Here is a 47,535-nt window from a genome sequence, read left to right on the forward strand (position 1 = left end):
CCGGCTCCGGCCGCTCCGGCGCCCGCGCCGGCCGCGCCCGCGCCGGTCACCCCGGCCGCCCCGGCTCCCGCCGGCGCGCAGGCCACCGACGAGGGTGCCTACGTCACCCCGCTGGTGCGCAAGCTCGCCGCCGAGAACGGTGTCGACCTGGGCTCGGTCAAGGGCACCGGCGTCGGCGGTCGTATCCGCAAGCAGGACGTCATCGCCGCCGCCGAGGCCGCGAAGGCCGCTGCCCCGGCTCCGGCCGCTGCCGCGCCGGCCGCCGCGAGGAAGGCCCCCGCGCTGGAGGCCTCCCCGCTGCGTGGCCAGACCGTCAAGATGCCCCGCATCCGCAAGGTCATCGGCGACAACATGGTCAAGGCGCTGCACGAGCAGGCCCAGCTGTCGTCGGTCGTCGAGGTCGACGTCACCCGCCTGATGAGGCTGCGCGCCAAGGCGAAGGACTCCTTCGCGGCCCGTGAGGGCGTCAAGCTCTCGCCGATGCCGTTCTTCGTCAAGGCCGCCGCGCAGGCGCTGAAGGCCCACCCGGTCATCAACGCCAAGATCAACGAGTCCGAGAACACGATCACCTACTTCGACTCCGAGAACGTCGGTATCGCGGTGGACTCGGAGAAGGGCCTGATGACCCCGGTCATCAAGGGCGCGGGCGACCTGAACATCGCCGGTATCGCCAAGGCCACGGCCGAGCTGGCCGGCAAGGTCCGCGGCAACAAGATCACTCCGGACGAGCTGTCCGGCGCGACCTTCACCATCTCCAACACCGGTTCGCGCGGTGCGCTCTTCGACACGATCATCGTGCCGCCGGGGCAGGTCGCGATCCTCGGTATCGGGGCGACGGTGAAGCGTCCGGCCGTCATCGAGACGGAGGAGGGTACGGTCATCGGCGTCCGCGACATGACGTACCTGACGCTGTCCTACGACCACCGCCTGGTGGACGGGGCCGACGCGGCGCGGTACCTGACCGCGGTGAAGGCGATCCTGGAGGCGGGCGAGTTCGAGGTCGAGCTCGGCCTGTAGTCAGTCAGCGCACAGGGTTGTACGGCGCCCCCGCCCGGTTCCTCGGGCGGGGGCGCGCGCGTTCGCGTCCATGGGGCTTCCTTCGCCAGAGGTGGGGGGCGGAACGCCCGGCGAGGCGCGGCGTAATGAGCGTGTAAGTCTCGTCTCACCTGCGCTGAAGCGTGCCCGCGCGCTCCACCCGGGGAGCGAACCGGCCTTATTGTCTAAACGTCAAACGCCCCCGGGGCCGATGGGCGGCCCCTCCCTAAGGAGCCCTCATGACCGCGCCCGTCGTCCACTCGCTGCGCGAGCAGATCCGCGAGCACATCGTGGAGGGGATCGTCAGCGGGCGCTGGAAGCCGGGCGAGCGGATCGTGGAGCGGCGGATCGCCACCGAGCTGGAGGTCAGTCAGACGCCGGTGCGCGAGGCGCTGCGCGAGCTGGAGTCGCTGCGGCTGATCGAGTCCGCGCCGAACAAGGGCGTACGGGTGCGGAACCTGACCGCGGCCGACCTGGAGGAGAGCTATCCGGTCCGGGCCGGTCTGGAGGCGATCGCCGCGGAGCTGGCGGCGCGGCGGCTGGCCCAGGACTGCTCGGCGCTGGAACCGCATGTGGCCGCGCTGTACGAGGCCGACCGGGCGTCGGACGGGACCGGCCAGGTGCGGCACACGGTGGGCTTCCACCGTGAGCTGGTCCGCGCGGCCGGCAACTCCGTGCTGCTGCACACCTGGGAGGGCCTCGGCATCGAGGTGTTCACGGCGCTGTCGATCCGCTGGCTGGGGACGGTGCAGCAGTCGTACGCGGAGGAGCACGAGGAGCTGGTGGCGGCCTTCAAGCGGCAGGACCCGCGGATCGCGGAGATCGTGAAGGCGCATGTGCTGGGCTGCGCGCCCCGGCCGTGAGCGCGGACATGAGCGCGGGGCGTGCCGGAAACCCTGTCCGCGGTCCCGCCCGGAGCCCTGGGCGACCTTGAGCGCGCATTCGCTCATACGTGGCCTCACCTGCGAAAACCTTTCGAAAATGCGGCACCGCGTGCCTCTGGCCGAGACACCCCGTGCCTACTTTCTCGTGATCAAGGGGTTTTCGCCCTCAACCCTTTGATCGATCATCGATCAGGGGGTTACAGTCGCCGACGGGCTTCGCGACGGGGTCGTACCACGACACCGTCCAGAGCCCCACGCCCTGTCCTGCCAAAGACAAAGGGCACCTCCGAACCCTTACCGATGAGGGAACCCCCTTCGACTGAGGAAGGCGGCGACATGACCGACCCCCACGCCATCCAGCCGAGCGCGCTCGACCAGCTCCCCGACCGGGACCCGGAGGAGACCGCCGAATGGCAGGCCTCACTGGACGCGGTCACCCAGGCGGCCGGGCCGCACCGTGCCGCATACCTGATGCGGCGCACCCTGGAGCGTGCAGAGGGCAACGGCATCGCGCTGCCCAAGCTGCTCGAGACCGACTACGTCAACACCATCCCCACCGCCGCCGAACCCGCAGCGCCGGGTGACGAGGCGATGGAGGCCCGGATCACCGCCTGGAACCGCTGGAACGCGGCGGCCATGGTGACCCGCGGTGCGAAACACGGCGTCGGCGGCCACATCGCCACCTTCGCCTCCGCGGCCTGGCTGTACGAGACCGGCTTCAACCACTTCTTCCAGGGCAAGGAGTCCCAGGACTCCCCCGGCTCGGGCGACCAGCTCTACATCCAGGGCCACGCCTCCCCCGGCATCTACGCCCGCGCCTTCCTCGACGGCCGGCTGACCGAGGCGCACCTGGACAACTTCCGTCAGGAGGCGGGCGGCAACGGCCTTCCGTCGTACCCGCACCCGCGGCGGCTGCCCTGGCTGTGGGAGTTCCCCACGGTGTCGATGGGCCTCGGCCCGCTCTCCGCGATCTATCAGGCGCGCTTCAACCGCTACCTGACCAACCGCGGCATCAAGGACGTCTCCAGCTCGCACGTCTGGGCGTTCCTCGGCGACGGTGAGATGGACGAGCCCGAGTCGACGGCGGCGCTCGCACTCGCCGCCCGCGAGGAGCTGGACAACCTCACCTTCGTCATCAACTGCAACCTCCAGCGCCTCGACGGCCCGGTCCGCGCGAACTTCAAGATCGTGCAGGAGCTGGAGGCCCAGTTCCGTGGCGCCGGCTGGAACGTCGTCAAGACGCTGTGGGGCACCGCCTGGGACGAGCTGTTCCGGCTCGACACCACGGGCGCGCTCGTACGCCGCCTGCGCCAGGTGCCCGACGCCCAGGTGCAGACGTACCAGACGCGCGACGCCGCCTACATCCGCCAGGACTTCTTCGGCGCCGACCCGGCGCTCGTCGAGATGGCGAAGCTGCTGAGCGACGACAAGATCCTGGAGTGCTTCCACCTCTCGCGCGGCGGCCACGAGGCGCGCAAGGTGTACGCGGCCTACAAGGCGGCCGTCGAGCACAAGGGCGCCCCGACGGTCGTCCTGGCCCAGACGGTCAAGGGCCACACCCTCGGTGAGGGCTTCGCGTCGAAGAACGCCAACCACCAGATGAAGAAGCTCTCGGTGGACGAGTTCAAGGCGATGCGCGACCTGCTGGAGCTGCCGATCCCGGACAGCCGGTTCGACGACGGGGTCGTGCCGTACGGCCACCCCGGCGCCGACTCCCCCGAGGTCCGCTACCTCCAGGAGCGCCGCGCGGCCCTCGGCGGTCCGGCCCCGGCCCGCCGTACGCACCCGCTGGCCCCGCTGCCCGCCCCCGCGGAGAAGGCGTTCACCTCCTTCGACAAGGGCTCCGGCACCCAGAACATCGCCACCACCATGGCGTTCGTCCGGCTGGTCAAGGACCTGGTCCGCGACAAGGAGACCGGCAGGCGGTGGGTGCCGATCGTCCCCGACGAGGCGCGCACCTTCGGCATGGAGTCGCTGTTCCCGTCGCTCGGGATCTACTCCCCCAAGGGCCAGACGTACGAGCCGGTCGACCGCGACCAGCTGATGTACTACAAGGAGGCCAAGAACGGCCAGATCCTCAACGAGGGGATCACCGAGGCCGGTTCGATGGCCGACTTCATCGCCGCGTCCACCGCGTACTCCACGCACGGCGAAGCGATGATCCCGTTCTACATCTTCTACTCGATGTTCGGCTGGCAGCGCACGGCCGACCAGATGTGGCAGCTCGGCGACCAGCTCGGCCGCGGCTTCCTCGTCGGCGCCACGGCCGGCCGGACCACCCTGACGGGCGAGGGCCTACAGCACGCCGACGGCCACTCGCCGGTGATCGCGGCGACGAACCCGGCCGCGCTGTCGTACGACCCGGCGTTCGCCTACGAGATCGCCGTCATCGTCAAGGACGGTCTGCGCCGGATGTACGGCGAGGCGGCGCCGGGTGAGGACCAGGACGTCTTCTACTACCTGACCGTCTACAACGAGCCGATGCCGCAGCCCGCCAAGCCGTCCGGCCTCGGCATCGACGAGGCCATCGTCAAGGGTCTGTACCGCTTCAACACGGCGGAGTCGGCCGGCCTCGCGCCGGTCTCCCCCAACCTCTCGGCTTCGCTCGAGCCCGGGGGGACCACCATCCCGCCGCGCATCCAGCTGCTGGGCTCCGGTACGGCGATCCACTGGACGCTGAAGGCGCAGAAGCTGCTCGCCGAGGAGTGGGGGGTGGCCGCCGACGTCTGGTCCGCGACCTCCTGGACCGAGCTGCGGCGCGACGCGCTGGAGGCCGACGCGGCGCTGCTGCGCGGCGAGGAGCGGGTGCCGTACGTCCGTCAGGCGCTCCAGGGTGCCGACGGGCCGGTGCTCGCGGTCTCCGACTACATGCGCCAGGTTCCGGACCAGATCGCGCAGTGGGTCGAGCAGGACTACTCCTCGCTCGGCGCGGACGGGTTCGGTCTGTCCGACACCCGTGACGCCGCGCGCCGCCACTTCGGTGTCGACGCGGAGTCGATCGTGGTCGCGGCCCTCGCCCAGCTGGCCCGCCGCGGCGAGGTCCGGGCGACGGCGGTGAAGGAAGCACGCGAGCGGTACGGGCTGTAGGCCCGGGGTCCGTACGACGAGGGGCGCGGCGGCATCGGCCACCGCGCCCCTTCGCGCTGCCCGGCCCCCGTGGGCCTCACCCGGCGCCCGGCCCCCGCCCTGTGCCCAACCACCACCCGCCTCCTCGGTGGGTGGGGCGGCGGGATACGGGTACGGCGGCCCGTCCGGCGTCCCTGTCGGTGCCACGCGGCATCATGCGGGTATGCGTGCTGCCCGGCTCATCAAGATGGTGCTGCTTCTTCAGGCCCGGCCCGCCATGACCGCCGCCGAGCTGGCGCGGGAGCTGGAGGTGTCGGAGCGGACGGTCACCAGGGACGCCCAGGCCCTGTCGGAGGCGGGCGTCCCGGTGTACGCCGAGCGCGGGCGGGCCGGCGGCTACCGCCTGGTGGACGGCTACCGCACCCGCCTCACCGGTCTGGCCCGCGGCGAGGCGGAGGCCCTGTTCCTGAGCGGCGTACCGGGCGCGCTCCGGGAGATGGGCCTGGAGGACGCGGCCTCGCTGGCCCGCCTGAAGGTGTCGGCGGCACTGATGCCGTCCTTCAGGGACGCCCCGACGGCGGCGGCACAGCGCTTCCATCTGGACGCGCCGGCCTGGTTCCAGGAGCCGGAGACACCCCCGCTGCTGCCCGTGATCGCGGACGCGGTGTGGGACGACCGTCGGCTCGCCGCCCGCTACCACCGGGGTGCGGCGGAGGCCGTGCGGGAGCTGGAGCCGTACGGTCTCGTGCTCAAGGCGGGCGTCTGGTACCTGTGCGCGAGAGTGGCCGAGGCGGAGGCCTTCCGGACGTACCGGATCGACCGGTTCACCTCCGCGGAACCGCTCGCGGAGCGTTTCGGCAGGGACCAGGAGTTCGATCTGCCCGGTTTCTGGGCGGGTCAGGCGGAGCGGTTCGCGCGGTCGATCCTGCGCGCGGAGGTCGTCGTACGGCTCTCGCCGGCGGGCCTGCGCCGACTGCCGTACGCCGTCGACCCGGTGGCCGCTCGGGACGCGCTCGCGGGGGCCGGGGAACCCGACGCGCGGGGATGGGTGACGGTCACCCTGGGCGTCGAGTCCGAGGAGGTGGCGCACAGCCAACTCGCCGCGCTGGGACCGGAGGCGGAGGTGGTCTCCCCACAGACGCTGCGGCGCCGTTTCGCCGAGGACGCGGCCCGGCTGGTGGCGCTGTACCGGCCCGGGTGATCGCCCGCACTCCAGGTGCGGGCGGCCCGTCCAGGCACGATGCTGGGACGCGTGATGGACGAGACGGAGTTCTGGGAGCTGGTCGACGACACCCGGGAGGCCGCCGAGGGCGACCCGGAGGAGCAGGCCGACCTGCTGGTGGAGCGGCTGGTCCAGCTGGACCCCGACATGGTGCTGGACTTCGCCCGTCACTTCGAGGCCCGCTTCAACCGGGCGTACACCTGGGATCTGTGGGGCGCCGCCTGGGTACTGCTGGACGGGGCGAGCGACGACGCCTTCGACTTCTTCCGGTGCTGGCTGATCGGTCAGGGCCGAGAGGTGTACGAGGGTGCCGTGCACGACCCGGACTCGCTCGCGGATCTGCTGGGCGAGTTCGACGAGGAGATCGACGGCGACGGCGAGGAGCTGGGCTACGCGGCCGACGAGGCCTATGAACAGCTCACCGGAACCGTCGCGCCGGACCTGGGCATCGCGCCCGCCCCGGCGGAGCCCGAGGGCACTCCGCTCGACTTCGAGAACGAGCGGGCGCTCGCGGAGCGGTATCCCCTGCTGTGGGAGCGCTTCAGGGAGTGAACCTGCTGGGTCCGGGTCCGGGTCCGGGTCCGGAGCCGGGTCCGGGGCCTCGGCCGGAGTCAGGCCGCGGTGCGGAGCCGTCCGACGGAGGGAACCTGCCGGGGCCGGGGTCTTGGCCGGGGTCAGGCCGCGGTGCGGCGGCGTGCGGCGTCCATCGGGATGTAGGCCTGCTGCTCGGCCCGCACGGCGTGGTGCAGTGGTGCCTTGTTGGCCTGCTCCAGGGCGGACGCGGTGGCCGTGGCAGGGCCGAGGACGACCGCGGCCACGGCGCAGACGATCGTCCAGGGGCTGCGGGCGGCCCGGTGCCAGCCGGCCGCCGTCTTCTCACTGGTGTGCGCGCTGGTGTGCGTGGTGCTGTGCGTGGTGCCGTTCATGATCCCCACCTCGGTCGGCTTGTGTTGTGCATGACCGTAGGCGGCGGGGATGGGAGAACCCTGAACGGCGCCTGAGGCGTTCCTGTGAACGTCCGGCCCTGGAGGCGGGCCGCCGTCCGGCGGATCTCCGGCAGCCGGGCGGTGAGGGCCGCGCCGGGGCAGCTGGTCATGTAGGCATCCTTGTGGCCCCCGAGGGCGGGCAGGGCGGCCGCGGTGCCCGCCGCGTGCCGGCTGCCGCTGTTGCTGGAGGTCAGACGGACGCTCGCGCGCGGGTCGACGTCCGCCAGGCCGAGCTTCCAGGCGGCGAGGGCCGCGATCGAGTCGACCATGGCCTGCGGGACGGGGACGCCGGAGGTGAACGTGCCGAGGGCGGCGATGCCGGTCGTGCGGTGGTTGAAGCCCTGGGTGTGCGCGCCGGTGACGGGCCGGTCGGGGCCGCCCGCGCGGCCCTCGTAGATGGTGCCGCAGCGGTCGACGAGGAAGTTGTAGCCGATGTCGTCCCAGTGGCGGCTGCCGGTCTGGCCCGCGTAGAGGTGGCGGATGATGCGGGGCGCGTCGGCGCAGTCGTAGCCGTTGGGCGAGTCGGTGTGGTGGACGAAGACGGCGACGACCTTGTCGTCGTAGCGCGGGGGCGGCTGGGCGCGCGCGGCGTCGGCCACCCAGACCGAGCGCGGCACGATGCGCGGCCGGGCGGCGGAGTGCGCCGGGGGCTGTGCGGCCCGCTGCACGGGGCGGGCGGCCAGGGACGCGGTGACGGCGTGCTCGACACCGCCCACGCACAGCGCCAGGGCCGCGACGGCGGCGAGCCCGGGCAGACAGGCCAGGGCCACCAGGAGCGGGCGCGGCCACCGCGCCGGGCGCACGGCTCAGGCGTGGTCCTTCGGGCGAGTCCGCGCGCGCGAAGGAGTACCTGTCGAATGGCACGCATGGACCCACTGTGGGCCGGTTCCGTTCCGTCCGCGATGTGTGCTGTGCCACCCGGTGGAACCATCATCCCGGTCCGGGACGTTTTCCGGGTCACACGCGCGCGCGACCGGTCGTGGGCGGGTCACGCGCGCGAGGCTGATCACCGGGCCTGTCCCCCGCGTACTAAGGGGTCCGAGAGAAAGGCGGCTCCGTGGACCTGCTCGACATCCTGCTGGTGCTGGTGATCCTGGTGTACGCCGGGTCGGGCTACCGGCGGGGACTGGTGGCCGGCTGTGTGTCGCTGGCCGGTTTCGTGGGCGGCGCGGTGGTGGGCGTGTGGATCCTGCCATGGGTGATGGACCTGGTGGCGCCGGGCACCACGGCGGCGACGGTCACGGCGGTGCTCACCGTGCTGGTGCCGGCGGCGGTGGGGCACGAGCTGGCGGGGCGGCTGGCGCTGCGGTTGCGCCGGGAGCTGGAGCGGGGGCCGCTCAGGATGGCCGACGGGGTCGGCGGGGCGGTGGCGAACTCGGTGGCGGTGCTGATCGTGGCCTGGGTGGCGGCGAGCGTGCTGGCCGTGTCGTCGACTCCGGTGGTGACGTCGGCGATCCGGGACTCGCGGCTGCTGGAGGCGGTGCAGGACACGATGCCGGACACCACCCCGGCCTGGTTCTCGCGGGCCACGTCGGCGCTCACCGAGGCGGGCTTCCCTCAGGTCTTCAACCCGTTCGAGAACGAGTCCACGGCGGAGGTGGCCAGGCCCACCGGAGACAGCGTCACCCCGGCGGCCACCAGCGCGGCCGAGCTGAGCACGGTGAAGATCGAGGGCGTCGCGGGCGACCAGGGCCGCGAGGGCAGCGGGTTCGTGTACGCCCGCGAGCGGGTGATGACCAACGCGCACGTGGTGGCGGGCATCGACGACCCGACCGTACGGATCGGGGGCGTGGGGCGGTCGTACGAGGCGCGGGTGGTGCTGTTCGACCCCGCCAAGGATGTGGCCGTGCTGTACGTGCCGGAGCTGCGGGCGCCGGTGCTGCGGTTCGACGACGACGCCTCGCGCGGGGACTCCGCGGTGGTCGCGGGGTATCCGGAGGACGGCGGTCTGAACCTCCAGGCGGCGACGGTGGCGAACCGGGTCGACGCGACCGGGCGGAACATCTACAACGACGGGACCGTCACCCGGGAGATCTACTCGATCCGTTCCACCGTCCGTCCCGGCAACTCCGGCGGCCCGCTGCTGACCACCGACGGCCGGGTCTTCGGTGTCGTCTTCGCCCGCTCCACCTCCGACGCCGAGACGGGGTACGTCCTGACGGCCGCCGAGGTCGCCGAGGACGCCCGGCGGGCGACTGCGGCGACGGCGGCGGTGGACACGGGCGAGCCGACCAGCTCGTAGCGGCGGGCTCAGCGGCTCGTAGCGGCGAGCTCAGAGGCTCGTAGCGGCGAGCTCAGAGGCTCGTAGCGGCGAGCTCAGAGGCTCGTAGCGGCGGGCTCAGAGGAGGGAGCGGCCCATGAACACGTCGTCCACGTACGAGCCGTCCAGGAGGAACTCCTCCGGCAGGACGCCCTCCACCACGAACCCCTCGGACGCGTAGAGGTTTTGGGCCACGGTGTTGTGGCCGAGGACGCGAAGGGTGACGCGGCGGGCGCCGAGCCGGCGGGCCTCCTCGACGGCCGCCCGGACCAGCGCGCGTCCGACGCCCCGGCCGCGGGCCTCGTCGCGGACGGCGAGGCCCTGGATCTGGCGTACGTGTGCGTTGACGGCGAGTTCGGTGGGGCGGCCGAGCCGGATGTAGCCGGCGACGCGGCCGTCCACCTCGGCGACCAGGTGCTCCTCGGGGTGGTGCCGTTCGTCGAAGAAGGCGCTGTACGGCGGCTGCGGTCGGGGCATGACCGCGTGCAGGGGGGACCAGGTCAGGCGGTCGATGAGGGCGAGCGTCTCGTCGTCCTCGGGCCGGGCGGGGCGTATGCGGGCGTCGGTGAGGTTCGGCAGGTGGGTCATGCGCGGCACCTTACGACGCGGGTACCCGGTCAGGACGGCGATTTTCCGAGGTCACACGGCAGGATGGACGCATGGAACGTACGCGAATCGCGGTGGCCGGCGCGTCCGGTCTCATCGGCAGCGCCCTGGTCCGGTCCCTGACCGCCGACGGGCACGAGGTGGTCCGCCTGGTGCGCCACGCGCCCCGGAGCGAGGCGGAGGTGCGCTGGGATCCCGAGCGGGGGCGGGTGGACGCGGCCGGGCTCGCCGGGTGCTCCGCCGTGGTCAACCTGGCGGGTGCGGGGGTCGGCGACCACCGTTGGACGGACGCGTACAAGCGGCGGATCCATGACAGCCGGGTGCACGGGACGGCCGCCCTCGCGAAGGCGGTGGCCTCGCTCGACGAGCGGCCTCGGGTGTTCGTGAACGGCAGCGCGATGGGCTATTACGGCGAGACGGGCGAGCGGGTCGTCGACGAGAGCGCGCCCGCAGGCCGGGGCTTCCTGCCGGAGCTGTGCGTGGAGTGGGAGGCGGCGGCGGAACCGGCGCGGGCGGCCGGGGTGCGCACGGCGTTCACCCGGACCGGGCTGGTCGTGGCGCGCGGCGGCGGCGCCTGGGGGCGGCTGTTCCCGCTGTTCCTGGCGGGGCTCGGGGGACGGATGGGGGACGGGCGGCAGTACTGGTCGTACATCGCGCTGCACGACGAGGTGGCGGCGATCCGGCATCTCCTGGACCGTGACGACCTGTCGGGGCCGTTCAATCTGACCGCGCCCGAGCCGCTGACGAACCGTGAGATCACCGCGGCCATGGGGCGGGTGCTGCGCCGGCCGACGGTGTTCGCGGTACCGGCGCCGGTGCTGCGGAGGGTGCTGGGTGAGATGGCCAGGGATGTGCTGGGCAGCGCGCGGGTGGTGCCGAAGCGGCTGCTGGAGTCGGGGTTCACCTTCGCGTTCCCCGGGATCGAGGACGCCCTCCGAGCCGCCTGACGTCCTTTCGGGACCGTATGCGACCGCCGTGCGACCGTGCCCTGTCCGTGCGCGACTGTTCCCGACCGATCGCGGCCCTACCCTCGATCCGAACTCGGGTATCCCGGAAGCCAGTTGGGGGCATGACGTCTCCACCGGCCGCGCAACCTCGAGGAGGGGCACGTGCTTGAGCTCGCGTACCAGGCGGACGTCGTCATCGTGGGAGCCGGGATCGCCGGACTGTCCGCGGCGCATCGGCTGACCAGCGCAGGAGTGACGACCACGGTCCTGGAGGCCGCCCCTTGCGTGGGCGGCCGCATGGCGACCGAGAAGATCGACGGCTTCCGGCTCGACCGGATCGGGCAGCTGCTGTCCACGGCGTATCCCGAACTGGCCCTGACCCCCGGGCTGGACGCGCTCACCCTGCGTCCGTTCGCGCCCGGGGTCCTGCTGCACAGCGATGGACGCCACCAACGCGCGGGCGCGCAAGCGGGCGCGCACGCGGGCGGAGGGCGCGCGAGGGGCGCCCTCCATGCCGTACGCGCCCTCGCCGGTGCTCCCCGGAGCGGGGCGCTGCCCCGGCCGCCGCGCACCGGCTCGACCACCGCACCACCACGGGTACGGGCCGGGGCACCGCTCGGCTCGGCCGTGGACCAGGCCCGGCTCGGCGCCGCGCTCACCCGGCTCGTGGCCACGCCCGCCGAACGGCTGCTGCGCCGGCCGGAGGCGCCGGCCGCCGAGGCGCTCGCGGCGCGCGGCCTGCCCGCCCGCACCATCGACGGCTTTCTGCGGCCGCTGCTGGCCGCGCTGCTCTGCGACCCGGATCTGACCACGTCCAGCCGGTGCGCCGACCTGGCGCTGCGCGCCTTCGCGGCCGGGCGGCTGGGTGTCCCCGAGGGTGGGGCGGACGTCCTGCCGGAACTCCTCGCGCGGACGCTGCCGCCGGGGACCGTGCACACGGGGGTGCGGGCCACCGCGGTCTCCACGACCTCGGTGACCACCGCCGAGCACGGTGAGTTCCGCTGCCGGGCGGTGCTGGTGGCGACCGACGCGCGCACCGCGGCGGAGCTGCTGCCCGGGCTGCGGGTGCCCGACTTCCACCCGGTGACGGTGCTCCACCACACCACCGACGAGCCGCCGGCGACCGGGGCCTCGCTGCTGCTGGACGCCGACCGGGGCGGGCCGGTCGCCCATACGACGGTCATCAGCCAGGTCGACCCCAGCCGGGCGCCGGCCGGGCGGGCGCTGATCTCCTCCACGGTGCTCGGGCCTCCCCCCGACGGCGTCGACACCGCCGTCCGCATGCACCTGGCACGGCTGTACGGCACCTCGACCGGGCGGTGGGAGACGCTGGCCGTGCACCACACCGCCGAGGCGGTGCCGGCGATGCGGGCGCCGCACGACCTGCGTCGGCCGGTACGTCTCCTCGCCGGGCTGTACGTCTGCGGCGACCACCGGGACACCAGCACGGTCCAGGGCGCCCTGCACTCGGCCCACCGGGCGTCGGCGGCGATCGTCTCCGACCTGGGCGGGACGGGGTCGCCGCACGCGGCCGAGGTGGTCCGGACGGCACCGCGAGCGGCGTGAAGCCCGCCGAGGGCTCCACCCCGGACCCCGGACGCCGAGCCTGTACCCGCCCATCCACCCACCACCCGACCCGGTGAGACGACAGGGCGACGGTCGCGGCACTCGCCCGTCCGGCGATCGAGGACGAGGCCGTTCGGGCCGAAGCGGGGGTCGGGGGCGGCGGCCCCCGGAGGAGACGGACGGGAAGGGACGGGAAGACGAGAAGCAGCGGGACGGGAAGCGGCGGCGGGGGCGAAGACACCCCCGCTCTCACCCCAGCGCCGCCACCCGGTCCCGGTACACCCGTGCCGGGGCCGCGTCGCGGTACGGCTCCAGGCGGCGTTCGAAGTCGCGGACGTACTCCAGCGCCCGCACCGACCGCATCTCCGCCGCCTGCCCGGCCGCCTCCGCGGCGATCTGGCAGGCCTGGTCGAGTTCGCCGAGGCCGAGGCGGGCGGTGGCGAGGACGACCCGGCAGAAGAGGCGGCTGCGCGCGTACGCGGCGGGCCGCAGCTGGAGGGAGCGTTCGGCGTGCTGCGCGGCGGCCCGGAACTGCTGGAGGTCGCGGTGACAGTGCCCGAACTCGTCGGCGAGCTGCCCCTCGTCGAAGAACCGTGCCCAGAACGGCACCTCGTCTCCCGCCTTGGCCGCCTCCAGCGCCCGTTCGGCCCGGACGAGGGAGGCGGTGCAGGCCCGCACCTCGCCGAGCACCCCGTGCCCGCGTGCCTCGACCGCGTGCAGCAGCGCCTGCACGACGGGCGGCGAACCGCTGCCGGCGCCCTGCTGCGCCACCCGCGCGAGCTGTACGGCCTCCCGCCCGTGCCCGAGGTACACGGCCTGGCGGCTCATCGTGATGAGGACGTAGGAGCCGTACGCCCGGTCCCCCGCGGCCTGGGAGAGGCGCAGGGCCTGGACGAAGTACCGCTGGGCGAGGCCGTGCGCGGCGATGTCGAAGGAGGTCCAGCCCGCGAGGCGGGTGAGGTCGGCGGCGGCGCCGAACAGCCGGCGGCCGGTCTGCTCGCCGTAGGTGCCGCGCAGCATCGGCTCGCACTCGTGCTCCAGGTAGCGCACGAGGGCCTGGCGGGCGTGGCCGCCGCCGTACATGTTGTCGAGTGTGCGGAAGAGTTCGCCGACCGAGCGGAGTGCGGAGATGTCGCCGCCGGTGACCCGCTGGCCGGGGCCGCGCTCGGCCGTGCCGCGCTGCCGGGGCACACCCGGCAGGCCGCCGGTCACGCCACCGGGCAGGGCGCCGGTCACGCCACCGGGCAGGCCGGCCAGGGGCCCGGTCCTGGGCTGGGCGGCGGGCCTCGGCTGGGCGGGCCGGGGGGACGGCGGCCGGCCCTGGGCCGGCACCCGGGCCGCGGGATCGCCGTGGGCCACCTTCTCGTCGGCCCGGCCGATCAGCCAGTCCCGGCTGGGCACGACGAGCCCGGCCGCGGTGAACGCGATCTTGCGCAGCTCGGCGTGGCTGCCGGAGTCCTTGCGCCACAGCCCGCTGACGATCTCGACGGCCTCCTCGGGGGTGCCGGCGAACTCCAGCCCCGCGTACACGGGGGCGCAGGCGTCCAGGCCGAGGTCCTGGGCGGTCAGCCGGCGGCCGAGGCGGCGGGTGAAGACCTCGGCGATGAGGGCGGGCGTGGTGCCGCGGGGCTGCTGGCCGCGCAGCCACCTGGTGACGGACGTCTTGTCGTATCTGAGGTCCAGGCCGTGCTCGAGACCGAGCTGATCGACGCGTCGGGCCAGACCCGCGTGGGAGAAGCCCGCTTCTGCGATGAGCGCGGCGAGCTGACGGTTGGGAGTGCGCTGCGCGGGTCGTTCCGTCATCTGCGGTGCGGTCTCCTGCCTTCCGGGCCTCTGACGTGCCCGGATGAAGTGCCCTGATTGCTGTGAGTCGCCCTGGTGGCCTCGTGGACGGCGCGAATGTAGCGGAGCGTAAGCAGGCCCTCGCACCTCTCGACGTTCATTCATCCGATCGTGTGAGGATTGCCCGCGGGGCTGACGCGCGACGGGCGGACGTACAGTGGCGTGGGGCGCGGTAGGGCCTGACAGACAGACCCGGCAGCCGACACAGCGCGGCACAGTCCGCGCCGCACCGCCGTATCGCCTAGGGAGGCGCTTGCCGTGAGTGAGTTGCGGTTCGTTCGCATGGGCTTCGGAGCGGACGCCGTCGAGTACCAGGAGGCGTGGGACGAACAGCGCCTGGTGCACGCGGCGCGGTTCGCGGACGAGGTTCCCGACACGGTGCTGCTGCTGGAGCACCCGCCGGTGTACACGGCGGGCCGGCGCACGGTCGAGAGCGAGCGCCCACTGGACGGCACCCCGGTGATCGACGTGGACCGGGGCGGCAAGATCACCTGGCACGGCCCCGGCCAGCTGGTGGGCTACCCCATCCAGAAGCTCCCGCGCCCGGTGGACGTCGTGGCGCACGTGCGGCGGCTGGAGGAGGCCCTGATCCGGGTCTGCGCCGAGTTCGGTGTGGAGACCTCGCGGGTCGAGGGCCGCAGCGGGGTGTGGGTGCTGGGCGATCCGGTCGAGCAGCGCCCGTCGCTCGGCGGACTCTCGCTGGACTTCGACCCCCGGCTGCACGACGAGGAGTTCGACCCGCGGCTCAACGGCCCCGAGTACGCGCCCTCCAACGCCGGCCAGCGCCGCGAGGACCGCAAGATCGCCGCGATCGGCATCCGGGTCGCCAAGGGCGTCACGATGCACGGCTTCGCGCTGAACGTGAACCCGGACAACGCCTGGTTCGACCGCATCATCCCGTGCGGGATCCGCGACGCGGGCGTCACGTCTTTGGCCAACGAGCTGGGCCGGGACGTCACGATCGACGAGGTGCTGCCGGTCGCGGAACGGCACCTGAGGGACGTACTGGAGAACGCGGAGCTGAGGCCGCGCGAGATCGAGAAGGCGACCGTCTAGGACGGCGGTGCCCGGCCGCCGGGGGAATGGTCCCCCGCGTCTCCGGGTTGGCCTCACCGATAGGGCTCAACAAACACGGGCGTACCCTGGTGTACGCCGAAGAATCGAAGCTACAGGGAGCCGGTCGTGTCCGCAGTCGCACCCGACGGACGCAAGATGCTGCGCCTGGAGGTCCGTAACAGCCAGACCCCCATCGAGCGCAAGCCCGAGTGGATCAAGACCCGGGCGAAAATGGGTCCCGAGTACACGAAGATGCAGAACCTCGTGAAGAGCGAGGGCCTGCACACGGTCTGCCAGGAAGCCGGCTGCCCGAACATCTACGAGTGCTGGGAGGACCGCGAGGCGACCTTCCTCATCGGCGGTGACCAGTGCACGCGGCGCTGTGACTTCTGCCAGATCGACACCGGCAAGCCCGAGGCGCTGGACCGCGACGAGCCGCGCCGGGTGGGCGAGTCCGTGGTGACCATGGACCTGAACTACGCCACCATCACCGGCGTCGCCCGCGACGACCTGGCGGACGGCGGCGCCTGGCTGTACGCGGAGACGGTCCGCCAGATCCACGCGCAGACCGCGAACCGCGAGGCCGGCCGCACCAAGGTCGAACTGCTCGCCCCCGACTTCAACGCCGAGCCGGACCAGCTCGCCGAGGTCTTCTCCTCGCGCCCCGAGGTCTTCGCGCACAACGTGGAGACGGTCCCGCGGATCTTCAAGCGCATCCGTCCGGGCTTCCGTTACGAGCGCTCCCTGAAGGTCATCACGGAGGCCCGCGACTTCGGCCTGGTCACCAAGTCCAACCTGATCCTCGGCATGGGCGAGACCCGCGAGGAGGTCAGCGAGGCGCTCAGGCAGCTGCACGAGGCGGGCTGCGAGCTGGTCACCATCACGCAGTACCTGCGCCCGTCGGTGCGCCACCACCCGGTGGAGCGCTGGGTGAAGCCGCACGAGTTCGTGGAGCTGAAGGAGGAGGCCGAGCAGATCGGCTTCTCGGGCGTCATGTCCGGTCCGCTGGTACGGTCCTCCTACCGCGCCGGACGCCTGTACCAGATGGCCGTCGAGAAGCGCGGTTCGTTCGTGGCCGTCCAGGCCGTCTGACGCTCCGTCAAGATCCGCCCCCGCGCTGCCGGCCGTACACCGGGGAGCGAGCGTGTGAATTCACGCACAAGGGATTACCTGCCAGTAGCGGCCGATATGACGCGGTCCTGGGCGTCCTCGCAGATGAGGGCGCACGCCAGGGCCGCGTCAGCATTCCGGCCCCTCGCATCAAGGCTTCATTGGTGTTTGACCGGTCGGTCATGCCCTGGTAACACCAATCAGTGACGCTGGTGTCACACCACGTAGATCCGTGCCAAGCCGCTCCCGAGGGGAACCCCCGCCATGCAGGCCGCGCCCGTTCGCGCCACCGCGATCCCGACCGTCACCGACGCCCTGCGCGCCGTCGAGTCCCTGCTCATGAGCAGCGGCCAGCGCACCGCCCGGCGCAATGCCTGGACCTCCGTCCTGGAGGACCGCCGTCGCGCCAAGGACCGTTTCGAGGCGGAGCGTGTCCTCGGGGAGGCCACCTCCGTCCGTCTCTGACCGCTCCGGCCCTCCCCTCCGGGGCATCTCCGGGTCGCCCCGGGGCCGTCTCCGGGGCACTGCCGTCGTCGGCACTCCCCGGGCCACGTAGACTGCGTGGCATGGCGAGGAAGGACACGGCGGCGGACGCCGCTAACACCGGGCGACTGAAGCAGATCGCCCTGACCTACAAGATGACCCGCAGGGCCGACAAGAAGATCGGTCTTGTACTCGCGGCTGTCGGAATCGTCACCTTCGGTGTCTTCCTCGCGATCGGTTTCCTGATCGGTCACCCCATCTACCTGGGCATCCTGGGATTCCTGCTCGCTTTCCTCGCGACGGCGATCGTGTTCGGGCGCCGGGCGGAGCGGGCGGCCTTCGGGCAGATGGAGGGCCAGCCGGGCGCTGCCGCGGCGGTGCTCGACAACATCGGCCGGGGCTGGACGACGACCCCGGCGGTGGCGATCAACCGCAGCCAGGACGTGGTGCACCGCGCGGTCGGCAAGGCCGGCATCGTGCTGATCGCCGAGGGCAACCCGAACCGGGTGAAGAGCCTGCTGGCGGCCGAGAAGCGGAAGATGAACCGGATCGTCGCGGACGTCCCGGTGCACGACCTGCTCGTCGGCACGGGCGAGGGCCAGGTCGAGCTGAAGAAGCTGCGGACCACCATGCTGAAGCTGCCGCGGGTGCTGACCGGCCCCCAGGTGACCGCGACCAACGACCGGCTGCGGGCCATGGGCGACCTGATGAGCAACATGCCGCTGCCGAAGGGCCCCATGCCCAAGGGCATGCGCCTGCCGAAGGGCGGGCAGCGGCCCCGCTGATCCCTGTCACACACGAAGGGGGCGCCCGGATTCTTCCGGGCGCCCCCTTCGTCGTACGGTCACGTTCGTCGTACGGTCTCGCGCCGCGTCGTACGGTCACGTTCGTCGCACCGTCTCGCGGTCCGTCGTACGGTCTCGCGCCGCGTCGTGACGTCAGGCGCCGCGCGCTGCCCGGACGGGATTCACATGCGGACCTCGACCGTGCGGGCCACGCGGTCGTGGAGGCCGCGGCCGTCGCGGTCCCAGATCAGGGCGGGGACGGCGAGGCAGAGCAGGACCGTGCGGGCCGCCGCGCGCAGGGGGTTAACGGTGCCGGTGTCGAGGGCCACCACACGCAGGCCGAAGAGGCGCTTGCCGGGGGAGAAACCGAGGGTGCCGACCGTGAGGAGGCTCATCACGAGGAAGATCAGCAGGGCCCAGTTGCTGGTCGCCGGGCCGTAGCCGTGCGTGATCAAGCTGTATGCGATCAAGACGCACAGCCCCCAGTCCACGGCCAGCGCGCCCAGCCGGCGGCCGGGGCGGGCGATCGAACCCGGCCCCTCCTCCGGCAGGCCCAGCTGCTCGCCCCGGTATCCGAAGTCGGCACCGGCGTCCTCCATGGCCGCGCGGGGCCCGGACAGCCACGATCCGATTGCTTGCCTGTTGTCCACCCGTCCACGGTACTGCGCACCCTTTTGCGCGCGGGACGGCGGGGTGCGTCGGCGTTACGGTGGAACCCGGGCCGGTTAACTTCGGCGAAACAAATGGGTCACGCCCGAGAAACCACCCGTCCCTAGGGTCGACGACAGCGTGTGCCACCGCACTGGCCGCACGAACGAACTACCACCCCGGCTCGACGGTCGGGAGTAGGAGGAGCTGGATGTTCCAGAACGCCGACGAGGCCAAGAAGTTCATCGCGGACAAGGACGTCAAGTTCGTCGACGTCCGCTTCTGCGACCTGCCGGGCGTCATGCAGCACTTCACGCTGCCCGTCGAGGCGTTCGACCCGGACGAGGAGCTGGCGTTCGACGGCTCGTCGATCCGCGGCTTCCAGGCCATCCACGAGTCCGACATGGCGCTGCGCGCCGACCTGTCGACGGCACGCATGGACCCGTTCCGCCGCGACAAGACGCTGAACATCAACTTCTTCATCCACGACCCGATCACGGGCGAGCAGTACTCCCGTGACCCGCGGAACGTGGCGAAGAAGGCCGAGGCGTACCTGGCGTCGACCGGTATCGCCGACACGGCCTACTTCGGTCCCGAGGCCGAGTTCTACGTCTTCGACTCCGTCCGCTTCAAGACGTCGGAGAACGAGTCCTTCTACCACATCGACTCCGAGGCCGGCGCCTGGAACACCGGTGCGCTGGAGGACAACCGCGGTTACAAGGTCCGCTACAAGGGCGGCTACTTCCCGACCCCGCCGGTCGACCACTTCGCCGACCTGCGTGCGGAGATCTCCCTTGAGCTGGCCGCGTCCGGCCTCCAGGTCGAGCGCCAGCACCACGAGGTGGGCACCGCCGGCCAGGCCGAGATCAACTACAAGTTCAACACGCTGCTCGCCGCGGCCGACGACCTTCAGCTGTTCAAGTACATCGTGAAGAACGTCGCCTGGCGCAACGGCAAGACCGCGACCTTCATGCCGAAGCCGATCTTCGGTGACAACGGTTCCGGCATGCACGTCCACCAGTCGCTGTGGACCGGCGGTTCCCCGCTGTTCTACGACGAGGCCGGCTACGCGGGTCTGTCGGACATGGCCCGCTACTACATCGGCGGCATCCTCAAGCACGCCCCGTCGCTGCTGGCCTTCACCAACCCGACGGTGAACTCGTACCACCGCCTGGTCCCCGGCTTCGAGGCCCCGGTCAACCTGGTCTACTCGCAGCGCAACCGCTCGGCCGCGATGCGTATCCCGATCACGGGCTCGAACCCGAAGGCCAAGCGCGTCGAGTTCCGCGCGCCCGACTCCTCCGGCAACCCGTACCTGGCGTTCTCGGCCCTCCTCATGGCGGGTCTCGACGGCATCAAGAACAAGATCGAGCCGGCCGAGCCGATCGACAAGGACCTCTACGAGCTGGCTCCCGAGGAGCACGCGGGCGTCGCGCAGGTCCCGACCTCGCTGCCGGCGGTCCTGGACCGCCTCGAGGCCGACCACGAGTTCCTGCTCGCCGGTGACGTCTTCACGTCCGACCTGATCGAGACGTGGATCGACTACAAGCGCACCAACGAGATCGCGCCGCTCCAGCTGCGTCCGCACCCGCACGAGTTCGAGCTGTACTTCGACGTGTGATCGGCCCGCGCAGGCCGTCGGCCTGTTGGGCTCCGCCCCCGTCCTGGTTTCTCAGGGCGGGGGCGCCGTCGTATGGTTTCTGGCACTGCTGTTCGACACGGGCGACGGGGAGAGACGGAGATGTCCCAACAGGACGACACCGAGCGGGAGTTCGACATCAAGTGGGCCGACGGCGCGGAGTACAAGGAGCCCTCGGCGCGCGCCCGCATGCTGGCGGCCGCTGGAAGGAGAACCCGCCCGAGCCCCAGCCCTTCCGGGCCGCCCCCGGCCCGAGGACACCCCGCCGGTCGTCATGGGCATCGACGGCGATCGTCATGGGCTGCGTGATCGCGGTGATCCTGCTGCTGGGGTACTCGCGGTTCCAGGCACCGTACTAGCATCGCGCCGCTGCCCGGGCGGGGCAGCGGCGCGACAGCGCGCTGGAACTCCAGGTGAGGGCGGCGCTCGGGGAGGACGTACGGACCGAGGAGCGCCTCGGCCGCCGGTTCCCGCTGTGAGGTGCTCCCTGACCGTGAGGGGCCCGGCCCGTGAGGGCCCCCGGCGGGCCTACCTGCCGCCGCGCTCGCGGGCGTAGCGGCGCTCCCACTTGGCCTGCTGGTCACGGCGTGCCCGGTAGGCCTTGTACGAGGTCGGCGCGGGCGTGGGGGCGGGGCCCTGCGGAGCGCCCGCGACCGGGCCCGGCGACGTCGGGGACGAGCCGCGGCCGTGGCGCGCGTACAGGTAGAGGACGGCGACCGCGGCGAGCCAGTACAGGTGGTTACCGAATCCCAGGACCACCAGGACGGCGGTTCCGGAGAGAACGACGGTGCCCATGGCGTGCCTCCTTCCTGGGCTTGGACGGACGGGTGTGCTGTGTGGTGGGGATGGGGGGTGGGGTGGCTTCTCCAGAGTAGGGAGGCGGTCACTCAACGTGCATCTCCTTTTCCCGTCCGAAGGCGTGAGTGAATGGGGCGATGAGACCCTTTGTGCACGAGTACCGCGGTGAGCGTCTCAGCGGTGTGTACGGCGAAGGCGGCGGTGGTCCCGGTGCGGCCACCGCCGTCGTCCTGCACGGGGCGGGCAGGAGCAGCAAGGAGCGACTGCTGCCGCTGCTCGGCGAGTTCACGGCGCACGGCTGCCACGCCCTCGCCCTCGACTTCTCCGGGCATGGTGAAAGCAGTGGCGCGCTGCGGGAGTTGAGCCTGCGGCGGCGCTTCGAGCAGGCCCAGGCGGTCATCGACGCGTACGTGCCGGGCGACCGGCCGCTGGTGCTCGTCGGGTTCAGCATGAGCGGACAGACGGTGGCGGACCTCACCGCCCACTACGGGGAGCGGGTCGCGGCCCTGGGCCTGTGCGCGCCCGCGGTGTACGCGGGCGAGGCGTGGGACGTGCCGTTCGGGGACGGGGACGGCCGGTTCAGCACGGTCATCCGGACGCCGGGGAGCTGGCGGGCGGCGCCGGCGCTCGACGCGCTGCGGGCGTACGAGGGGCGGGCGGTGCTCGCCGTGCCGGGTACCGACACGGTGATCCCGGCGGAGGTCACCGAGGCGGTGCAGGACGCGCTGGCCGCCCGTGCCCGGTACGCCCGCCTCGAACTGCCGCGGGCCGACCACCATGTGGGCGCGTGGCTGCGCGATCATCCAGGTGACCGGCGGGCGTTCGTGCGTACCGTGCTCACCGGCCTCGGCGAGGGCGGCTGAACGGCGACCCGCGCCTGGCCGGCCAAGCAGGTGCCGCGGTGAAGGCGCGGCAGGCGCCGCGGTGAAGGCGCGGCAGGCGCCGTACGCATGCCAGGTCCGCCGCACGGGTGGCACTGCCCCGTTGTCAGTGGGGTCGGGGAGGATGCCGGCAGGGACGCGGAGCGACGGACGGAGAGCGGTATGGGCGGCGCGGACGACGGGGTGCGGTACATCGGCGGGACGGAGCGGCGGGCCCGGCTGGCGCTGCGGCACCGGCTGGCGCCGACGGCTCGTGCCCGGACGCCGGAGGAGGTCGCCGACGCGCTCCTCGCCCTGCACGGGAGCGACCCGGCGACGGTGTACCTGGCGGTGGGGGCACGCCTCGCGGACCCGTCGGTGACGGTGCCGGAGACGGACCGGGCGCTGTACCAGGACCGGACACTGGTGCGAATGCACGGCATGCGGCACACCGTGTTCGTGTTCCCGGCCGGACGCACGGCGGTCGTGCACGCCTCGACCGGCCTCACGGTCGCCGCCCGGGAGCGGGCCTCGCTGCTGAAGGACATGGCGAAGGCCGGGGCACCGGACGCGGCCTGGCTGAAGGAGGTCGAGGAGTCGGCGCTCGCCGCGCTGGGGCGGCTGGGCCAGGCTACGGCGGCGGAACTGACCCGCGAGGAGCCCCGGCTGCGGGAGCAGTTCGTGCACTCGGCCGGGAAGAGCTACGAGGGCGTCCACTCGGTCTCCACCCGGCTGCTGAGGGTCCTGGGGGTGGAGGGCAAGGTGGTCCGGGGCCGTCCGCTGGGCTCCTGGACCTCGTCCCAGTTCCGCTGGGCTTTGGCCCCCGAGCATCGCGAACTCGACCCGGCCGCGGCCCAGGCGGAGCTGCTGCGCCACTGGCTCACCGCGTGCGGACCCGCGACCGAGGCGGACCTGAAGTGGTGGACGGGGTGGCGGGTGACGGACGTGCGGCGGGCGCTGGCGGCGATCGGGGCTCGGGCCGTGTCGCTGGACGAGGGCACCGGGTACGTCGTCGACGGCGACGTCGAACCGGTCGCCGCGCCGCAGGAGCCGTGGGCAGCGCTGCTGCCGGCCCTCGATCCCACGGCGATGGGGTGGCAGGCGCGGGACTGGTACCTCTCCCCGGAGCTACGGCCCGCCCTGTTCGACAGAAGCGGGAACGTGGGGCCGACGGTGTGGTGGAACGGGCGGGTCGTGGGGACGTGGGCGCAGCGCGGGGACGGGGAGGTCGTGTGGCGGGTGGCGGCCGGTGAGGGTGTGGGGCGGGACGCGGGAGGCCTTGATCGCGGGGGAGGCGGAGCGGCTGCGGGGGTGGGCGTGGGGGAGACGGAGGGTGAGCCCTCGTACGGCGGTCCGGGCGGGCGACTGTCGCCGGGGCGGCTCGTGGGCCGCGGGGCCCGGCGCTGCCGGGGTGCGGCCTGCGCCCGCCCGGCCGCACCAGGCGGCACGGGAGGGCGCAGGCGGCGGCTGCGGGCCTACCTGCTGTAGCGCATCAGCGCTCGCACCATGTGACACGTCGTGTCCGACGGCGGGTGTACGCCGATCAGTTGGGCCGTGCTGCGGATCTTCTCGTTGCGGGCCTGGTTGGGCAGGTAGACGCCCAGGTCGAGGAGGGCTATCGCGAGGCGCATGGCCTTGAGGCGGCGGTTGTGCATGACGTACCAGTCGCGGGGCCGTCCGGGCGGCAGCGGCCGCTTCTCCACGGGCACGTAGGGCAGGTCGAGTTGGACAGGTCGCTTCGTCTTGAGTGCGGCAGCGGGCACGGGCATCCTCCTGTCGCGGTCAGGGCCCCGGCCGGCACCTCCGGCGGAACCCTCGAACACTGCTTCCATTCTACTGCCCCCCACTGACAATCGCCCCTGGCCAGAGGGGCTTTCAGGCCCCTTTCGAGCTACCGTGACCCGCATGGAGATCTGGATCAACCCCGCCTGTTCCAAGTGCCGCAGCGCCCTCACCCTCCTCGATGCCGAGGGCGCCGACTACACCGTCCGCCGCTACCTGGAGGACGTACCGAGCGAGGAGGAGATCACGGCCGTACTCGACCGGCTCGGGCTGGAACCGTGGGACATCACGCGGACCCAGGAGGCCGAGGCCAAGGAGCTGGGGCTGAAGGAGTGGCCGCGGGACGAAGCCGCGCGGGGGCGCTGGATCGCGGCGCTCGCCGGGCATCCCCGGCTCATCCAGCGCCCGATCATCACCGCGGAGGACGGCACGGCGGTGGTGGCGCGGACGGAGGAGGCCGTACGGGCCGCTCTGTCCCGTTAGTCCGGCTGCGAACGTTTCGTCGGGCGGCGGGAGTTGGGGCGGCCACGCTGTTACCCTCCGCCGCCATGACCTTCGGTGATCAAGGATTCCCTTACGGGCCGCCCGATCGGTACACCCAGTTCGCGGCCGAGCAGAACCGGATCGAGCAGGACCGGATCGAGCAGAACCGGATCGAGCAGGACCGGATCATGCAGGACCGAATACGCCGCCGCCGGCGCAACCGGCGCGTCGCGGTCGCCGGGGTCGGCGCCGTCCTGGTGGCCGCCGTCGCGGCCGGTGTCGTGACGGCGGCGGGCGGGACGACCGGGGCGGCCCGGCTGCCGCTCCCCCGGCGGCCACCGCCACCCCGTCCGCCTCGGGCCCGGCCGTCCCGTCCGTCGACGCGGGCCTCCCCTCGGACGCCCCGAGCGCCCTGCCCTCACTGCTGGCCCGGCCGGTGATCCGGCCCGAGCAGGCGTTCCCGTCGAAGAGCGTCCGCGTCGGGGACGGCTCGCGGTACAGCCGCGTCGACCTCGCCACCACCACCGACTGCGGCAGAGGCATGTCGGCGGAGCTGGCCGAGCTGATCGAACAGGGCGAGGAGTGCGCGCGGTTGACGGCGGCACTGTTCACGGACGCCGACCGGCGCTCGCAGATCACGGTGACCGTGCTGAGCTTCGCCCGCGTCGAGGACGCCTCGCGCGTGTTCATGATGGCCTCGATGGATCCGGTGACCTACCAGGTGGTCTCCCTCGACCCGCCGCCGGAGGCCGGGATGCCGACCGTGCCACCCGGCTCGGCCGGGGTGTTCCGGCGGGTGATGACGGTCCGTTCCGTGGTGTTCGCCAACGGCCAGTGGGGCGACGGCTCGGAGACCGGCGAGGCCGAACTCACCGCCCAGACCGAGGGGTTGCTCCGGCACGTGAACGAGACGGTGGTGGCGTACGAGGACGGGGAGGCCGAGGGGAGCGGCTGAGCTGCCGAGCCGCGGGGCGGGGCGGGGCGGGACAGCTTGTGACGCACGCCACTTCCGCTGACTCCTGTAACCGCTGAGCAACCTCGTTCGGTATCTCGTACATAGCGGCGTACGCTCCCCTACCCCTCAGGAGGCGCGGATGTCGCGCAGGAGAACTCTCGGCCCGAAGAAGAAGATCGCGCTGCTGGTGGGCGCCGCGACGGTGGCGGGAGGTGGTGCCTTCGTCATGGCGGCCACCTCCAACGCCGCGCAGAGCCCGCAGACGGCCGCCGAGTCGACCGTCTGTCAGGGGCTCGCCACCGCCCTCGGCAACAACCAGCGGTTCATCGAGGACCAGCGGGCGAACCCGGACGCGCAGTCCGCGGCCCGGATCACCAACCGTGAAGCGGTCGTCGCGCAGATCAAGGTCCAGCAGGAGGCGTCGGGTTGCGTCGTTGGGGAGTCGGCTCAGGGCTCCCAGGCGACGCAGCCGGCGCAGGGCGGGCAGCAGGGTGGACAGGAGAACGGGCAGCAGGGCGGCGGTCAGCAGGCCACCCCGCCCGCCCAGCCGCCGCAGAGCGCCCCGGCCGACAACCCCGGCGCGGGAAACGCGGGCGGCGGCACCGCGTCCGGCCAGCAGGTCTGCAACGGCTCGACCGTCACCCTCTCCGGTGAGGCGGGTGCCCCGGCCGCGTCCAGCAACCAGTTCCCGGTGGGGACGAAGCTGAAGGTGACCAACCTCGACAACAACAAGTCGACGACCGTCGAGGTGACCTCGGTCTCCGGCAGTTGCGCGCTGCTGAACAACGCGGCGTTCGAGCAGGTCCGCGAGCCCGGCAAGTTCCTCATCCGCCGGGCCCTGATCGAGAAGGTCGGGTGACGCCCAGGAACGGAACCCCATGAGTCGGCGGCCCAGCCCGGAGGGTGCCGCGGGCGGCAGCGCGTGACGGGAGACGTCCGGCAGGACGACGATCCCGGCCCCGCGGCGGCAGCTCGCCGGCCTGGGCCGTCACCTCGTACGTGATGGACGAGGGTCTTCCCCCCTCGCTCGAGCGATGCCGAGAGCGGGGGGAGAGTCCCACTCGAGCGATGCCGAGAGCGGGGGGAGAGTCCCACTCGAGCGATGCCGAGAGCGAGGGGAGAGTCCCACTCGAGCGATACCGAGAGCCGGGGAGAGAGCCCCGCTGTTCACGGCCACGAACAGCAGGACCGGTGATCCGTGCTTCCCGGCCGGCGCACGGGAGACGGCCTCGACGGCGGACCGCCCACGGGCATCTCCCGTGGCAGCCCGGTCATTCCCCTCGCGTGCACCGGTCATTCCCATCGCATACGAGTACTCGCGCGCCCGCAGGCGCCCCGGCGGGCGCACCCGCGTCTGCGAGTGCGAACGGCAACTCCCGGCCGGGCCGTCCTCCTCACACCGTGAGACGGACCACAGAACCACCAGGTAACACGGGGTTCACATTCGAGCAATGACCGGGAAATCGCCTGTTGACAGGCTGCCGGGCATCGAGTGCGGCGCCCCAGTGCCGCAGCGCCGCAGCACCCGCAAGTGCGTCTGACCCACCCCCGAAGGAAGTGGCCCGTGACCTTCAAGGCTGAGTACATCTGGATCGACGGCACCCAGCCGACGGCCAAGCTCCGTTCCAAGACCAAGATCATGACGGGTGAGCCCGTGGGTCTTGACGCGCTGCCGATCTGGGGTTTCGACGGGTCGTCCACGAACCAGGCCGAGGGCCACGCCTCGGACCGTGTCCTCAAGCCGGTCTTCACCTGCCCCGACCCGATCCGCGGTGGCGACGACATCCTCGTGCTGTGCGAGGTCCTCAACATCGACATGACGCCGCACGAGTCCAACACGCGTGCCGCGCTGGCCGAGGTCGCCGAGAAGTTCGCCGCGCAGGAGCCGATCTTCGGCATCGAGCAGGAGTACACGTTCTTCAAGGACGGTTACCCGCTCGGCTTCCCCAAGGGCGGCTTCCCGGCCCCGCAGGGCGGCTACTACTGCGGTGTCGGCGCCGACGAGATCTTCGGCCGTGACGTCGTCGAGGCGCACCTGGACAACTGCCTGAAGGCGGGCCTGGGCATCTCCGGCATCAACGCCGAGGTCATGCCCGGCCAGTGGGAGTTCCAGGTCGGCCCGCTCGCGCCGCTGGAGGTCTCCGACCAGCTGTGGGTGTCCCGTTGGCTGCTCTACCGCACCGCCGAGGACTTCGGCGTCGCCGCCACCCTCGACCCGAAGCCGGTCAAGGGCGACTGGAACGGCGCCGGCGCGCACACCAACTTCTCCACCAAGGCGATGCGCGAGACGTACGAGGCGATCATCACCGCGTGCGAGTCCCTCGGTGAGGGCTCCAAGCCGCTCGACCACGTCAAGCACTACGGCGCCGGCATCGACGACCGTCTGACCGGTCTGCACGAGACCGCCCCGTGGAACGAGTACTCCTACGGCGTCTCCAACCGTGGCGCCTCGGTCCGCATCCCGTGGCAGGTCGAGAAGGACGGCAAGGGTTACATCGAGGACCGCCGCCCGAACGCCAACGTGGACCCGTACCTGGTGACCCGCCTGATCGTGGACACCTGCTGCTCCGCGCTGGAGAAGGCCGGCCAGGTCTGATCCCGGTCTGAGCCGGGTCCGAGCCGGGTCCGAGCCGGGTCCGAGTCAGGACTGAGCCGGGACCGAGCCGGGCCTGAATCAGGCCTGGGGCAGGACTTCCCGGATCTGGTCCCGGACTCGTCCGGACTGTCCCGGGTCTACCCGCGTCTTCCCGGAAGGGGCGCCCGCCGCGTCGGCGGGGCGCCCCTTCCGCGTATCGGGTGCTGCCGGCCCGCGTGACCGAACGCGCCCACGCCTTCGTCCCGGCGATCGCCGGGTCGGCTTACCGCCGGCCGCGCCGAGGACGCCGTGGTCGCCGTGGAACCGTCGGCCCGGCAGGCGCTCGAGTGGGGGAAGGTCCACGTGGGCCGTGAACTGACGTCCATTTCCGTCCGCGAGTCGTCCGCGTGCGCCTGTGTGTCGTCCGCGACTTCGTCCGCGCGTCGTCCAAGCAGTGAGAGGAGGCTCCTGTCCGGGGCGGGTGTCTGCTTCAATGGGCGCATGGCCAGCTTCATGAAGCACACCGCGACGGGTCGCCATGACCTCGAGCCGTTCTGGCCTTCCCGTCAGCACCACGACTTCGACCGGGTGTGTTGCCGCGCGGTGAACGCGCCGGCCCTCTAAAGCCGTTACCCCGGTCTTCGACCGGCGCGAACAACGACGTACGTCCCCCGACGGGTCCGACCACGAATCGGCCGTCGCCTCCTGACGAACCTCTCGCGCGAAAGAGCTGACCTCTCATGGCGACCACTCGTTCCTTCTCCGACGCCCCCGCCGCCCTCCCGGCCCCGGCCCGGCACCGCCTCCGTGCGGTGGACCGCGACGAGGTCGTGGACGTGACGGACTTCCTGCCGCCGGGTGCCACCTGGCTGCCCGCTCCGCCTCACACCCTGCCCATCCTGCCGGGGCAGCCTCCGATGATCGGCTATCTGGTGCTCGTCCCGGCCGACCAGCAGCCGCCGTTCCCGCCGGTGGCGGTGCCCGACCGGCCGGTGGCCTCCCAGCCGGTGGACGACGAGGCCACGCCCGACCGTGATGCGCTCGTGCGGATCGACTCCGTGCAGCGCACCGCGTGGGTGAGCGGGCGTGAACTCGACCTGACCTACCTGGAGTTCGAGCTGCTCGCGCATCTCGTCGCGCACCCGAACCGGGTGCACACCCGCGACCAGCTCGTCACCACCGTGTGGGGCTACGGGCATGTGGGCGACGGCCGTACCGTCGACGTCCACATCGCCCGGCTGCGCCGCAAGCTGGGCGCGGAGCACCGCCGGGCGATCCAGACGGTGCGCCGGGTGGGCTACAAGTACACTCCGCCGGCCGGCCGGTGATCCTCTGCTGAGGGCAGAGGGCGGTTCCCTCCCGGCGTCCGGCCGGGCAGAGTCACCGGCATGAGACTTCTGGTGCTGGGTGGTACGGAGTTCGCGGGACGCCGTCGTAGAGGCGGCCCTCGGGCGCGACTGGGAGGTGACCGTCCTCAACCGGGGACGGCACGCGCCCGTCCCTGGTGCGCGGACCCTGGTCGGCGACCGGACCGCGCCCGGTGGCCTCGACGCGCTGACGGACGGCGAGTGGGACGCCGTCGTCGACACCTGGTCGGCGGCGCCCCGCGCGGTGCACGAGGCGGCGCGGCTGCTGCGGGGCCGCGCCCGCCGGTATGTGTACGTGTCGAGCTGCTCGGTCTACACCTGGGCCCCTCCCGCCGGGTACGCCGAGGACGCGCCGCTCGTCGAGGGCGCCGAGCCCGACGCGGAGCAGACCGACTACCCGCGCGACAAGCGGGGCGGCGAGCTGGCCGCCGTCGACGCGTTCGGGGCGGCGGACTCCGTGCTCGTACGGGCCGGGCTGATCCTCGGGCCGTACGAGAACATCGGCCGGCTGCCCTGGTGGCTGACCCGGACGGCCCGCGGCGGCCCGGTCCTGGCGCCGGGACCGCGCGAACTGCCCCTTCAGTACGTCGACGTCCGCGATCTCGCCGAGTGGATCTGCGGGGCGGTGGAGCAGGGGCTCAGCGGGCCGTTCAATCTGATCAGCCCGCAAGGGCACGCCACCATGGGCGAGTTGTTGGAGGCCTGTGTGCGGGTCACCGGCGGTCCGGCCGAACTCCGCTGGACCGCACCGGAGATCGTCCTCGACGCGGGCATCGAACCGTGGACACAACTGCCCGTGTGGGTGCCGCCGGGCAGCGACATGCACGACGCCCTGCACTCGGCGGACGTCTCACGGGCGGTGGCCACCGGACTGGTCTGCCGACCGGTCGGGGAGACCGTCGCCGACACCTGGCGGTGGCTCCGGGAGATCGGCGGCGAGGCACCCCAGCGCCCGGACCGACCGCGCAAGGGTCTGGACCCGGAGGTGGAGGCGAAGGTACTGGCAGCGGGTGGGGAGTAGCCGCCCGGCTTTCCCCGACGGCCGGGAGGCCGGGCGGGGCGGCGGGTACGGAGTCGTCGTTCGGGCCGCAGCGGGGCAGCGCGTACGGACTCGCCGTTCAGCCCACCCCGGAGACAGCGGGCACGGAGCCGTCGTTCGAGCCACCGCGGGGGCAGCAGGCACGGACTCGCCGTTCGGGCCACCCCGGAGACAGCGGGCACGGAGCCGTCGTTCGCCCCGCCGGAGACAGCCGGCACGCAGCCGTCGTTCGCCCCGCCGGAGGCAGCCGGCACGGAGTCGTCGTTCGGCCCGCCGGGGGCAGCCGGCACGGAGTCGTCGTTCGGCCTGCCGTGGCGGGCCGGACTCCGGGCGCAGGTGTACCTGACACCACCCCCTGACCCGGGGGTTCGGCCCAGTGCCCCCGGTCCGCCGGTCGGCCAGACTTACGGGCATGAACACCAACACGAAGAGCGACGGCGGCGGTTCGAGGGCTCGGGGCATGGTGCGGGCCGCCGGGCGCGGGTTCGTGCTGGCCGTGGCCTCCCTCCCGCTGGCCGTCCTCTGCTTCACCCTCACCGCCGTGTCGATCGCCCTCATCCCCATCGGCGTCGGCATCGTCACCACGCCCTACGTCCTGACCGGCGTGCGCATGTTCGCGAACTGGCGGCGGGTCCTCGCCGCCGAGTGGGGCGGGGTGCGCATCCCGTCGGCGTACCGGCCGATACCCGAGGGCGCCAACCCCTGGACCCGCACCTTCGCGATGCTGCGGGACCCTGCGACCTGGCGTGACCTGCGGTGGCTGCCGGTGGACATGACGGCGGGGTTCCTGACGGCGCTGCTGCCCGCGGTCCTGGTCCTCTACCCGCTGGAGGGGTTCACGCTGGCGCTCGGGCTGTGGCGGGTGTACGGCGAAGACCCCTACTGGTACGGGTTCGTGCCCGTCTCCGACCAGGTCTCCGCGCTGGGTGCAGCGGCCCTGGGCGCCGTCGTGCTGGTCCTCGCCCACCGGTACGCGGTGAGCGCCTTCCAGGTCCACTTCCGCCTCACCCGGGCCGTCCTCACCCCCAGCCAGGCAGAACTTGCCGAGCGCGTAAGGGTGCTGACCGAGACGCGGCGGGACGCCGTGGACACCTCGGCCTCCGAACTGCGGCGCATCGAGCGCGACCTGCACGACGGGGCCCAGGCCCGCCTGGTGGCGATGGGCATGGATCTCGGGACGGTCGAGATGCTCGTCGACAAGGACCCCGAGCAGGCCAAGCAACTCCTCGCACAGGCCCGCCGGTCCTCCGCGGACGCCCTCGACGAACTGCGCGACCTGGTGCGCGGTATCCATCCGCCGGTGCTCGCCGAACGCGGACTGGGCGACGCCGTACGGGCGTTGGCGCTGCGACTGCGACGCCCAGCGAGGTGACCGTCGAGCTGCCCGGCCGGACCGAGGCCCCCGTGGAGTCTGCGGCGTACTTCGCGGTCAGCGAGGTGCTCACCAACGCCGTCAAGCACTCCGGCGCCGACCGGATCTGGGTCGACCTGCATCACGCGGACGGCCATCTGGGGATCTCGGTCACCGACAACGGCAAGGGCGGCGCGAAGATCGGGGCCGGCTCGGGACTGGCCGGGGTCGAGCGGCGACTGGGTACATTCGACGGCGTCCTGGCCGTCAGCTCCCCGGCGGGCGGTCCCACCATGGTGACCATGGAGATTCCGTGCGTGTTGTCCTAGCCGAAGACCTGTTCCTGCTACGGGACGGACTCGTCCGGCTCCTGGAGGCGTTCGGCTTCGAGATCGCCGCCGCCGTCGAGAGCGGACCCGAACTGGAGCGGGCACTCGCCGAACTGAAGCCGGACGTCGCCGTCGTCGACGTCCGGCTTCCGCCGACCCACACCGACGAGGGACTCCAGTGCGCGCTGCGGGCCCGGCGGGAACGGCCGGGCCTGCCGGTGCTGGTCCTGTCCCAGCACGTGGAGCAGTTGTACGCGCGCGAGCTGCTCGCCGACGGGAGCGGCGGGGTGGGCTATCTGCTGAAGGACCGGGTCTTCGACGCGGAGCAGTTCGTGGACGCGGTACGGCGGGTCGCGGCGGGCGGGACGGCGATGGATCCGCAGGTGATCCAGCAGTTGCTGGCCCGGCGCGGTGACGACCGGCCGCTGGCCCGGCTGACGCCGCGTGAGCGGGAGGTGATGGAGCTGATGGCGCAGGGCCGGTCGAACGCGGCGATCGCCCAGAAGATGGTCGTCACCGAGCGGGCCGTGGCGAAACACACCGCCAACATCTTCGTCAAGCTGGGTCTGGAGGTCTCGGACGACGACAACCGGCGCGTCCTGGCCGTGCTCGCCTATCTGGACCGGGATCGGTGACCGCCACAACTACCGTTCCGTGTGCGACTGTTGAGGCGGAATTGTCCCACGGGCCTCTCATCAATTTCCGAGACGGCTGAACGCCTCCGGGGCGGCCTGCGTATGGAGAGTCGCCGCTTCACTCCTGTCGGGCGCCTCGATGCTGCCCCGCAAGGAAGTCAGAGGAGTTCCATGGGACGCAACACACGTAAACGCCGTTCGTCGATGGCCAACAAGGCCATAGCCGCGTCGGCGGCCCTAGCGCTCGGTGGGGGCGGGCTGATCTGGGCGAACTTCTACGCTTCTGCGCACGAGTCGAAGAACTCGTCGCAGAACCAGACCAAGGCCGCTGCCGCGCAGGTGGCCACCATCTCCTGCCCCGACGTCGGGCAGAAGTTGACGAGCGTGCCCGGCGGGGCACGTTCGGGGGTCGACAGGGAGCTGGCGAACCTCGACAAGCAGATCACCGAGGCCTACGCCCGGCTCGCCTCCACACGCCAGGCACAGACCAATGACGCCGGTTTCGTGCAGAACGCGATCGTCGGCCCCCTCAAGGAGAAGAGGGCCGCCACGATCGACCGGATCCGCATCAACATCCAGCGTGCGGGCGGCCAGGTCCAGGACCTGAGCCAGCTCTCCGCCTGCACCACTCAGGGCGCGCAGACCAACGCCGGCGAGGCCGGCAACGGCCAGAACGGTGGCCAGCAGGACGGTGGCCAGCAGGGCGGTGGCGACCAGAACGGTGGCGAGCAGGACGGCGGTCAGCAGGACGGCGGCCAGGGCAACGGCCAGCAGGGCAACGGTGGCCAGGCCGGCAACGGCCCGGCGGCGGCGGACTTCGTCGACATCACCAAGGTCCGGCAGAACGCCCAGCCCGGCGTGGGCGCCAACGGTCTGCGCGCGAACGGCAACGGCGGATCGCGCGGCACCTTCACCAGCGTCTGCGGCACCAACGGCAACGACAACCACAACACGGACAACGTGATCGTCGCCCCCGGTGTCACCAACGGCGCGCACCACCTGCACGACTACGTCGGCAACCAGAACAACGACGCGTTCGCCAGCGACCAGGTTCTGGCGGCTGCCGAGACCAGCTGCCAGAACCAGGGCGACAAGTCGTCGTACTTCTGGCCGGTGCTGCGCCTCCAGGACGGTACGCAGGACTTCGACCAGAACAACGACGGCGGTGGCAAGGAGGGCAACGTCGGCAAGATCCTTCAGCCGGCCCAGGCCCAGCTGAAGTTCGTCGGCAACAAGCGGGGCAAGGTCGTCGCGATGCCGACGGGGCTGCGCATCATCACCGGTGACGCCAAGGCCTTCGTCAACGGTGTGGGCAACGCCAACGTCAACTGGAGCTGCACCGGCTTCGAGAACAAGGTGCAGCTGGAGGACAAGTACCCGATCTGCCCGCAGGGCAGCCAGGTCGTGCGTACCTCCAACTTCCAGAGCTGCTGGGACGGTCAGAACATCGACAGCGCCAACCACCGCACGCACGTGGCGTTCGTCCAGGCCAACGGAAGCTGCGCGAACGGTTTCAAGGCGATCCCGCAGCTCCAGGTCCGTCTGGTCTACAACGTCCCGGCGCCCAAGATCCAGAACGGCACGGTGGTGAACCCGTACGCGGTGGACACCTTCCCGGAGCAGCTGCACAAGCCGATCACCGACCACAACGACTTCATCAACTTCTTCTCCCAGAACACGATGAACAAGATGGTCAACTGCATCAACACCGGCAAGAAGTGCAAGTAGGTCTCGGTCTGACCGCACACTGAGAGGCCGGCGGTGAGGGTTTCCTCACCGCCGGCCTTTCGTTTCCGGGTGTGCCGCGTACGCGTTCTCGGCACATTCAGTGGCCGGAGTGCGTCGCGCCCTCCGACGGCTCGTGCGCGGAGTGGTCCGTGCCCTCCTCGATGTCACCGCCGAGCGTGCCCCGCAGCGCCGTGACGGTGCTGGTCTCCTCGCCCACGGCGATCCACTTGCGGCCGACCAGGTAGTGACCGCCGTAGTCCTTGGCGCCGTTGATCCACTCGCGCTGGCCGCGGTCGGTGGCGAACGTCAGCAGGATGAACTTGCCGTCGGCGTTCTCGCAGAGCGCCTGACGGAGTTCGTCGGCGTCGGTCTGCATGTCGGGCGTGCACTTCACCTCGGCGGCCAGATGCTCCAGGCTGCCGGTCGCGGTCGCCGGCACGCTCTTCTCCGTGCCTCCGTCGGAACCACAGCCCGTCAGCATCAGCGCCGCCGCGGCCGCCGTCGCCACCGCGAACATCGGTCGGGTCACCTTCATCTGTTCCTCCCTGCGAAAGCCTCCCCCTGGATACGGCTCCCGCGCGCGGTGCGCTCAAAATACCCGGTGCGGTCTCCGGGGCGGCCGTGCGAGGGTGACCCGGTGAACCAGGACTGGGAATACCGCGTGGCCGCTGCCTGGGCCACCTTCGACGAGTATCCACAGGAGGACGCGGCCGCCTTCCGGGCCGTGATCGACGCGCTCGTCGCCGAGCTGCCGCCGGACAGCCCGCTCGGCCCGTTCGAGCGGGGCTGCGCGTGGGACTCCACCGGCCACTCCGACAAGGCGGTCCCGCTGTACCAGGAGGCGCTGGCCCGTGGCCTCGACGGCTACCGGGGCAGGCGGACGAAGATCCAACTCGCCAGTTCGCTGCGGAACTGCGGCCGGGCGGGCGAGGGCGTCGAGCTGCTGACCCCCGAACTGGACGCTCCCTCAGACGAGTTGGACGACGCGGTGCGCGCCTGTCTGGCGCTGTGCCTGTCCGGCCTGGGCCGCGACCGCGAGGGCCTGTCGCTGGTCCTGGAGGCCCTGGCCCCCCATCTGCCCCGCTACCAGCGGTCCATGGCGAACTACGCGCGAGCGCTCGTGGCGGAGTAGCCACCGGCAAACGCGAAGAAGCACGAAGAATCACGAAGAAGCGCCAAGCAACGCCAGGAAGCGCGAAGAAGCAGGAAGAAGCGGTGAGCAGCTCCCCTGGGGCCAGGCGCGTACAGGCCGGCCGGGGTGACCATCCCCCGGCTCGCTCGTTCTGCTGGACGTGCAGTCACAGGATGTCGCCCCGCGCCCCGCACCCGGTTCCCCCGCCGACCGGATCGTCGACGTCGAGCAGGCCGAGGCCGCGCTCGTCGAGCACTACCCGCGTCTGGTCCGGCTCGCCTACCTGGTGCTGCCACCCCGCCTCGGCCGCGGCAGGCGCGTCCTCACCGCCCACGCCCTCGTCCAGCGCGCGCTGCCCCGCCGCCGCACCTCGGCCCCGGCCATCCCCTCCCAGTCCACCGCCCGCGACGGCGACCCGGGCTACGCCTACGTCCGCCTCCAGGTCGTCCGTACGGCGCTGGAGGCGGGCCTGCCACTGCGGCGCCGGGCGCTGCCCAGGCGCGCCCAACTGCCGCCGCTGCTGCCACAGGTGTGGGGGCTGCGTCTCTTCCCGCGTTCGGGTGGCGCCGACGAACTCGCCCTGGACCAGCGACTGTCCGCGCTGTCCGGCCCGGCCCGCGCCGCCTACGTTCTGCGCGGCCTGGAGAAACTCCCCGACGGCGACGTGCGCGAGGTGCTGAGCGAGGCCGGCGTCGACGACGTGGACGCCGCGCTGCGGGGGGCCGACACGGTCGCCGCGCGGTACGCGCTGCTCGACTCCACCGAGTTCGATCCCTGCTCGCTCCAGGCCCGCCCCACCGACCTGATGCGACGGCGCCAGCACACCAAGGCGGCGCTGGCCGCGGTTGCGGCACTCGCCGTGTGCGGCGCCCTGGTCGCGTTGCCGGGCGGCGGCTGGGGGCCCGACGGGCGGCCGCCCCGGTGTACGCGCAGAACCCGGCGGCCGAAGCCGCCCTCGACCCCGGGCGGCTGGTGAAGATCTCCCCCGCCGCCTGGAAGACCTCCGCGCGCACCGACTTCTCCGTCTGGCCCGCGCGCGGCGACCTCGCCGACGACGACGCGCTGCTGCGCCGCGCCCTCGCCGTCTGGGCCCGTCCCGGCGAGCGGGTCAGCGTCTCGTCGACTCCCGGCACCCCGTCCGGCGGTCCCGCCGGCCCGCCCCACCTGCTGTACGCGGGGGACATCGACACGGCCCGCGTGGTCATCCTGTACGACGGCCTGCGCATCGTCCGCTACGCCGAACCGCGGGACGGCACGGCGGGGGCCGCGCTGGACTTCGCTCGGGTGGACGGCGCGACCGGCGCCGAGGCGGCGGCGGTGGTCCTGGACCGGGCCGACGGCAACGTCCGCTATCTCACGGCCCCCTGGGTGTCGAAGGCGGCCGAACGGGACCTGTCCAAGCCGAGTGCCGGAGTGATGGACCTGACCCTGACCGAGGGCATCACCTCGCCGCTGTCCAGCCCCGCCACCCGCGCCGGCGCCTGCACCACGTGGAACGTGCTCCAGGTGACCGACGCCTCCGGGTCGTATCTGCTGAGCGACCTCGGTGAGCTGGTGCCCGCCCGGCTGACCGCGGGCCGGCCCACCACGCCGAAGGAGGCGTCGGGCGCGGAGGCGCTGCGCACCTGGGCGCCGTTCGCCTGCTCGCTGGGCGAGGTCCGGGCGCAGGGTGTGCGGTCGGTCAACGCCTGGGCGTACGCGCGCCAGCCGCTGCCCGACGCGGGCGGACAGGCCGGGTGGGTGTGCACGCGCGCCGACACCTGGAGGGGCGACGGGAGCCGGGTGCTGGCCCAGTTCCACACGCCGGGCGGGCTGTTCGGGGCGGTCACGGCCCAGGCCGGTGACGTTCCGGCCTGCGGTCCGCGCGACCCGCATGTGCTGGCCGGGGTGCTGTGGAAGTCGGAGGCGGGTGCCTGGTACCTCCTCGCCGCCGGGGACAGGGACACCGAGTCGGTGCGCGCGACGGGCGGGGTGAGCGCCTCCGGGGAGGGCAATCTGCTGGCCGTACCGGCGAAGCAGGGCGCGCAGGCCGGGCTGGAGGGGACGCTGGAGGGCGGGCGGTCGATCAAGGGGCTGCGCTGACCGGTTGCCCGTGCCGCCGTCCGTGCGGTTCTCCCCGTTGTCCGTGAATCCTCTGTGACGTGGTCCCGAAGTCGGGCGTGCACGGGGGTTCACCCTTGCCCTACCCGTCAGTACATTGACGTCATGTCTAACAAGAAGGCCGTCCGGACACCCCAGCCGGTCGAGGACGAACGCGTCGCGCTCAAGGCGCGGAAGGTGTCCTTCTCCTGGGAGGACACCCCGCTGCACTGGGTGCCGGGGGATCCCTTCGCCACGCACACCATCAACGTGCTGCACCTGCTGCTGCCGGCCGGTGAGCGGTGGTTCGTGCACGTGTACAAGCAGGTGCTGCCCCACATCCGGGACGAGCGGCTGCGCGAGGACGTCATCGGGTTCATCGGGCAGGAGGCCATGCACTCCCAGGCCCACGACGAGGTCCTGCCGCACCTGAGGGAGCAGGGGCTCGACCCGACGCCGTACACCGCGCAGATCGACTGGTTCTTCGAGAGGCTGCTCGGGGACCGGAGACTGCCGCCGGGGCGTGCTCGCCGCTGGTGGCTGCTGGAACGGGTGGCGCTGATCGCAGCCATCGAGCACTACACGGCGTTCCTCGGCGACTGGGTGCTCAACGCCCGGGAGTTGGACCGGAGGGGCGCCGATCCGACCATGCTGGACCTGCTGCGCTGGCACGGCGCGGAGGAGGTCGAGCACCGCTCGGTCGCCTTCGACCTGTTCACGCACGTCGACGGCGGCTACCGGCGGCGCGTGCGGACCTGGGCGATCGCGTTCGCCGCGCTGGTGTTCCTGTGGCAGCGCGGGGCCCGGTTCTTCATGGAGAACGATCCGACGCCGGTCGACGGCCGCGCCTCCTTCAAGGCGTTCTACGTGCGCGGCGGCGGGGCACGCTGCCGGCGACCGGCGCGCTGCTGAGGTCGATACCGCGCTATCTGAGCCGTACGTACCACCCCTCCCAGGAGGCGTCGACGGCGCAGGCGGTCGCCTACCTGGCCTCCTCCCCCGCCGCGCTGGCCGCCGAGGCAGCGACCGCGACCGCAGGAGTCGACACCGCCACCGCCACCGCCACCGCCACCGACGGCAAGGGGGTCGCGTGATGCCGAAGCCGCTGACCGTCGTCGCCGTCGCGGGTGCCGCGCTGCTGGTGCGGCGGGCGCTGCGGCGCCGTGTCCAGGGCTCGCCGCTGTGGCCGATGCCGGCCCTCGACGAACCGGTGTCCGGGCGGCCCCGGTCGCGGGCGCTGCGGCTGCTGGTGGCCTCGCGCGAGACCGTCGCCGAGGGGGTCGTGCAACTCAGGCTGGAAGGGCGGGGGTTGCCGCGCTGGGAGCCGGGGGCACATCTGGACCTGGTGCTGCCGTCGGGGCTGGTGCGGCAGTACTCGCTGTGCGGGGACCCGGCGGACACCTCGTCGTACACCGTCGCCACCCGGCTCGTCGAGGACGGGCGGGGCGGTTCGCGGGAGGTGCACGAGCAGGTCCAGGAGGGCATGGAGATCGAGGTGCGGGGGCCGCGCAACCGATTCCCGCTCGTCGACGCCCCCGCCCATGTCTTCGTGGCGGGCGGCATCGGCATCACCCCGATCCTGCCGATGCTGCGGGCCCTGCCGGACGGCGCCGAGTGGCGGCTGCTGTACGGCGGGCGGACGCGGGCCTCGATGCCGTACCTGGAGGAAGTCCGCGCGCTCGGGGCGGGGCGGGTGAGTGTGGTCGCCGAGGACGAGGACGGGCGGCCCGACCTGGACGCGCTGTTCGCGGACCTGCCCGAGAAGGTCGCGGTCTACTGCTGCGGGCCCGAGGGGCTCCTGGCGGCCGTGGCCAGGCGGGTGCCGGACGTCCGGTTCGAGCGGTTCACCGCCGGGGTGGCCGACGGCGGAGCCTTCGAGGTCGAACTGCGGCGCAGCGGGCGAGTGGTGGCGGTCCCGGCGGACTCGTCCGTACTGGCCGCGGTGCGGGCCGAGCTGCCGGACACGGCGTACTCGTGCGAGCAGGGCTTCTGCGGGACCTGCCAGCAGCGGGTGCTGGAGGGCGAGGTGGAGCACCGGGACGAGTTGCTGACCGACGCGGAGCGTGACGACTCGATGCTGATCTGTGTGTCCCGGTCCCGAAGTGACCGTCTGGTCCTCGACATGTGAGAACGCCGTGCGAATACCACGGTCGGTCCGGTCCGTTCGCGTCCGGATTCGATCGGTAAGGTGTTCGTATGACTATCGGGGTTCGCCGCAGAATGGGAGTGGAGGAGCGGCGACAGCAGTTGATCGGCGTCGCTCTCGAACTCTTCGCCCGTCGTTCCCCCGACGAGGTCTCCATCGACGAGATAGCGGCGGCCGCGGGCATCTCGCGGCCGCTCGTCTACCACTACTTCCCCGGCAAACTCAGCCTGTACGAGGCCGCGTTGCAGCGGGCCTCGGAGGATCTGGCGAGCCGGTTCGCCGAGCCGCACGAGGGGCCGCTGGGCGCCCGGCTGCTGCGGGTGATGCGCCGGTACTTCGACTTCGTCGACGCGCACGGCCCCGGCTTCTCGGCCCTGATGCGCGGCGGCCCGGCGGTCGGCTCCTCCACCACGAACGCGCTCGTCGACTCCGTGCGCCAGGCCGCCTACGAGCAGATCCTGTCGCATCTGGAGGTCGCCGAGGCGCCCGCGCGGCTCGAACTGATCGTCCGCTCCTGGATCTCGCTCGCCGAGTCGACCGCGCTGATCTGGCTGGACGGGCGACGCATCCCGCGTGAGGAACTGGAGATCAAGCTCGTGCGCGACTTCGCCGCCCTGACCGCCGTCACCGCCGCCTACGACGAGGAACTGCGCGCCCTGCTGCGGCCCGTCCTGAGCAGGGAACCGGCCGACGGCCCGTTCGGCGACCTGATGACCCGGCTGATCGCGCTGGCGTCGTAGGACCGGACAGGCGGGCTGCCTACTCCTCGTACTTGCGGTACGACGGGTCGAGGTCGCGTACCTCGGCGGAGGCGTGCAGGGCCAGTCCCGCCGTCGGCTTCACGTGCTGCCGCAGCAGTTCCAGGACGGCCTCGGTGAGCCGGGCCTTGGTCTCCTCGGTGCGGCCGGCCAGCAGGGCGATGTGGACGTGCACGATGGCGTGGCCCTCGGTGTCGGGGCCGACGGTGGCGTCCTCGGTACGGCGGAACCGCGTCTTGCAGGCCGGCGGCTTCGCGGCGGCGATCTCGACCACGGCCTCGTGCAGCGCGGTGGCGAAGCCGGGCCGGTCGAAGTCGTCGGCGAGCCGGTCGGAGTAGTCGACGGTGATCTGCGGCATGGGCACCCCTTCTGGACGGCCCGGTGGTGGGCGACGGAGGTCAGCCTATTGCGCGAGCCGCAGCGCCAGCATGGCGATGTCGTCCTCACGTTCGTGGCCGAAGCAGTCGAGCAGGGTGTCGCACAGGGCGTCCAGGCCGGGCAGCGCTCCGGTGGCGGCGGCGCGCAGGTGTTCCATCGACACGGCGAGGTCGGTGCCCCTGGTCTCGATCAGGCCGTCGGTGACCATCAGGAGCCGGTCGGTGGGGTCGAGGAGCAGCTCGGTGGGCGGCGGGTGGGGCACGCCGATGCCGAGGAGCGGTCCGGAGGCCTTGGCGTAGTCGGCGCCCTTGCCGTCGCGGATGATCAGCGGCGGGATGTGGCCGGCGTTGGCGATGCGGACGCGGCCGGTGCCGGGGTCGATCAGTACCAGGCAGAGGGTGGCGGTGACCTGGGGGTGGTAGTGCCGGAGCATCCGGTCCAGGCGCTCGGCGAGCACGGCCGGGTCGCTCTCCTCGACGCAGTGGGCGCGCAGCGCGTGCCGGATCTCGACCATGACGGTGGCCGCCTCCAGCGAGTGCCCGACGACATCGCCGACCGCGGCCAGGTGCCCCTGCGGGGTACGCAGGGCGGCGTAGAAGTCACCGCCGATCTCGGCCTCCTGCGAGGCGGGCACATAGCGCACGGCGACCTCGACGCCCGGCAGTTCGGGCAGCCGGTGCGGCTGGGGCAGGAAGCTGTGCTGGAGGGTGAGGGCGACGTGGCGCTCGACCTGGTACATCAGGAGCGGTTCGGCGGCGAGGACGGTGGCCTGGGCGAGCCGGGCCACCAGGGCCTCCTTCTCCGGGGCGACGCGGCGTACCCCCCGGGTGGGGGTGGCCAGGCACACCGCGGCCCTGCCGTCGCCGGTGGGGATCAGGGCGAGGCGGGCGTCGTGCTCCACGCCGGGCCGGAAGAACCCGGCGGGCCACAGCGGCGCGGGCACGGTGGTGATCCGCACCCCTGTCTGCCCGCGGGTGAGCCGGCGGAGGAGGGCGGCCACGGTGCGGTGGGCGCCCGTGTCGGGCGGGGCGAGCGAGGTGCGGTCGCGGGAGGTGCCGCGGTACAGCTCGTCGTCGGGGCCGAGGACGAAGACGGCGGCGGGGCCCGCGGTGAGCCGGGCGGTGCCGTCGGCTGCGGCGTCGGCGAGTTCCTGGGGGGAGCGGGCCGCCTGGACGGCGATGATCGTCTCCGACAGCAGGGAGAGCCGCCGGGCCAGCGCCTGGTCGTCGGCGCGCAGCCGGGCGGCCCGTACGGCGGCCCGGACGACGGCGTCGACCTCCCCGGGCTGGGCGGGCATCGCCAGATAGGCCTCGCCGCCAGCGTCCAGTCCCTGGCAGCGGTCCGCCGGCGCGAGGGAGGCGGTGGAGAAGTGCACGACGGGCAGCCCGGCCATGTGGGGGCGGGCCTTGATCCGGCGGCACAGGTCGAAGCCGCTGATGTCGGGCAGGTCGACGTCGACGAGGGCCACGTCGGGCAGGGTGCCCGCGCGCAGCCGTACGTCGAGTTCGGCGAGTGCCGCGCGGCCGGTGGTGGCGGTGACGACCTGGTGGCCGGCCCGGCGCAGCAGTTTGCCCATGGCGAACCGGCCGGCCGTGGTGTCGTCCACGACCAGTACGGTCATCTCCGTCCGCCTGCCGTTGGCGTCCATGCCCTCGCTCCCGGACACACCGAAGGAGCAGACCCGGTTCGAGGTCTGCTCCCCCAAGGTAGTGCGATTGTCAGGAAGTGCGGGTGAAAACAGCGACGGTTCGTGCCGGGACGGTGAACGTGCCGGTCGGCGCCGCGTAGGCCGCCGCCCTGACGGTCGGGTCGGCTCCGGCGGCCTGCACCGGGTGCAGGCGGTATCCGGTACCGGCCAGTGCGGCGACCCGCTGCCGCTGGGCGTCGGGCGTCGCGTTGAACACGACGACCAGGTCACCGAGTTCCATGGTGATCACGCCGGGTGTCTCGTCCTTGCCGGACAGCGGGAAGGAGAGCGCCGACTGCACCTGGGCGGCCGTTCCGAGGGAGAACGCCTTCTCCGTCGTACGGATCCGCAGCAGGTCCCGATAGGCGGCGGAGGCGCCGTCGATCTGGGCGCAGCCGACCGCGACCTCGGTCAGCAGAGGCTTGGCGTAGGGCCACTTGGCGGCGTTGTCGGCGGCCGGGGGCAGTCCGCCCGCGAAGCCGTTGCCGTCGGCGCAGTTCCAGTGGATCGCGTTGAACCAGTCGCCGCTGTCGTAGGAGTTGCGGTCCAGGGACTTGGAGCGCAGCAGGTCGGTGCCGGCCTGGGAGAGCGCCGGGCCCTGCGAGAGGGTGGCCGTGGCCATCGCCAGGACCTGCATGCGGGCCCGCTCGGCGGCGGAGGTGTCCGCCGGGAGCTTGAAGGCGAGGGCGTCGAACAGTGACTCGTTGTCGTGGGCGTCGGCGTAGGCGAGGGCGTCGCCGGGGGCCTCCGCGTAGCCGGCCGGGGCGCCGTTGTAGTCGACCTGGGCGCCGGTGACGTCCTTGCCGCCGGTGTCGGTGAACCGGTAGGCGGCGAGGTTGCCGCTGAGCCCGACCTTGATGAGGTCCTGGTAGTGCAGCAGGCGGGCTTTCTGTTCGGCCGGGGTTCCGTTACCGGTGGAGGTGTTGGGGTCGGTGTAGAGGCCGGAGGCGAAGCCCTGGACGCCCGGGTCCTCGTCGAAGGGGCCGCCGCCGCGGACGGCGTCACGGGCCCGGTCGGAGAAGGTGGCGATGCCGGTGCCGGCCATGTTCTTCTGCGTGGCCTGGACGAAGCGGGCGTCGTCGGCGACCTCACCGAAGTTCCAGCCCTCGCCGTACAGGATGATCTTCTTGCCGTCGACGCCGTCCTTGGCCAGGGTGAGCGCGTCGAGCGCCTTGCGGACGGCGAGGATGTTGGCCTTGGGGTGGTGGCCCATGAGGTCGAAGCGGAAGCCGTCGACCTTGTACTCCCTGGCCCAGGTGACGAGGGAGTCGACGACCAGCTTGCCCATCATGGCGTTCTCGGTGGCCGTGTTGGCGCAGCAGGTGCTGTTGGCGACCGAGCCGTCGGCGAGGAGGCGCTGGTAGTAGCCGGGCACGACCTTGTCGAGCACGCTGGTGGACGCCTGTCCGGCGGCGGCGGTGTGGTTGTAGACGACGTCCATGACGACGCGCAGGCCGTCCTGGTTCAGGGCCTTGACCATCTCGCGGAACTCGACGGTACGGGCCGTGCCGTCGGGGTCCGTCGCGTAGGAGCCCTCGGGGACCGTGTAGTGGTAGGGGTCGTACCCCCAGTTGTAGGCGTCCTTGGCGGCGGCCCTGGCCACGCACTCCTGCTGCTTGTCGGAGTCGGCCGGGTAGGAGGCGAGGTCGCAGTCGACGGTCGACTGGTCGGCCTTCCTCTCGGGGATGGTGGCGATGTCGAAGGCGGGCAGGAGATGGACGTACGACGTGCCCGACTTCGCCAGCTCCCGCAGGTGCTTCGAGCCGTCGCTGTCCCGGTCGGTGAAGGCGAGGTAGGTGCCGGGGTCGGCGGCCGTGCGGTCGGCCACCGAGAAGTCCCGGACGTGCAGTTCCTGGATCTGGGCGTCCTTGAGGGGCACGGCCGCGGGCTTCGTCAGCTTCGACCAGCCCTTGGGCGCGAGGGACCTGTCGGCCAGGTCGACGACCAGGCTGCGCTCGGAGTTCGCGGTCAGCGCGACCGAGTAGGGGTCGGTGACCTCGTTGGTGACGACCTGGCGGACGCTGGGCGCCCACACCGTGACGGCGTACCGGTAGGGCTTGCCCTTCCATGACTTCGGGCCGGTCACGGACCAGACGCCGGTGGCGTCGTTCCGCTTCATCGCGACGGTGGAGCCGTCGAGCTCCAGGGCCACCTTCCGCGCGGTCGGCGCCCAGACCGCCAGGGTGGGGCGGCCGTCGCGGAAGGTCGGGCCGAGGTCGGCCTTCGTCGCGCCCGCGTAGAGGTCGTCGAGGACGCCCGCGATCTGCACGCCGGTGGCCGCGAGGACGGCGCCGTTCACGGCCCGCTGGGAGGCGACGACCTGGCCGCGGAGGGCCTCGCGGACACGGTCGCGGTCACGCGGGTCGACGGTCCAGGCGGTGTGGTCCTCCAGGTGCGGGAACCTCGCCTTCTGTGCGTCGGTGAGGGCACTCTTCGTGAGCCGCAGCCAGCGCTGGTCGGCGCCGGTGAGGGCACCGTCCTTCGCCGTGACCGAGCCGGTGCGGGAGTACAGCAGCTGGGTGGAGGCGGCCGCGTCGGAGCCGTTCCAGGCGACGGTGTTCCGGTCGATCCAGACCGCCTTCGAGATGGTCAGGTCCAGGGCGGCGGCGGAGCCGGCGGGCTGCGGCAGGAGGTGCTTCTCCTGGCCGTTCAGGAGCCACACCTCGTGGCCGTCGGCCGTGAGGTCCAGCGACCGGTCGGTGGGAAGGTCCTTCTCGTCGCCCTTGTGGAGGATGTAGCTGAGGCTGGTGGCGCCCTCGGTGAGGGGCACCTCGAAGACCGCGCCGTAGCTGTCGGTCCGTACCGGCTTCAGCGGGTTCGACCACTCGGTGGGGTTCGCGGCGCCCGTCCAGGTGTGCAGGCCCCAGCCGTCGTAGGCGCCGTCGGCCCGGTGGTAGTGCAGGACGGCCTTGGTCCTGTCCTGCGCCGGCTGGTCGGGCCGTTCGGTGAGGACGGTCTCCTTGCCCTGCTCGATCCAGATCTCCCCGGTCCTGGTGACGTCGATCGTGCGGTCGGCGGAGACGTCCTTGTTGCCCTGCCCGTCGATGACGAGGAAGCCGACGCCGGTCGCGCCGGGCTTCAGCTTGACGTAGGCGAAGGCGCCGTACGCGTCACGGCCGGTGAAGGGGTGGCTGTCGGGCCAGTTCGTCGTCTCCCCGTCGGCGAGGTCGCCCCAGGCGTACAGGCCCCAGTCGGCGTAGTCACCGTCGGCGCGCTTGTAGTGGACGACCGCGTAGTCGCGGGAGGAGGCGGTGGGGGTCTCGGGCACGGGCGGGGTGCCGGTGGCGGAGGCGGCGGTCGCGCTCGCCGTGTGCCCGGCCGAGTCGATCACCACGGCCTTGTAGCGCAGGGCCGTCCCCGCCGGTACGTCCTTGCCGATGACCTGTGTGACCTTGTAGGGGGCGTGGTCGGCGGAACCCAGCTTCTTCCAGGGGCCGTTGCCGACCTGGGCGGCGAAGACGACGCGGTTGAGCCGGCCTCCGTCCACGTCGGCGCCGAGTTCGACGGTGCCGGTGGCGCCGGCGGCCGGGGCCTTCAGGGTGACGGTGGGCTCGGTGGCCGGCGGGGCGGGCTTCCCGGCCGCCTTGAGGACGATCGCCGCGCCCGCCGGGACGGTGACGGTGATCCTCCTGTCGGCGTCGGAGGTGACCTCGGCGTCCGTGCCGTGGATGCCGGCGAAGCGCATGCCCGCCGAACCGGTGGCGAAGGTCGCCGACTTGGCCTCGCTCGCGTTGTTGAAGGCGACGACGTACTCGGTGCCGGCCTTCGCGTCGGTGCGGGAGAAGGCGTAGACGCCCGCGCCGTCCGCCGCGTACCGCTCGGTCTGGATGCCGTCGGTGAGGGCCGGATTGGCCTTGCGGAGCTGGGAGAGGGCGCGGATCTGCCGGTAGAGCGGGGCGCCGGTGTCGTAGGCGTCGCTCGCGTGGGTGCGATCGGTGCCGATCTCGTCGTCGTCGAGGTAGTCGGCGGTCTTCGACGCGAACATCGTCTGACGGGCGTCCTTGTCGCCGCCGGCGCCGGTGAAGCCCTGCTCGTCGCCGTAGTAGACGACGGGGTTGCCGCGGCTGAGGAACATCAGCTCGTTGGCGAGCCGGTCCTTGGCGAGCAGTTCGGCGTCCGTGGCCTTGGGGTTGTCCTGGTTCAGGAAGTGTCCGAGCCGGCCCATGTCGTGGTTGCCGAGGAAGGTGACCTGCTCGTAGGCGTTGGCCTTGTCGGTGGTGTACCGGTAGTCGTCACCGAAGACGGAGGCCAGCTTCTTCGCGCTGCCGCCCTGCGAGGCGTACTGGCGGGCCGCCTCCTGGAAGGGGAAGTCGAGGGTCGCGTCGAGGCGGCCCTGGGTGACGTACGGGGAGGTGACGGCGGTGTCGGCGGAGTAGACCTCGCCGAACATGAAGAAGTCGTCGCGGCCCCGCTTCGCGGCGTAGGCGTCGAGCGCCGTGGCCCACTGGGTCCAGAACTCCATGTTCACGTGTTTGACGGTGTCGATGCGGAAGCCGTCGACGCCGAAGTCCCGAACCCAGCGCTGGTAGATCTTCTCCATCCCCCGGACGACCTCGGGACGCTCGGTCCACAGGTCGTCGAGACCGGAGAAGTCGCCGTACTCGGAACTCTCGCCCGCGAAGGTGGAGTCGCCCCGGTTGTGGTACATCGTGGGGTCGTTGAGCCAGGAGGGAACCTTGAGGTTCTTCTTCGCCGCCGGCACGGTGGGCGTGCGCGGGAACGAGTCGGCGTCGACCTCGGGGAAGTCCTTGCCTGCCGCGTGGTCGGCGTCGTCGAAGGGCTCGCCGTCCTCGGTCAGGTACGGGAAGGCGCCCTTGGCGAGGTAGCCGTAGGACTTCTCCTCGTAGTCGACGACGTCGGCGGTGTGGTTGGTGATGACGTCGAAGAAGACCTTCATCCCCTTGGCGTGCGCCTTGTCGATGAGGGTCTCGAGGTCCTCGTTGGTGCCGAAGTGCGGGTCGACCTGGGTGAAGTCGGTGATCCAGTAGCCGTGGTAACCGGCTGACGCGTCGTTTCCGGTGCCCTGGACGGGCTGGTTCTTGAAGAGGGGCGCCATCCACAGGGCGGTGGTGCCGAGGCCCTTGATGTAGTCCAGGCGCCGGGTCAGGCCCTTGAGGTCACCGCCCTGGTAGAAGCCCTTGTCGGTGGGGTCGTAGCCGGTGGCGAGGCGGGAACCGGTCAGCCCGCCCTTGTCGTTGGCGGTGTCGCCGTTGGCGAAACGGTCCGGCAGGACGAAGTAGAACTGCTCGCGGGTGAGGTCGTGCCGGGCGGCGGTCTTCGCCAGCGCCGCGTCGGAGGGCGGCGGGGGCGGGGTGGCG

At 72.1% G+C, this 47,535-nt stretch carries 36 protein-coding genes and 7 pseudogenes; 32 read left to right on the forward strand and 11 right to left on the reverse strand.

The genetic code is table 11. The features are described from left to right. From sucB to BM536_RS23305, 5 genes are all read left to right on the forward strand, one after another. A partial coding sequence (sucB, locus tag BM536_RS23285; protein WP_094103417.1) for a 2-oxoglutarate dehydrogenase, E2 component, dihydrolipoamide succinyltransferase occupies positions 1–1,017 on the forward strand: 1,017 nt, incomplete at its 5' end. A 257-nt stretch (positions 1,018–1,274) separates the two neighbouring features. After that, positions 1,275–1,898, forward strand: coding sequence for a GntR family transcriptional regulator (locus BM536_RS23290; protein WP_073496447.1), 624 nt, complete (start codon positions 1,275–1,277; stop codon positions 1,896–1,898). A gap of 357 nt (positions 1,899–2,255) precedes the next feature. Further along, positions 2,256–5,006, forward strand: a complete 2,751-nt coding sequence (aceE, locus tag BM536_RS23295) for a pyruvate dehydrogenase (acetyl-transferring), homodimeric type (protein WP_073496445.1) — start codon at positions 2,256–2,258, stop codon at positions 5,004–5,006. Between the two features lie 202 nt (positions 5,007–5,208). After that, positions 5,209–6,186, forward strand: coding sequence for a helix-turn-helix transcriptional regulator (locus BM536_RS23300; RefSeq protein WP_073496443.1), 978 nt, complete (start codon positions 5,209–5,211; stop codon positions 6,184–6,186). Between the two features lie 54 nt (positions 6,187–6,240). Beyond that, positions 6,241–6,759 (forward strand): DUF4240 domain-containing protein, encoded by a 519-nt coding sequence (locus tag BM536_RS23305; RefSeq protein WP_073496451.1) that lies wholly within the window; start codon positions 6,241–6,243, stop codon positions 6,757–6,759. 122 nt (positions 6,760–6,881) lie between these two features. Here the strand turns inward: BM536_RS23305 and BM536_RS23310 are convergent, their stop codons facing one another. Together BM536_RS23310 and BM536_RS23315 are read right to left on the reverse strand one after the other, a co-directional pair. Further along, positions 6,882–7,133, reverse strand: a complete 252-nt coding sequence (locus tag BM536_RS23310) for a hypothetical protein (protein WP_073496441.1) — start codon at positions 7,131–7,133, stop codon at positions 6,882–6,884. After that, positions 7,130–7,963 carry a peptidoglycan recognition protein family protein gene (locus BM536_RS23315; protein WP_073496438.1) on the reverse strand — a complete coding sequence of 278 codons (834 nt, stop codon included), beginning with the start codon at positions 7,961–7,963 and terminating at the stop codon, positions 7,130–7,132. The genes BM536_RS23310 and BM536_RS23315 overlap by 4 nt, the downstream gene beginning before the upstream one ends. A 287-nt stretch (positions 7,964–8,250) precedes the next feature. On the opposite strand from BM536_RS23315, the gene BM536_RS23320 reads away from it, so the two are divergent. Then, a complete protein-coding gene (locus BM536_RS23320; protein ID WP_073496437.1) occupies positions 8,251–9,435 on the forward strand; it encodes a MarP family serine protease in 1,185 nt (394 codons plus the stop codon). 96 nt (positions 9,436–9,531) lie between these two features. Here BM536_RS23320 and BM536_RS23325 read toward each other — a convergent pair whose 3' ends face one another. Beyond that, positions 9,532–10,041: a GNAT family N-acetyltransferase gene (locus BM536_RS23325; RefSeq protein ID WP_073496435.1), complete on the reverse strand. Its 510-nt coding sequence runs from the start codon at positions 10,039–10,041 to the stop codon at positions 9,532–9,534. Positions 10,042–10,112: 71 nt separating this feature from the next. Between BM536_RS23325 and BM536_RS23330 the strand changes: the two genes are divergently transcribed. Continuing rightward, complete coding sequence (locus BM536_RS23330; protein ID WP_211362929.1) at positions 10,113–11,006, forward strand: TIGR01777 family oxidoreductase; 894 nt, start codon at positions 10,113–10,115, stop codon at positions 11,004–11,006. Between the two features lie 162 nt (positions 11,007–11,168). Continuing rightward, positions 11,169–12,572 carry an NAD(P)/FAD-dependent oxidoreductase gene (locus BM536_RS23335; RefSeq protein WP_094103418.1) on the forward strand — a complete coding sequence of 468 codons (1,404 nt, stop codon included), beginning with the start codon at positions 11,169–11,171 and terminating at the stop codon, positions 12,570–12,572. Positions 12,573–12,821: 249 nt separating this feature from the next. Here the strand turns inward: BM536_RS23335 and BM536_RS23340 are convergent, their stop codons facing one another. Continuing rightward, complete coding sequence (locus tag BM536_RS23340) at positions 12,822–14,375, reverse strand: NsdA family TPR-like regulatory protein (RefSeq protein WP_094103419.1); 1,554 nt, start codon at positions 14,373–14,375, stop codon at positions 12,822–12,824. 297 nt (positions 14,376–14,672) lie between these two features. On the opposite strand from BM536_RS23340, the gene lipB reads away from it, so the two are divergent. From lipB to BM536_RS23360, 4 genes are all read left to right on the forward strand, one after another. After that, entirely contained in the window at positions 14,673–15,470 is a 798-nt protein-coding gene (lipB, locus tag BM536_RS23345) for a lipoyl(octanoyl) transferase LipB (RefSeq protein WP_073496433.1), read from the forward strand. 126 nt (positions 15,471–15,596) lie between these two features. Continuing rightward, the gene (gene lipA / locus BM536_RS23350) at positions 15,597–16,562 is read left to right on the forward strand and encodes a lipoyl synthase (RefSeq protein ID WP_073496432.1); all 966 of its coding nucleotides are present in this window, start codon (positions 15,597–15,599) and stop codon (positions 16,560–16,562) included. Positions 16,563–16,844: 282 nt separating this feature from the next. Continuing rightward, complete coding sequence (locus tag BM536_RS23355) at positions 16,845–17,045, forward strand: SCO2195 family GlnR-regulated protein (RefSeq protein WP_073496429.1); 201 nt, start codon at positions 16,845–16,847, stop codon at positions 17,043–17,045. 101 nt (positions 17,046–17,146) lie between these two features. Beyond that, positions 17,147–17,848, forward strand: a complete 702-nt coding sequence (locus tag BM536_RS23360; protein ID WP_073496427.1) for a DUF4191 domain-containing protein — start codon at positions 17,147–17,149, stop codon at positions 17,846–17,848. A 182-nt stretch (positions 17,849–18,030) separates the two neighbouring features. Here BM536_RS23360 and BM536_RS23365 read toward each other — a convergent pair whose 3' ends face one another. Then, on the reverse strand, positions 18,031–18,498 hold the full coding sequence (locus BM536_RS23365) for an RDD family protein (protein ID WP_073496425.1): 468 nt from the start codon (positions 18,496–18,498) through the stop codon (positions 18,031–18,033). 209 nt (positions 18,499–18,707) lie between these two features. Here BM536_RS23365 and glnA point away from each other — a divergent pair, with 209 nt between their 5' ends. Next, positions 18,708–20,117: a type I glutamate--ammonia ligase gene (gene glnA, locus BM536_RS23370; protein ID WP_073496423.1), complete on the forward strand. Its 1,410-nt coding sequence runs from the start codon at positions 18,708–18,710 to the stop codon at positions 20,115–20,117. A 120-nt stretch (positions 20,118–20,237) separates the two neighbouring features. Continuing rightward, positions 20,238–20,494: pseudogene (locus BM536_RS23375) on the forward strand (SCO2583/SCO2584 N-terminal domain-containing protein). 169 nt (positions 20,495–20,663) lie between these two features. Here the strand turns inward: BM536_RS23375 and BM536_RS23380 are convergent. Next, positions 20,664–20,930, reverse strand: a complete 267-nt coding sequence (locus BM536_RS23380; protein WP_073496420.1) for a hypothetical protein — start codon at positions 20,928–20,930, stop codon at positions 20,664–20,666. A gap of 140 nt (positions 20,931–21,070) precedes the next feature. Here BM536_RS23380 and BM536_RS23385 point away from each other — a divergent pair. Together BM536_RS23385 and BM536_RS23390 are read left to right on the forward strand one after the other, a co-directional pair. After that, positions 21,071–21,793 (forward strand): annotated as a pseudogene (locus BM536_RS23385) (alpha/beta hydrolase); the annotation flags it as partial. Positions 21,794–21,976: 183 nt separating this feature from the next. Beyond that, a pseudogene (locus BM536_RS23390) lies at positions 21,977–23,138 on the forward strand (winged helix DNA-binding domain-containing protein); the annotation flags it as partial. Between the two features lie 130 nt (positions 23,139–23,268). Here BM536_RS23390 and BM536_RS23395 read toward each other — a convergent pair. Further along, positions 23,269–23,556, reverse strand: a complete 288-nt coding sequence (locus tag BM536_RS23395; protein ID WP_073496144.1) for a hypothetical protein — start codon at positions 23,554–23,556, stop codon at positions 23,269–23,271. Positions 23,557–23,698: 142 nt separating this feature from the next. Between BM536_RS23395 and BM536_RS23400 the strand changes: the two genes are divergently transcribed. From BM536_RS23400 to BM536_RS23445, 11 genes and pseudogenes are all read left to right on the forward strand, one after another. Beyond that, positions 23,699–24,058 (forward strand): ArsC/Spx/MgsR family protein, encoded by a 360-nt coding sequence (locus BM536_RS23400; protein WP_073496142.1) that lies wholly within the window; start codon positions 23,699–23,701, stop codon positions 24,056–24,058. A gap of 65 nt (positions 24,059–24,123) precedes the next feature. Continuing rightward, positions 24,124–24,498, forward strand: coding sequence for a hypothetical protein (locus tag BM536_RS41850; RefSeq protein ID WP_211362930.1), 375 nt, complete (start codon positions 24,124–24,126; stop codon positions 24,496–24,498). Beyond that, the gene (locus BM536_RS23405; RefSeq protein ID WP_211362931.1) at positions 24,495–25,013 is read left to right on the forward strand and encodes a hypothetical protein; all 519 of its coding nucleotides are present in this window, start codon (positions 24,495–24,497) and stop codon (positions 25,011–25,013) included. The genes BM536_RS41850 and BM536_RS23405 overlap by 4 nt, the downstream gene beginning before the upstream one ends. Positions 25,014–25,152: 139 nt before the next feature. After that, the gene (locus BM536_RS23410) at positions 25,153–25,872 is read left to right on the forward strand and encodes an RlpA-like double-psi beta-barrel domain-containing protein (protein WP_073496136.1); all 720 of its coding nucleotides are present in this window, start codon (positions 25,153–25,155) and stop codon (positions 25,870–25,872) included. A 705-nt stretch (positions 25,873–26,577) separates the two neighbouring features. Beyond that, entirely contained in the window at positions 26,578–27,609 is a 1,032-nt protein-coding gene (gene glnII, locus BM536_RS23415; protein WP_073496134.1) for a glutamine synthetase, read from the forward strand. A gap of 480 nt (positions 27,610–28,089) precedes the next feature. Continuing rightward, complete coding sequence (locus BM536_RS44025; protein ID WP_094103525.1) at positions 28,090–28,212, forward strand: hypothetical protein; 123 nt, start codon at positions 28,090–28,092, stop codon at positions 28,210–28,212. A 116-nt stretch (positions 28,213–28,328) separates the two neighbouring features. Beyond that, positions 28,329–28,916 carry a winged helix-turn-helix domain-containing protein gene (locus BM536_RS23425; RefSeq protein WP_073496130.1) on the forward strand — a complete coding sequence of 196 codons (588 nt, stop codon included), beginning with the start codon at positions 28,329–28,331 and terminating at the stop codon, positions 28,914–28,916. A gap of 60 nt (positions 28,917–28,976) precedes the next feature. Continuing rightward, a pseudogene (locus BM536_RS23430) lies at positions 28,977–29,976 on the forward strand (NAD-dependent epimerase/dehydratase family protein). A 430-nt stretch (positions 29,977–30,406) separates the two neighbouring features. After that, a pseudogene (locus BM536_RS23435) lies at positions 30,407–31,674 on the forward strand (sensor histidine kinase). Further along, the gene (locus tag BM536_RS23440) at positions 31,659–32,309 is read left to right on the forward strand and encodes a response regulator transcription factor (protein ID WP_073496128.1); all 651 of its coding nucleotides are present in this window, start codon (positions 31,659–31,661) and stop codon (positions 32,307–32,309) included. The pseudogene BM536_RS23435 and the gene BM536_RS23440 overlap by 16 nt, the downstream one beginning before the upstream one ends. Before the next feature lie 171 nt (positions 32,310–32,480). Beyond that, positions 32,481–34,037 (forward strand): DUF1996 domain-containing protein, encoded by a 1,557-nt coding sequence (locus tag BM536_RS23445; protein ID WP_073496126.1) that lies wholly within the window; start codon positions 32,481–32,483, stop codon positions 34,035–34,037. A 97-nt stretch (positions 34,038–34,134) separates the two neighbouring features. Here BM536_RS23445 and BM536_RS23450 read toward each other — a convergent pair whose 3' ends face one another. Next, positions 34,135–34,572, reverse strand: a complete 438-nt coding sequence (locus tag BM536_RS23450) for a hypothetical protein (protein WP_211362932.1) — start codon at positions 34,570–34,572, stop codon at positions 34,135–34,137. A gap of 102 nt (positions 34,573–34,674) precedes the next feature. Here BM536_RS23450 and BM536_RS23455 point away from each other — a divergent pair, with 102 nt between their 5' ends. From BM536_RS23455 to BM536_RS23475, 5 genes and pseudogenes are all read left to right on the forward strand, one after another. Then, positions 34,675–35,169, forward strand: coding sequence for a tetratricopeptide repeat protein (locus tag BM536_RS23455; RefSeq protein WP_211362933.1), 495 nt, complete (start codon positions 34,675–34,677; stop codon positions 35,167–35,169). Positions 35,170–35,329: 160 nt separating this feature from the next. Beyond that, positions 35,330–37,251: pseudogene (locus BM536_RS23460) on the forward strand (hypothetical protein). Between the two features lie 123 nt (positions 37,252–37,374). Further along, a pseudogene (locus BM536_RS23465) lies at positions 37,375–38,342 on the forward strand (metal-dependent hydrolase). Next, the gene (locus tag BM536_RS23470) at positions 38,342–39,376 is read left to right on the forward strand and encodes a PDR/VanB family oxidoreductase (RefSeq protein WP_073496123.1); all 1,035 of its coding nucleotides are present in this window, start codon (positions 38,342–38,344) and stop codon (positions 39,374–39,376) included. Before BM536_RS23465 ends, BM536_RS23470 begins: the two are co-directional and overlap by 1 nt. Before the next feature lie 68 nt (positions 39,377–39,444). Next, positions 39,445–40,134, forward strand: a complete 690-nt coding sequence (locus BM536_RS23475; protein ID WP_094103422.1) for a TetR/AcrR family transcriptional regulator — start codon at positions 39,445–39,447, stop codon at positions 40,132–40,134. A gap of 19 nt (positions 40,135–40,153) precedes the next feature. On the opposite strand, the gene BM536_RS23480 is transcribed toward BM536_RS23475, so the two are convergent. The 3 genes from BM536_RS23480 to pulA form a co-directional block, all read right to left on the reverse strand. Continuing rightward, positions 40,154–40,510 carry a 5-carboxymethyl-2-hydroxymuconate Delta-isomerase gene (locus tag BM536_RS23480; RefSeq protein ID WP_073496119.1) on the reverse strand — a complete coding sequence of 119 codons (357 nt, stop codon included), beginning with the start codon at positions 40,508–40,510 and terminating at the stop codon, positions 40,154–40,156. Between the two features lie 45 nt (positions 40,511–40,555). After that, positions 40,556–42,178 carry a fused response regulator/phosphatase gene (locus tag BM536_RS23485; protein WP_094103526.1) on the reverse strand — a complete coding sequence of 541 codons (1,623 nt, stop codon included), beginning with the start codon at positions 42,176–42,178 and terminating at the stop codon, positions 40,556–40,558. A 70-nt stretch (positions 42,179–42,248) separates the two neighbouring features. Then, on the reverse strand, positions 42,249–47,535 hold a 5,287-nt coding region (gene pulA / locus BM536_RS23490; protein WP_094103423.1), incomplete at its 5' end, for a pullulanase-type alpha-1,6-glucosidase.

Origin of the sequence: Streptomyces phaeoluteigriseus, from assembly GCF_001896135.2 — a bacterium.
In the GTDB taxonomy this organism is placed as follows: domain Bacteria; phylum Actinomycetota; class Actinomycetes; order Streptomycetales; family Streptomycetaceae; genus Streptomyces; species Streptomyces phaeoluteigriseus.

Coding starts and splice junctions, on each gene's coding strand:
- BM536_RS23290 (WP_073496447.1), top strand. CDS start 1,275: ATGACCGCGCCCGTCGTCCACTCGCTGCGCGAGCAGATCCGCGAGCAC.
- aceE (WP_073496445.1), top strand. CDS start 2,256: ATGACCGACCCCCACGCCATCCAGCCGAGCGCGCTCGACCAGCTCCCC.
- BM536_RS23300 (WP_073496443.1), top strand. CDS start 5,209: ATGCGTGCTGCCCGGCTCATCAAGATGGTGCTGCTTCTTCAGGCCCGG.
- BM536_RS23305 (WP_073496451.1), top strand. CDS start 6,241: ATGGACGAGACGGAGTTCTGGGAGCTGGTCGACGACACCCGGGAGGCC.
- BM536_RS23310 (WP_073496441.1), bottom strand. CDS start 7,133: ATGAACGGCACCACGCACAGCACCACGCACACCAGCGCGCACACCAGT.
- BM536_RS23325 (WP_073496435.1), bottom strand. CDS start 10,041: ATGACCCACCTGCCGAACCTCACCGACGCCCGCATACGCCCCGCCCGG.
- BM536_RS23330 (WP_211362929.1), top strand. CDS start 10,113: ATGGAACGTACGCGAATCGCGGTGGCCGGCGCGTCCGGTCTCATCGGC.
- BM536_RS23340 (WP_094103419.1), bottom strand. CDS start 14,375: ATGACGGAACGACCCGCGCAGCGCACTCCCAACCGTCAGCTCGCCGCG.
- BM536_RS23355 (WP_073496429.1), top strand. CDS start 16,845: ATGCAGGCCGCGCCCGTTCGCGCCACCGCGATCCCGACCGTCACCGAC.
- BM536_RS23360 (WP_073496427.1), top strand. CDS start 17,147: ATGGCGAGGAAGGACACGGCGGCGGACGCCGCTAACACCGGGCGACTG.
- glnA (WP_073496423.1), top strand. CDS start 18,708: ATGTTCCAGAACGCCGACGAGGCCAAGAAGTTCATCGCGGACAAGGAC.
- BM536_RS23380 (WP_073496420.1), bottom strand. CDS start 20,930: ATGGGCACCGTCGTTCTCTCCGGAACCGCCGTCCTGGTGGTCCTGGGA.
- BM536_RS23400 (WP_073496142.1), top strand. CDS start 23,699: ATGGAGATCTGGATCAACCCCGCCTGTTCCAAGTGCCGCAGCGCCCTC.
- BM536_RS41850 (WP_211362930.1), top strand. CDS start 24,124: ATGACCTTCGGTGATCAAGGATTCCCTTACGGGCCGCCCGATCGGTAC.
- BM536_RS23410 (WP_073496136.1), top strand. CDS start 25,153: ATGTCGCGCAGGAGAACTCTCGGCCCGAAGAAGAAGATCGCGCTGCTG.
- BM536_RS44025 (WP_094103525.1), top strand. CDS start 28,090: ATGGCCAGCTTCATGAAGCACACCGCGACGGGTCGCCATGACCTCGAG.
- BM536_RS23425 (WP_073496130.1), top strand. CDS start 28,329: ATGGCGACCACTCGTTCCTTCTCCGACGCCCCCGCCGCCCTCCCGGCC.
- BM536_RS23445 (WP_073496126.1), top strand. CDS start 32,481: ATGGGACGCAACACACGTAAACGCCGTTCGTCGATGGCCAACAAGGCC.
- BM536_RS23450 (WP_211362932.1), bottom strand. CDS start 34,572: ATGAAGGTGACCCGACCGATGTTCGCGGTGGCGACGGCGGCCGCGGCG.
- BM536_RS23470 (WP_073496123.1), top strand. CDS start 38,342: ATGCCGAAGCCGCTGACCGTCGTCGCCGTCGCGGGTGCCGCGCTGCTG.
- BM536_RS23475 (WP_094103422.1), top strand. CDS start 39,445: ATGACTATCGGGGTTCGCCGCAGAATGGGAGTGGAGGAGCGGCGACAG.
- BM536_RS23480 (WP_073496119.1), bottom strand. CDS start 40,510: ATGCCGCAGATCACCGTCGACTACTCCGACCGGCTCGCCGACGACTTC.
- BM536_RS23485 (WP_094103526.1), bottom strand. CDS start 42,178: ATGGACGCCAACGGCAGGCGGACGGAGATGACCGTACTGGTCGTGGAC.